Annotated in this window: 52 protein-coding genes (1 of these 52 cut by a window edge); 28 read left to right on the top strand and 24 right to left on the bottom strand. The window is 61.6% G+C overall.

The annotated features are described in order from the left end of the window. A protein-coding gene (locus tag CKW35_RS03760; protein ID WP_095115135.1) for an OsmC domain/YcaO domain-containing protein crosses the window boundary here: on the bottom strand, positions 1–75 show its beginning. Its footprint begins 2,112 nt before the window's first position; the window shows 75 of its 2,187 coding nt (coding positions 1–75); its start codon is at positions 73–75; its stop codon lies beyond the left edge, outside the window. A gap of 343 nt (positions 76–418) precedes the next feature. Here CKW35_RS03760 and CKW35_RS03755 point away from each other — a divergent pair, with 343 nt between their 5' ends. The 3 genes from CKW35_RS03755 to CKW35_RS03745 are packed head-to-tail and all read left to right on the top strand — an operon-like array spanning position 419 to position 4,485. Next, positions 419–874 carry a (2Fe-2S)-binding protein gene (locus tag CKW35_RS03755; RefSeq protein ID WP_016487486.1) on the top strand — a complete coding sequence of 152 codons (456 nt, stop codon included), beginning with the start codon at positions 419–421 and terminating at the stop codon, positions 872–874. After that, on the top strand, positions 874–3,123 hold the full coding sequence (locus CKW35_RS03750) for a molybdopterin cofactor-binding domain-containing protein (RefSeq protein ID WP_095115133.1): 2,250 nt from the start codon (positions 874–876) through the stop codon (positions 3,121–3,123). Before CKW35_RS03755 ends, CKW35_RS03750 begins: the two co-directional genes overlap by 1 nt. Positions 3,124–3,141: 18 nt before the next feature. Further along, positions 3,142–4,485: a cytochrome c gene (locus CKW35_RS03745; protein ID WP_095115131.1), complete on the top strand. Its 1,344-nt coding sequence runs from the start codon at positions 3,142–3,144 to the stop codon at positions 4,483–4,485. Between the two features lie 887 nt (positions 4,486–5,372). Here the strand turns inward: CKW35_RS03745 and CKW35_RS03735 are convergent. From CKW35_RS03735 to CKW35_RS03720, 4 genes are all read right to left on the bottom strand, one after another. Next, positions 5,373–6,161, bottom strand: coding sequence for an ABC transporter substrate-binding protein (locus CKW35_RS03735; RefSeq protein ID WP_023048921.1), 789 nt, complete (start codon positions 6,159–6,161; stop codon positions 5,373–5,375). Positions 6,162–6,331: 170 nt separating this feature from the next. Next, positions 6,332–6,973 carry a LysE family translocator gene (locus CKW35_RS03730; RefSeq protein ID WP_016487492.1) on the bottom strand — a complete coding sequence of 214 codons (642 nt, stop codon included), beginning with the start codon at positions 6,971–6,973 and terminating at the stop codon, positions 6,332–6,334. A 51-nt stretch (positions 6,974–7,024) separates the two neighbouring features. Next, positions 7,025–7,222 (bottom strand): DUF1289 domain-containing protein, encoded by a 198-nt coding sequence (locus CKW35_RS03725; protein ID WP_016487493.1) that lies wholly within the window; start codon positions 7,220–7,222, stop codon positions 7,025–7,027. A gap of 8 nt (positions 7,223–7,230) precedes the next feature. Next, entirely contained in the window at positions 7,231–7,548 is a 318-nt protein-coding gene (locus CKW35_RS03720; RefSeq protein ID WP_016487494.1) for a hypothetical protein, read from the bottom strand. A 310-nt stretch (positions 7,549–7,858) separates the two neighbouring features. Here CKW35_RS03720 and CKW35_RS03715 point away from each other — a divergent pair, with 310 nt between their 5' ends. Beyond that, positions 7,859–9,607 carry a BCCT family transporter gene (locus CKW35_RS03715; RefSeq protein WP_060518305.1) on the top strand — a complete coding sequence of 583 codons (1,749 nt, stop codon included), beginning with the start codon at positions 7,859–7,861 and terminating at the stop codon, positions 9,605–9,607. Positions 9,608–9,735: 128 nt separating this feature from the next. On the opposite strand, the gene CKW35_RS03710 is transcribed toward CKW35_RS03715, so the two are convergent. Then, positions 9,736–10,215, bottom strand: a complete 480-nt coding sequence (locus tag CKW35_RS03710; protein ID WP_016487496.1) for a VOC family protein — start codon at positions 10,213–10,215, stop codon at positions 9,736–9,738. A 128-nt stretch (positions 10,216–10,343) separates the two neighbouring features. Further along, a complete protein-coding gene (locus CKW35_RS03705) occupies positions 10,344–11,687 on the bottom strand; it encodes an OprD family porin (RefSeq protein WP_095115127.1) in 1,344 nt (447 codons plus the stop codon). A 271-nt stretch (positions 11,688–11,958) separates the two neighbouring features. Between CKW35_RS03705 and CKW35_RS03700 the strand changes: the two genes are divergently transcribed. Then, on the top strand, positions 11,959–12,609 hold the full coding sequence (locus CKW35_RS03700; protein ID WP_016487498.1) for a TIGR04211 family SH3 domain-containing protein: 651 nt from the start codon (positions 11,959–11,961) through the stop codon (positions 12,607–12,609). Positions 12,610–12,656: 47 nt separating this feature from the next. On the opposite strand, the gene CKW35_RS03695 is transcribed toward CKW35_RS03700, so the two are convergent. Both CKW35_RS03695 and CKW35_RS03690 read right to left on the bottom strand, forming a co-directional pair. Continuing rightward, complete coding sequence (locus tag CKW35_RS03695) at positions 12,657–12,929, bottom strand: hypothetical protein (RefSeq protein ID WP_016487499.1); 273 nt, start codon at positions 12,927–12,929, stop codon at positions 12,657–12,659. Positions 12,930–13,040: 111 nt separating this feature from the next. Next, positions 13,041–13,922, bottom strand: a complete 882-nt coding sequence (locus CKW35_RS03690) for a LysR family transcriptional regulator (protein WP_016487500.1) — start codon at positions 13,920–13,922, stop codon at positions 13,041–13,043. 120 nt (positions 13,923–14,042) lie between these two features. Here CKW35_RS03690 and argC point away from each other — a divergent pair, with 120 nt between their 5' ends. Together argC and CKW35_RS03680 are read left to right on the top strand one after the other, a co-directional pair. Continuing rightward, complete coding sequence (gene argC / locus CKW35_RS03685; RefSeq protein WP_095115125.1) at positions 14,043–14,981, top strand: N-acetyl-gamma-glutamyl-phosphate reductase; 939 nt, start codon at positions 14,043–14,045, stop codon at positions 14,979–14,981. A gap of 81 nt (positions 14,982–15,062) precedes the next feature. Further along, the gene (locus CKW35_RS03680) at positions 15,063–15,749 is read left to right on the top strand and encodes a GNAT family N-acetyltransferase (RefSeq protein WP_016487502.1); all 687 of its coding nucleotides are present in this window, start codon (positions 15,063–15,065) and stop codon (positions 15,747–15,749) included. A gap of 224 nt (positions 15,750–15,973) precedes the next feature. Here CKW35_RS03680 and CKW35_RS03675 read toward each other — a convergent pair whose 3' ends face one another. The 5 genes from CKW35_RS03675 to CKW35_RS03655 all read right to left on the bottom strand — a co-directional run bounded on the left by CKW35_RS03675 (position 15,974) and on the right by CKW35_RS03655 (position 20,463). Continuing rightward, entirely contained in the window at positions 15,974–16,729 is a 756-nt protein-coding gene (locus tag CKW35_RS03675) for an ABC transporter permease (protein WP_016487503.1), read from the bottom strand. Further along, entirely contained in the window at positions 16,729–17,934 is a 1,206-nt protein-coding gene (locus tag CKW35_RS03670; RefSeq protein WP_016487504.1) for an ABC transporter substrate-binding protein, read from the bottom strand. Before CKW35_RS03670 ends, CKW35_RS03675 begins: the two co-directional genes overlap by 1 nt. Beyond that, positions 17,921–18,742: an ABC transporter ATP-binding protein gene (locus CKW35_RS03665; protein WP_016487505.1), complete on the bottom strand. Its 822-nt coding sequence runs from the start codon at positions 18,740–18,742 to the stop codon at positions 17,921–17,923. Before CKW35_RS03665 ends, CKW35_RS03670 begins: the two co-directional genes overlap by 14 nt. Beyond that, complete coding sequence (locus CKW35_RS03660) at positions 18,739–19,803, bottom strand: acyl-CoA dehydrogenase family protein (protein WP_016487506.1); 1,065 nt, start codon at positions 19,801–19,803, stop codon at positions 18,739–18,741. Before CKW35_RS03660 ends, CKW35_RS03665 begins: the two co-directional genes overlap by 4 nt. A gap of 99 nt (positions 19,804–19,902) precedes the next feature. Continuing rightward, positions 19,903–20,463, bottom strand: a complete 561-nt coding sequence (locus tag CKW35_RS03655; protein ID WP_024717863.1) for a carboxymuconolactone decarboxylase family protein — start codon at positions 20,461–20,463, stop codon at positions 19,903–19,905. Positions 20,464–20,565: 102 nt separating this feature from the next. Here CKW35_RS03655 and CKW35_RS03650 point away from each other — a divergent pair, with 102 nt between their 5' ends. From CKW35_RS03650 to CKW35_RS27725, 3 genes are all read left to right on the top strand, one after another. After that, positions 20,566–21,477 carry an AraC family transcriptional regulator gene (locus CKW35_RS03650; RefSeq protein WP_016487508.1) on the top strand — a complete coding sequence of 304 codons (912 nt, stop codon included), beginning with the start codon at positions 20,566–20,568 and terminating at the stop codon, positions 21,475–21,477. A gap of 650 nt (positions 21,478–22,127) precedes the next feature. Then, positions 22,128–23,846 (top strand): hypothetical protein, encoded by a 1,719-nt coding sequence (locus CKW35_RS03645; RefSeq protein WP_095115123.1) that lies wholly within the window; start codon positions 22,128–22,130, stop codon positions 23,844–23,846. A gap of 158 nt (positions 23,847–24,004) precedes the next feature. Then, the gene (locus tag CKW35_RS27725) at positions 24,005–24,988 is read left to right on the top strand and encodes a hypothetical protein (RefSeq protein ID WP_143499743.1); all 984 of its coding nucleotides are present in this window, start codon (positions 24,005–24,007) and stop codon (positions 24,986–24,988) included. Positions 24,989–25,143: 155 nt separating this feature from the next. Here the strand turns inward: CKW35_RS27725 and CKW35_RS03640 are convergent, their stop codons facing one another. Together CKW35_RS03640 and CKW35_RS03635 are read right to left on the bottom strand one after the other, a co-directional pair. Then, the gene (locus CKW35_RS03640; protein ID WP_016487511.1) at positions 25,144–25,683 is read right to left on the bottom strand and encodes an Rrf2 family transcriptional regulator; all 540 of its coding nucleotides are present in this window, start codon (positions 25,681–25,683) and stop codon (positions 25,144–25,146) included. A 106-nt stretch (positions 25,684–25,789) separates the two neighbouring features. Then, positions 25,790–27,169, bottom strand: a complete 1,380-nt coding sequence (locus tag CKW35_RS03635) for an NAD(P)-binding domain-containing protein (protein WP_016487512.1) — start codon at positions 27,167–27,169, stop codon at positions 25,790–25,792. Between the two features lie 545 nt (positions 27,170–27,714). On the opposite strand from CKW35_RS03635, the gene CKW35_RS03630 reads away from it, so the two are divergent. Together CKW35_RS03630 and CKW35_RS03625 are read left to right on the top strand one after the other, a co-directional pair. Further along, positions 27,715–28,914: an NAD(P)/FAD-dependent oxidoreductase gene (locus tag CKW35_RS03630; protein WP_016487513.1), complete on the top strand. Its 1,200-nt coding sequence runs from the start codon at positions 27,715–27,717 to the stop codon at positions 28,912–28,914. Between the two features lie 230 nt (positions 28,915–29,144). Further along, complete coding sequence (locus CKW35_RS03625) at positions 29,145–30,770, top strand: methyl-accepting chemotaxis protein (protein ID WP_095115121.1); 1,626 nt, start codon at positions 29,145–29,147, stop codon at positions 30,768–30,770. Positions 30,771–30,908: 138 nt separating this feature from the next. On the opposite strand, the gene CKW35_RS03620 is transcribed toward CKW35_RS03625, so the two are convergent. After that, on the bottom strand, positions 30,909–32,312 hold the full coding sequence (locus CKW35_RS03620) for a cytosine permease (protein ID WP_016487515.1): 1,404 nt from the start codon (positions 32,310–32,312) through the stop codon (positions 30,909–30,911). A 317-nt stretch (positions 32,313–32,629) separates the two neighbouring features. Between CKW35_RS03620 and CKW35_RS03615 the strand changes: the two genes are divergently transcribed. The 10 genes from CKW35_RS03615 (at position 32,630) to CKW35_RS03570 (ending at position 42,212) form a co-directional block, all read left to right on the top strand. Continuing rightward, the gene (locus CKW35_RS03615; protein ID WP_016487516.1) at positions 32,630–33,115 is read left to right on the top strand and encodes a flavin reductase family protein; all 486 of its coding nucleotides are present in this window, start codon (positions 32,630–32,632) and stop codon (positions 33,113–33,115) included. A 75-nt stretch (positions 33,116–33,190) separates the two neighbouring features. Next, the gene (locus CKW35_RS03610; protein ID WP_016487517.1) at positions 33,191–34,231 is read left to right on the top strand and encodes an LLM class flavin-dependent oxidoreductase; all 1,041 of its coding nucleotides are present in this window, start codon (positions 33,191–33,193) and stop codon (positions 34,229–34,231) included. 323 nt (positions 34,232–34,554) lie between these two features. After that, positions 34,555–35,151, top strand: a complete 597-nt coding sequence (locus CKW35_RS03605) for an amino acid synthesis family protein (protein WP_003256068.1) — start codon at positions 34,555–34,557, stop codon at positions 35,149–35,151. A gap of 68 nt (positions 35,152–35,219) precedes the next feature. Beyond that, positions 35,220–36,053, top strand: coding sequence for an alpha/beta fold hydrolase (locus tag CKW35_RS03600; RefSeq protein WP_016487518.1), 834 nt, complete (start codon positions 35,220–35,222; stop codon positions 36,051–36,053). Continuing rightward, entirely contained in the window at positions 36,050–37,531 is a 1,482-nt protein-coding gene (locus CKW35_RS03595) for an aldehyde dehydrogenase (RefSeq protein WP_016487519.1), read from the top strand. Before CKW35_RS03600 ends, CKW35_RS03595 begins: the two co-directional genes overlap by 4 nt. Positions 37,532–37,543: 12 nt before the next feature. After that, positions 37,544–38,029 (top strand): flavin reductase family protein, encoded by a 486-nt coding sequence (locus tag CKW35_RS03590; protein ID WP_016487520.1) that lies wholly within the window; start codon positions 37,544–37,546, stop codon positions 38,027–38,029. 62 nt (positions 38,030–38,091) lie between these two features. Next, positions 38,092–38,481, top strand: coding sequence for a carboxymuconolactone decarboxylase family protein (locus CKW35_RS03585; protein WP_023047056.1), 390 nt, complete (start codon positions 38,092–38,094; stop codon positions 38,479–38,481). A gap of 88 nt (positions 38,482–38,569) precedes the next feature. Further along, the gene (locus tag CKW35_RS03580; protein WP_016487522.1) at positions 38,570–39,322 is read left to right on the top strand and encodes a GntR family transcriptional regulator; all 753 of its coding nucleotides are present in this window, start codon (positions 38,570–38,572) and stop codon (positions 39,320–39,322) included. A gap of 2 nt (positions 39,323–39,324) precedes the next feature. Beyond that, positions 39,325–39,888, top strand: coding sequence for an NUDIX hydrolase (locus CKW35_RS03575; RefSeq protein ID WP_016487523.1), 564 nt, complete (start codon positions 39,325–39,327; stop codon positions 39,886–39,888). 122 nt (positions 39,889–40,010) lie between these two features. Beyond that, positions 40,011–42,212 (top strand): ATP-binding protein, encoded by a 2,202-nt coding sequence (locus CKW35_RS03570; protein ID WP_095115119.1) that lies wholly within the window; start codon positions 40,011–40,013, stop codon positions 42,210–42,212. Here the strand turns inward: CKW35_RS03570 and CKW35_RS03565 are convergent. Next, the gene (locus CKW35_RS03565; protein ID WP_016487525.1) at positions 42,205–42,819 is read right to left on the bottom strand and encodes a LysE family translocator; all 615 of its coding nucleotides are present in this window, start codon (positions 42,817–42,819) and stop codon (positions 42,205–42,207) included. The two genes, CKW35_RS03570 and CKW35_RS03565, sit on opposite strands and share 8 nt — an antisense overlap. 111 nt (positions 42,820–42,930) lie before the next feature. Between CKW35_RS03565 and CKW35_RS03560 the strand changes: the two genes are divergently transcribed. Together CKW35_RS03560 and CKW35_RS03555 are read left to right on the top strand one after the other, a co-directional pair. Then, positions 42,931–43,383, top strand: a complete 453-nt coding sequence (locus tag CKW35_RS03560) for an Lrp/AsnC family transcriptional regulator (RefSeq protein WP_016487526.1) — start codon at positions 42,931–42,933, stop codon at positions 43,381–43,383. A gap of 351 nt (positions 43,384–43,734) precedes the next feature. After that, entirely contained in the window at positions 43,735–45,147 is a 1,413-nt protein-coding gene (locus CKW35_RS03555; protein ID WP_016487527.1) for a cytosine permease, read from the top strand. Positions 45,148–45,335: 188 nt separating this feature from the next. Here CKW35_RS03555 and CKW35_RS03550 read toward each other — a convergent pair whose 3' ends face one another. From CKW35_RS03550 to glnT, 4 genes are all read right to left on the bottom strand, one after another. Then, positions 45,336–46,661, bottom strand: coding sequence for an FMN-binding glutamate synthase family protein (locus CKW35_RS03550; protein WP_095115117.1), 1,326 nt, complete (start codon positions 46,659–46,661; stop codon positions 45,336–45,338). 15 nt (positions 46,662–46,676) lie between these two features. Beyond that, on the bottom strand, positions 46,677–47,351 hold the full coding sequence (locus tag CKW35_RS03545) for a protein glxC (protein ID WP_023047053.1): 675 nt from the start codon (positions 47,349–47,351) through the stop codon (positions 46,677–46,679). Positions 47,352–47,378: 27 nt separating this feature from the next. After that, positions 47,379–48,284, bottom strand: coding sequence for a glutamine amidotransferase family protein (locus tag CKW35_RS03540; RefSeq protein WP_070086917.1), 906 nt, complete (start codon positions 48,282–48,284; stop codon positions 47,379–47,381). Between the two features lie 65 nt (positions 48,285–48,349). Next, positions 48,350–49,684 carry a type III glutamate--ammonia ligase gene (glnT, locus tag CKW35_RS03535; RefSeq protein WP_016487531.1) on the bottom strand — a complete coding sequence of 445 codons (1,335 nt, stop codon included), beginning with the start codon at positions 49,682–49,684 and terminating at the stop codon, positions 48,350–48,352. A gap of 344 nt (positions 49,685–50,028) precedes the next feature. Between glnT and CKW35_RS03530 the strand changes: the two genes are divergently transcribed. After that, positions 50,029–50,622: a helix-turn-helix domain-containing protein gene (locus CKW35_RS03530; protein ID WP_016487532.1), complete on the top strand. Its 594-nt coding sequence runs from the start codon at positions 50,029–50,031 to the stop codon at positions 50,620–50,622. 30 nt (positions 50,623–50,652) lie between these two features. Here the strand turns inward: CKW35_RS03530 and CKW35_RS03525 are convergent, their stop codons facing one another. Continuing rightward, positions 50,653–52,203: a PAS domain-containing protein gene (locus tag CKW35_RS03525; protein ID WP_023047052.1), complete on the bottom strand. Its 1,551-nt coding sequence runs from the start codon at positions 52,201–52,203 to the stop codon at positions 50,653–50,655. 278 nt (positions 52,204–52,481) lie between these two features. Between CKW35_RS03525 and CKW35_RS28320 the strand changes: the two genes are divergently transcribed. Further along, entirely contained in the window at positions 52,482–53,102 is a 621-nt protein-coding gene (locus CKW35_RS28320; RefSeq protein ID WP_023047051.1) for a response regulator, read from the top strand. Between the two features lie 56 nt (positions 53,103–53,158). Here CKW35_RS28320 and CKW35_RS03510 read toward each other — a convergent pair whose 3' ends face one another. After that, positions 53,159–54,046 carry a LysR substrate-binding domain-containing protein gene (locus CKW35_RS03510; RefSeq protein ID WP_016487535.1) on the bottom strand — a complete coding sequence of 296 codons (888 nt, stop codon included), beginning with the start codon at positions 54,044–54,046 and terminating at the stop codon, positions 53,159–53,161. A 111-nt stretch (positions 54,047–54,157) separates the two neighbouring features. Between CKW35_RS03510 and CKW35_RS03505 the strand changes: the two genes are divergently transcribed. Together CKW35_RS03505 and ppnN are read left to right on the top strand one after the other, a co-directional pair. Then, positions 54,158–55,219, top strand: coding sequence for a YeiH family protein (locus CKW35_RS03505; RefSeq protein WP_016487536.1), 1,062 nt, complete (start codon positions 54,158–54,160; stop codon positions 55,217–55,219). Between the two features lie 148 nt (positions 55,220–55,367). Continuing rightward, on the top strand, positions 55,368–56,741 hold the full coding sequence (gene ppnN, locus CKW35_RS03500) for a nucleotide 5'-monophosphate nucleosidase PpnN (protein ID WP_016487537.1): 1,374 nt from the start codon (positions 55,368–55,370) through the stop codon (positions 56,739–56,741). Positions 56,742–57,106 lie beyond the last annotated feature (365 nt).

Raw genomic sequence — 57,106 nt, 5'->3', positions numbered from 1 at the left:
GTCGGCGATCACCGTGAAGTCATCGAACTTGGCTTCGAGACGGAGATTGTCGAGAAAATTGACCTTGATTTCCATGCGGGATTACCGTGATTTAAGCGTGTAAAACGAAATTGGCCGGCATTATCCGGGTTTTTACGCCAGAAGTCCTGTTTGCCTGCCTGGCCCCTCGCCGGCAAGCCAGCGCCCACAGGGACTGCATATCTTTCAACTCTTACGCCGACCTGTGGGCGCTGGCTTGCCGGCGATGGCGCCAGTACAGGCTTGCGTATTCCGCCGGATTGCTTGCCTGATCCTCTGAACCTGGCCCAACCACCAGACCAGCGGTCACACCGCTGTGCTAGCTTTTCTGCACTGGGGAACAACGTATTCCCCGCATAGAAAAACATGGCAACAGCAACCGATGACTGGCAGGTGAACCATGGAACTACGCATTAACCAGCAGACCTACCAGGTCGAGGCGGACGCCGACACGCCCTTGCTGTGGGTGATCCGCGATGATCTGGGGCTGACCGGCACCAAGTATGGCTGCGGCCTGGCCCAGTGCGGCGCCTGTTCGGTACTGGTGGACGGCAACGTAGTACGCGCTTGCGTCACCCCGGTGGCCGGTGTGGTGGGGCGCGAGGTCACCACCATAGAGGCCATCGAAGCCGATGCCGTTGGCAAGCGGGTGGTTGCGGCCTGGGTCGAGCACCAGGTGGCACAGTGCGGCTATTGTCAGTCCGGCCAGGTAATGGCCGCCACGGCGTTGTTAAAGCACACCCCCAAGCCAAGCGACGCGCAAATCGACGCGGCCATGGTCAACCTGTGCCGCTGCGGCACCTACAACGCCATTCACGCTGCCGTGCATGACCTGGCGCAAGGGGAGCAGGCCTGATGAATACGCCCGTAGAGACCCCTGCCGAACTGCTCAGGCTGCAACTGGGCGAGACAGTCAATTTGTCGCGCCGGCGCTTTCTTGCCGGCACGGCTGTCGGTGCCCTGGTGCTGGGTTTCGGCCTGCCAATGGGGTCGGGCCGTGTGCAGGCAGCGGTTGCAGCCACCCCGGAACGCGGTACCCAGGTGCCCGCTTTTCTGGAGATTCGCCCAGACGGCACGGTACGCCTGCTCAGCCCCTTTATGGAAGGCGGGCAAGGCCCCTTCACCGCCATGGCGCAAATTGTGGGTGAAGAGCTGGATGTCGACCCCGTCAATTTCGTGGTCGATAGCGCACCACCGGGCGAAGCTTACGTGGTGATGGAAAACGGCATGCGCATCACCGGTGGCAGCATGTCGGTGCGCATGAGCTACCCGACCATGCGCCGCCTGGGTGCCCTTGCCCGGGCCATGCTGCTGCAGGCCGGCGCCGAACAACTGGGCGTGTCGGTCGACGAACTCTCGACCACGCCAGGAAACGTGGTACATACCACGACGGGGCGTTCGATACCCTACGGTGACCTCGCCGGGCGCGCCATGGACCTGCCGGTACCTGACCCGGCCAGCGTCAAGCTGCGTGACCCCAGCCAGTTCCGCTGGATCGGCAAGCCCGTTCGCCGCCTGGATGCCTACGACAAGTCCACCGGCAAGGCACAGTACTGCATCGACATAAAGGTCGACGGCATGCTGCACGCCGCCGTGCAACACGCACCACGTCTGGGCATGACCGTGGGCAGCGTGCGCAACGAAGATCAGGTCAAGGCCATGAAAGGCGTGCACTCCGTGCACCAACTGCCGGGCGCAGTGGCCGTGGTTGCCGAGCGTTGGTGGCACGCAAAGCGTGCGGTAGAGGCGATTCAGGTGGACTGGAAAGAGCCGGCCGCCGACAGCAACGTGCGACCGATGCCGGCCGACTTCTCCAGCGACGCATGGCGGGAACACCTCGCCAACGTCGAGGGCCCGGCGCGGGACGAAGAAAACGAAGGCGATATCGCTGGCGCCCTGAGCAATGCCAAGACCAAGGTCGAGGCCAGCTACCACAACCAGTACCTGAACCATGCCCAGCTCGAGCCACCGTCCGCCCTCGCCCGCTTCAACCCGGACGGCAGCCTGGACGTCTGGCTGCCCAACCAGGCCCCGGACATGTTCCGTGATGACATTGCCAAGCGTACCGGCCTGGAACCTGCGCAAATCAACCTGCACTCGCCGCTGCTGGGCGGTTTCTTTGGCCGCCACTTCCTGTACGACTCGGCCAACCCCTACCCGCAGGCCATTGCCTTGGCCAAAGCGGTTGGCCGGCCGGTAAAACTCATCTGGAGCCGCGAAGAGGAATTCCTGCGTGATGTGCTGCGCCCGGTTGCAGTGGTGAAATTCCGCGCCGGGCTGGATGCCGATGGCATGCCAGTGGCCCTCGAAGCGGTCAGCGCCACCGAAGGCCCAACCGAGGCTCTTGCTGGCAAGCAAGGGGAAAAGATCGACCCGACCGCGGTTGAGGGACTATCAGGCAAGTCGTACGCCATCGCCAACAAGCGCATTGCCCAGATCTACGTCAAAGGCCCGGCCATGCTCGGCTACTGGCGCTCGGTGGGTAACTCGTTGAACGACTTCTTCTATGAATCCTTCCTCGATGAACTGGCAGACAAAGGCGGCAAGGACCCGTTCGAACTGCGCCTGCACCTGCTGCGCGACAACCCGCGCCTGACCACCCTGCTGAACGCGGTCGCCGAGCTGTCCGGTGGCTGGAAACGTGGGCCCTTCACTGCCGAGGATGGCAGCAAACGGGCACGCGGCGTGGCAATGGCCTCACCCTTTGGCTCGGAAGCGGCAGTCATTGCCGAGGTGTCGATCGAGAACGGCCAGGTCAAGGTGCACGACATCTGGCAGGCCATCGACCCGGGTAGCATCGTCAACCCGGCGATCATCGAACACCAGGTCAACGGCGCAGTTGCCCTTGGCCTGTCGCAGACGCTGGTGGAAGAAGCGGTCTATGTGGATGGCAAGCCGCGCGCACGCAACTACGACCTGTACCCGATCCTGCCGCCCTCACGCATGGCACGGGTGCATGTACGCATTGTCGAAAGCGGGGCGAAGATGGGCGGTATCGGCGAGCCACCGCTACCCGCTGTAGCCCCGGCTGTGGCCAACGCGGTCGCGCAGCTTACCGGCCAGCGCGTGCGTAGCCTGCCACTGAGCCGCCATACCTTCAGCTGACTGCACAAGGGAAGCCCGATGACCCATCGTTTCGCAAGAACCGCTGGCTGGCTGGCGCTGCCGTGCCTTGTCGCGGCAGGCCTGCTGGCCTGGTATGTGACCCGCGAGCCGGCCTCGCCGTTTGCCGACGCACAGGCCACTGCCGCTGACCCGGCCCTGATCAGCCGCGGCGAGTACGTCGCCCGCCTCAGCGACTGCGTGGCCTGCCACAGCCTGCCGGACGGCAAGCCGTTCGCGGGTGGACTGGAAATGGCCACCCCGCTGGGGGCCATCCACGCCACCAACATCACCCCCGACCGCGACAGCGGTATCGGCAGCTACAGCCTGGCCGATTTCGACCGTGCCGTACGCCAGGGTGTCGCCCCTGGTGGCAGGCGGCTGTACCCGGCCATGCCCTACCCGTCCTACGCCAAGCTTAGCGATGATGATGTCAGGGCGTTGTATGCGTTTTTCATGCACAACGTGCAACCCGCCCGGCAGGCCAATCTGCCCAGCGACATTCCCTGGCCGCTGAACCTGCGCTGGCCCATTGCCTTATGGAATGGCCTGTTCGCCGCCACCTCGCCATACGCCGACAAGCCCGGCCAGGATGCGCAGTGGAACCGGGGGGCCTACATCGTCCAGGGCCCAGGTCACTGCGGCAGCTGCCACACCCCACGCGGCCTGGCGTTCAACGAAAAGGCCCTGGATGAAGGCGGCAAACCCTTCCTGGCCGGCGCCCTGCTCGACGGCTGGTACGCACCGAGCCTGCGCGCCGACCCTAACACCGGGCTGGGGCGCTGGAGCGAGGCAGAAATCGCGCAGTTCCTGAAAACCGGGCGCAACCGGCATGCCGTGGTGTTCGGCTCGATGACTGAGGCGTTCAACAACTCCACGCAATTCATGCATGACGATGACCTGGCCGCCATTGCCCATTACCTGAAATCACTGCCCGGCGATCCACAGCGTGACGGCGCGCCATGGCAGTACCGGGTCGAATCGGCAGCGGCACGGCTCGACAGCCCGGGGGCGCACACCTATGTGACCCGCTGCGCGTCTTGCCACGGCCTGGACGGCAAAGGCCAAGCCGAGTGGATGCCGCCATTGGCAGGGGCCACCTCGGCACTGGCCAGGGAGAACGCCTCAGCGATCAATATCACCCTCAATGGTTCGCAGCGGGTGGTGGCTGCCGGGGTGCCGGATGCCTATCGCATGCCAGCTTTCCGCCAGCAGTTGAGTGACCAGGAGATTGCCGAAGTGCTGAGTTTTGTGCGTACGGCCTGGGGCAACCAGGGTGGTGCGGTGGATGCGCAGGCGGTAGGCAAGTTGCGTGGTCATACCGACCCAGCCAGCAGCAGCCCGATCATCTTGCATATGCGCTGAATTGACGTGGTTCTTGCACCGGCCTCTTCGCGGGCGCGCCCGCTCCCATCGGACAAACTCTGATTTGATTTAGCGGTGACTTTGTGGGAGTGGGCTTGCCCCGCGAAACCCGGCGCAGGCGGGCCATGCATCGTGTCGCCTGCTTCGCGGGGCAAGCCCGCTCCCGCAATGGCACTTGCCCCCTGCGCGACAGCGCAGCCCAACTGATTTACTGATTTAGCAATGACTTTGTGGGAGCGGGCTTGTCCCGCGAACCCCGGCGCAGCCGGGGCCATCCATCGCGTCGCCTGCTTCGCGGGGCAAGCCCGCTCCCACAATGGCACTTGCTCCCTGCGCGACAGCGCAGCCCAACTGATTTACTGATTTAGCGGTGACTTTGTGGGAGTGGGCTTGCCTCGCGAAACCCGGCGCAGCCGGGCCATGCATCGTGTCGCCTGCTTCCCGGGGCAAGCCCGCTCCCACAATGGCACTTGTCCCTGCGCGACAGCGCAGCCCAACTGATTTACTGATTTAGCAGTGACTTTGTGGGAGCGGGCTTGTCCCGCGAACCCCGGCGCAGCCGGGGCCATCCATCGCGTCGCCTGCTTCGCGGGGCAAGCCCGCTCCCACAACGGCACTTGTTCCCTACGCGACAGCGCAGCCCAACTGATTTACTGATTTAGCAATGACTTTGTGGGAGCGGGCTTGTCCCGCGAACCCCGGCGCAGCCGGGGCCATGCATCGCGTCGCCTGCTTCGCGGGGCAAGCCCGCTCCCACAATGGCACTTGTTCTCTACGCGGCAGCGCAACCTAACTGATTTGCTGATTTAGCGGTGACTTTGTGGGAGCAACTGCCTTGTTCAATTTCTAGAATCTAGCGCGGTCCCTGCAGGTACGTGCCAGGGCTGTTACTGCCACCGCTCCAGGTTCTGCTTCAGCAGTTGCTCAGGCAGCGCCCCGCCAACGACCTTCGCCATCTCCCGCGCCAGCGCCTCACGCAGCTGTGGCTTGTTGCAGGGCGATTCATGTGACATAGCCAGGTACAACCCTTCACTGGATACAGGCGGCTGCAACACCTGCACGGTATCAGTGATACCCAACGTGCGGGCCAGCGCCATCCCGGGGTACTGCTCGTACACCACGTAGTCACTGCGCTTGTGCATCAGCTTCTCGAACGCCTGCCGGGCACCGGGCACCGCTTCCAGGGTGAGGTTTGCCTGGGCATATTCATCGAACTGCTGGCCATGGCTGTTGTTGACCAGGGTCCCGCCTTTGCGGCCCTTGAGGTCTGCCCATTGATGGTAGGCAAAGGCATTGTCCTGGCGTACCCAGACTACGCTCGGGGTGTGCAGGAATGGCGGGGCGACAAAGTCCATCTGTTGCTGCCGGGCGTGGGTGATGAAATACCCGGCCAGCAGGTCGATCCGGCCTGTGCGGACTTCTTCTTGGGCACGCGACCAAGGCCCACCGTACACCACCTCGATTTCCAGCCCCAGCTGCTTGCCCAGGTATTTGAGCAGGTCGGCGTTGGCACCGATCAGTTGCCGAGGGTTCTGCGGATCGCGCCATAGGTAAGGTGGATACTCAGGGTTACCGGTAGCGGTCAGCCGTCGGCAGGGCTCTTGCGCTGCGCCCGGAAAAGCCAGCAACAGGCAAGGCAACAACAGCAAGGCTTGACGCAAGCAACGCTCGATCATCTACAACCCTCGGCACATGGAACCTCTGGCGACCCGGCGAAGCGGCCAAAGGCCGCCACGCCCTGTGCTCGAACGCAGCATTGGTCTGCGCGTGCTTTAAACAGTCTGGACCAGGAACGCTTGGAGCCGCGGCCTTTTATCGCTCAGCAACGAACCGGCCGAGCAACGCCTCAGGCGCCCTGCCGACGCATTGCCAGAATCGCCGCGCCAAAGCCGATAAAGGTGGTACCCACCACGCGGCTCACCCAGCGTGACATCGACGGCCGGGTCAGTACGCCCTTGGCCCGAGCGGCCAGTGCGGCATACAAGCTCAGAGATGCAAGCGACAAGCTCACGAAAATCCCGGTCAGGGTCAGAAACTGCGGCAACAACGCCGCCCCTTGGTCGATGAACTGCGGGAACAGCGCGGTGAAAAACATGGTCGCCTTGGGGTTGGTCACTGCTGTGAGGAAAGCCGATTTGTACAACTTCAGCGGTGTGGGCCGCACCTTGACAGCCCCCTCAGCAGCGCCCTGCTCCAGCATCGGGTTCTTTTTCAGCAACTGCCGCGCACCGAGGTAGAACAGGTAACCTGCCCCCAGGATCTTCACAGCGTTGAACAGTACTTCGGAGCTGGCCAGCAAGGCGCCCAGCCCAAGCATGGCCGCAGCCGACAGGCAGAACAGGCCCGAGCCATTGCCCAGCGACGACCAGATCGCACTGCGCTGGCCGTGGGCAAGGCTGTTGTTGATGGCCATCAGGGTGGCAGGACCGGGGCTGGCAATCGCGATGGCGGCGACCAGGGTAAACGCAAACAGCGAGTGAGCATCCATTTTCAGGCTCTTCAAGCAGATCAGGGTAGGCCGTGCGCAGGGCACGCAGGTTCAGTCATTCTGCCGCTTGGCTGCCTTCTTGGCGATAGCTTTCATCCGCGTCGCCGCGCGCTGCACCGTGGCCATCTTTTCCGGGCGTTTCATGCCCCGCCATTTGCGAATTTCGTCGCGGGTGCGACCACAGCTCACGCACAGCTCGCTGTTGAGCTGGCATAACGAGACGCAGGGGTTATCGATGTCTTTGGCCATGCCACCACTCAGCCGGCCATGTCTGCCCGTGCTCGTTCGACGGCACTGTCAAACACCTCGCGCAGCTCTTGAGCCTTGGCCTTGCTGACCGACCTGGCATCCAGCAGTTCATCGATCACCCGAATGCACTGGCCCTTGGCGGTGTCCAGTTGCTCGGCGTCGGAGGCGTCAGCGATATCACCCAGATAAGGAGCGATGAGGTACACGTAACGGTCCTGCAGCTTGAGCGCTGCCAGCGCGTCGAGGGCTTTCTGGAACCGGTCGGCGGCGGCAGGGCTCATGCTCAATTTATCGAAATGAATCAGGCTCACACGGTCAGTGGCCATTGACGAATCTCCGTTTCCTGGTGCGGCCTGGCCCACGGGCAGCAGCGCTTCTACGGTGCTCGGATGTGCAGGCCAGGGTAATGCCAACAGGGTACCAGAACGCGGGGCAGAAAGGGCCATCGCCCCCAGAACTAAAAGTATTTGGCAGGTCGCGCAATGGACGCCCCAGGACGTTTACGGGACAGGCACAGCGGTTTCGGGCACTGGATAATCGGCCGGCAATCTCCCCGCCGAGGCCGTCATCGAACTCGGTAGCCCACACAACAACAAGCCTGCGCGTCCAGGTAATCCTCAAAGGGCCTCAACATTCATGGCAAAGGAACACATCACCGAAACACTCGACCTTGGCGTGACGGACCCCTCGAAAACCGCAGAAGCCCGCCAGGACAGGCATTTCGAGGGCAAGCTCGACTGGATCGTCTTTGGTTTTACCAGCCTCCTGGCTGTCGCGTTCGTCCTCTGGGGCTTCCTCAACCAGGCCAGCCTCGCCAGCAGCGCCTCCAGCGCGCAGTCCTGGGTCATTCTCAACTTCGGCTGGTTCTTCGTGCTCACCTCCACACTTTTCGTGGTATTCGTGCTGTGGCTGGCTGCCAGCCGTTATGGCCGGGTGCCACTGGGTCGTGATGGCGAACAGCCAGAATTCCGCACGGTGTCCTGGGTGGCAATGATGTTCAGTGCCGGCATGGGCATCGGCCTGATGTTCTTTGGCGTTGCCGAGCCGCTGTCGCACTATGTGACGCCGCCCCCCGGCTCGGCCACCGGGCAGACCAGCGAGGCGATGCAGGTGGCCATGGCCACCACCCTGTTCCACTGGACGCTGCACCCCTGGGCCATGTACGCCATCGTGGGCCTGGTGATTGCCTACGGTACCTACCGCCGCGGCCGCTCGCAGCTGATTTCTGCGGCCTTCCGGCCGTTGATCGGCAAGCACGCCAACGGCCCCCTCGGCCGCCTGATCGACATGATGGCGATCTTCGCCACGCTTTTCGGCTCGGCGGCCTCGCTGGGCCTGGGTGCGCTGCAGATTGCCGGCGGGCTGGAATACAACGGCTGGGTCGAAAGCCCCGGCAAGCTGTTCTACATCGCCATCATCACCCTGCTGACCATTGCCTTCGTCACCTCGGCGGTGTCCGGTGTCGGCAAGGGCATCCAGTGGCTGTCCAACACCAACATGGTGCTGGCACTGGTGCTGGCAGCGTTCGTGTTCATGGTCGGCCCTACCCTGCTCATGCTCAACCTGCTGCCGACCTCGATCGGTATCTACATCAAGATGCTGCCCGAAATGATGGCCCGCACCAACGCCAGTGGCGGCGATCAGATGAACAGCTGGCTGGCCGGCTGGACCGTGTTCTACTGGGCCTGGTGGATTTCCTGGACACCGTTCGTAGGCATGTTTATCGCCCGCATCAGCCGTGGTCGTACCATCCGCCAGTTCGTCACCGGCGTGCTGCTGGTGCCCAGCCTGGTCAGCCTGGTGTGGTTCACCATTTTTGGCGGTGCTTCCATCGATGCCCTGCGCGAAGGCGCCTTCCAGCTGGCCAACGGTGCAGTCAACAGCAACCACGCGCTGTACCAGCTGCTCGACAGCTACCCGCTGGCATCGGCCTCCTCGGTACTGGTGATGATCCTGGTGGGCATCTTCTTTGTCTCCGGTGCCGATGCGGCGTCACTGGTGATGGGCACGCTGTCGGAACACGGCACCACCGCACCCTCGCGGCGCACGGTGATTTTCTGGGGCGCGCTCACCGGAACGGTGGCAGCGATCATGCTGGCGATCGGCGACCCGAGCGACCCTGGCGAGGCGCTGACCGGGCTGCAGAACCTGACCATCGTCGTGGCCTTGCCCTTTGTCGTGGTGATGGTGCTGCTGTGCCTGGCGTTGTACCGCGACCTGCGCAAAGACCCGATGATGCTGCGCCACCTGCGCGGCAACGAGCTGATCGAAAAGGCGGTGTTGTACGGGGCTGTGAAACATGGTGAGGAGTTCTACATCGTGGTACAGGAGAAGAAGGCTTCGGTGAAAGTGGCAGCAGCAGCGAGCGAGGTGTCCGAAACCTGACACGCTAGCCTCGCGCTTCACCGCTTGATTCGGGGGCCGCCACTTGGATCCAGAAAAAACGGCCCCCTCGATCAACGATAGATCGCCCAACCAAGCCGATAACCAAAGGGCAGCAAACAGATGAGGGATCACCCCTTCAATGCTGCTGCAATCTTGGCCACATCGATCTTGCCCATCTGCATCATGGCCTCGAACGCCCGCTTTGCCGCAGCGCGGTCAGGGTGGCCGATGGCCTCTATCAGAATACGGGGGGTGATCTGCCAGGAAATCCCCCATTTGTCCTTGCACCAGCCACAAACGCTGGCCTCGCCACCGTTTGCGATAATCGCCTCCCACAAACGGTCGGTTTCGGCTTGGTCTTCGGTACTGACCTGGAATGAAAACGCCTCAGAATGCTTGAACGTAGCGCCGCCATTAAGCCCCACACAGGGTATGCCCATGACGGTGAATTCGACGGTAATGACATCGCCCTCCTTGCCCGAGGGGTAGTCTGCCGGGGCCTTGTGCAGTGCGATCAACTTGCTGTCCGGGAAAATGCTGGCATAGAAGTTGGCAGCCTGCTCGGCATCATTGTCGTACCAGAGGCAGAGGGTGTTCTTGGCAGTCATGGCCTTGCTCCATGAAGGGTATGAACCCTTGAGTCTAGCCGCACCCTTGAGCGCAAAAAAAAGCGCCCCGCACGGAGCGCCAAAACATCCACCCAAACCAAAGGAGCAGCAAGGCTACCCAGGTGAATTCACAGGACCGACAACGGGTACTCCACGATCAGCCGCACCTCGTCCAGGTCCGACTCGAACGCCGTGGCCCGGGTGGTAGCCTGGCGTACGCGCAACGACAGGTCCTTGGCTGCGCCGGTCTGCACCGCGTACTTGACCTCGATGTCACGCTCCCAGCGCTTCTGGTCGGTCAGCGGGTTGCCGTCGGCATCGCGGCGCATGTAGAAGGCGTTGGCATTGGAATAGTCGGCGTCGGTGCCTTTGCCATAACGCGTCATGAACGACAGCCCGGGAATACCATAGGCGGCGATGTTCAGGTCATAGCGCAGCATCCACGAACGCTCCTTGGGCGAGTTGAAATCGCTGTACTGGATGGAGTTGTCGAGGAAGATCGAGTCGGATTGGCGCAGGTAGTCGAAATCATCGTCGCCATTGTTGCGCTGGTGAGTCAGCGCCAGGGTGTGGGCGCCGAAGCGCACCCCCAGTTTGGCGCTCCAGATGTTGTTGTCGAAGGCGCCCAGGCGCTGCTGCCCTTCATCAACGGCTTTGTAATAGTTGAAGCCGCCAATCAGCGCCAGCTCATCACTCAGGGGCCAGCTCAGGCTGGTGCCGGCGTAATACTGATTCCACACATCCTTGAGCCGGCTGCTGAACAGGCTGACACTGACATAATCGTTCAGCGTATAGTCACCGCCGCCGTAGGCGATCCATGGCGAATCGACCGGGCCGCCGTAGAAGGTCATGAAGTTCTCCCGCAGGTCACTGGACACCGGCTGGCTCATGGCATGCAGGCGCCCGGCCTGCAGAACAAGGTCCTTGATGCTGGTATTCTCCAGGGTCACGCCCCGGAAGCTTTCCGGCAGCAGCCGTGAGTCGCCAGCGGCCACCACCGGGTTAGCAGGGAACACATCGCCTACCTTCAGCACCGTGTCGTACAGGCGCACCTTGGCGGCACCACCGAATTTGGTGTACTTGTCACGGGCCTGACCGTCGTGGTCTACCGGCAAAACATCGAACGAACTGCGCCCGCCATTGCGGCCGCCCCCGGTGTCCAGTTTGAGGCCGAGCATGGCGAACGCATCCAAGCCAACGCCTACGGTGCCCTGGGTGAAACCTGACTCGAAACGGGCAATGACAGCATGCGCCCAAGCTTCGGAATAGCCGTTATCAGGTTGTTTGCCGGGGTTGCGCGTGGGGGCTGCGGCATCGCGGTTGTCGCGGTTGAAGTAGAAGTTGCGGTTGAGCACGCTGAGCGTGCTGCCCTCGGCAAAACCCTGCGCGGGTTCGTCCGACGCCATCGCCAGGTTGCCGACGCCGGAGAGCGCCATGCACGCAGCCAGTTTCAGGGGTGATCTGCAGGTCATCCGATGCTCCTTGTACGTCGTCTTTATAGTGGTGTCGGCTGGCCGAGATTGACGGCCGGCAGATAACGGCAAGGTGATCGGCGCATTACAATTGCGTCATCGGCGGCGAAGCGCTGGGAGGGCGAGTTCTGCAACATCCTGCAGATATTTCCGACATCAGGTAGTGAACCTGCTGACAAAAAAAGGGTCATTGGCTGACGGTCAACTCACCGACCGGTTCATCGGCCCAGTCACCGGGCCTACTTTTGTCCTGTTTCAGCGAAGACCCAACATGCCCGAATCCCGCCCAACCGCTTTCGTCCTCCCTGCCCTGCGCGGCGGCCTGATTGCCGCCCTGGTGGCCCTTGCCGCGCCGGTGCACGCCGAAGAGCCCGCCAGCGACGCACGCTGGGTCAGCGACAGCCTGAGCACCTATGTGCGCAGCGGCCCCACCGACGGCCACCGCATTGTCGGTACCCTGAAGTCCGGGCAACCGCTGACCCTGCTCGGTACTCAGGGCAATTACAGCCAGGTGCGTGGGCAGAATGGCGATGTGGTATGGATACTCAGCAACGACTTGCAGGCGGTGCCGGGCCAGAACGAGCGCCTGCCGCAGCTCGATGCCCAGGTGGCAGACCTGACAGGGCAGTTGAAAACCATCGATGACAGCTGGAAGAGCCGCGTACAGGGCATGCAGGAAACCCTCGACTCACGGAAAAAGCTGATCGACGAACTGGAGGCGCGCAACAAAGCGCTGAACGAGCAGCTCGACGAGAGCCAGTCGACCCTGCGCGATACCCAGGCGCGCCTGGGTGACGAGAACAAGCAGGTGATGATGCGCTACATGGTGTATGGCGGCAGCATTGCCGGCGCGGGCTTGCTGGCGGGGCTGATCTTGCCGGCACTGACCCGGGGGCGCAGGAAGAACGACCGCTGGTTCTGACGCACCGGCCTTTTCGCGGTCCTATCCGCGAAAAGGCCGATAGGGGCTTACTTGCTACGTGCCTTGTTATAGATGGTCTTGGCTTGGTCCGCCGACGCCTGACACTGAGCCATGTCCCCCTTGCTCTGGGCCTCCTTTGCGTTTTGCAGGTGGACTTTGAAATCATGGGCCATGCCGCCATGCATCGCCTGGCCACTCGCTTTGTGGAAGTCCTCGAGTTCCTTGATCTTGGCTGCACAGTTGCTTGCCGGGTCAGCATGGGCGGCAACACTCAATACTGAAGCAATCACCAGTAAAGGTATGCATTTCATAGGCTTCATGGAACGTTCTCCTGGAAAACCGTGGGGTTCGTCGAGGTGTATTCGGCTCGACGCAGCAAAAAGCATAGTTGGCCATCACCTGCAGCGCAGCGCTTCAGCCCAGCGGTAAACCTACTGCCGCAACCGCTCCAATGCTTGCAACACATACCCCGTGGCCCGTTCCACCTGCCCCTCCCGACAGGCAATACCCAATTGCCGCCACAACCCTGGTCGCAGGGGCCGGCGCGCAATCCGCCGGTCCAACTCGCCTGCCTCGCCTTCCTGCGGCAACAACGTCGCCCCATACCCGGCGCCGACCAGGCTTTTGATCGCATCGTTGTAATTCAGCTCGATCCGCGGCTCGGGGTAAAACCCCGCTGCCGCGAACCATTCCCCGGTAACCCGTGACAGCTGGGTACTGCTGTCGTTGAGAATCAACGACCGCTGCGCCAGCCAGGCCGGCGTGACCTTCGCCGGCGGCTGCCAGTCGGCCGGTACGTAGGCCAGGATCGGGTCGCGCCGCCAGGGGGTAACAGTCAGCCCCTTGCCGGCCACCTGCGGCAAGGCCACCAGGCCGATATCCAGCGTCCCCTCACGCAATCGACCCAGCGACGCCTGGGATGTCAGCACTTGTACCTGCACGTCGATCCCCGGGTGGTCCACACGCAGGTGCTCCAGCGCCTGTGGCAGTAGGTGGGCGATAGCACCGGTAGACGCGCCAAGGCGTACCCGGCCAGTCAGCCCCTCAACCTGACGGCGCACTTCGTCCAGCGCCAGGTCGGCGTCGGCCAGCAGGCGCCGGGCACGGGCCAGCAGCGTTTCACCAATGGCCGTGGGGCGCACCTGGCCGCGGGCGCGACCAAGCAACGGGGCGCCGATACGTGCTTCCAGTTCGGCCACATGCAGGCTGATGGTGGGCGCTGCCAGGTTGAGCTGGCGGGCGGCCTCGGCAAAAGAACCCAGGTCGGCGATGGCCACCAGGGTGCGGAGGCGGTCGAGGCTGATTTCGCGCATGGTCAGTACCGGCCTGAGTGACGTGTTCAGAAAAACTGAATGTAACCGTCATCATATTCAAATTTTCATTATCAAAGCCATAGGCGAGCATAGGCCATCCTTACCCAACCGGACCCGAACATGCACACTCCTGTTGTCTTCATCGACGGCGACCAAGGCACAACCGGCCTGCAGATCCATGCTCGCCTGCAAGGCCGCAGCGACCTGCACCTGCTCACCCTGCCCGAGGCTGAGCGCAAAGACCTGCGGCGCCGCCGCGAGGCAATCAACAGCGCCGACATCGCCCTGCTGTGCCTGCCCGACGATGCCGCCCGCGAGGCCGTGGCGACGATCCACAACCCCAAGGTGCGGGTGATCGACGCCAGCTCCGCGCACCGCACCACCCCCGGCTGGGTCTATGGCCTGCCGGAACTCGACGAGCAGCAAGCCGAGCGCATCGCCCGAAGCACGCGTGTCAGCAACCCGGGCTGCTACCCCACTGGCGCCATCACCCTGCTCCGCCCCCTGGTCAAGGCCGGGTTGCTGCCAGCCGACTACCCACTGGGCATACATGCCATTTCTGGCTACTCCGGCGGTGGCCGCGCGGCGGTCGAGCGCCACGAAACCAGTACCGGCAATGCCCCGGCCCTGCAACTGTATGGGCTGGAGCTGGCACACAAGCACGTACCCGAAATCCAGCAACACGCCGGGCTGTCGGCGCGGCCGATGTTCATGCCCGGCTACGGTGCCTACCGCCAGGGCATCGTGCTGAGTATCCCGCTGCAATTGCGCCTGCTGCCCGGCCAGGTCAGCGCCGAACAGCTGCAGGCCTGCCTGGAACAGCATTACCAGGGTGCCCGCCACGTCCAGGTTATGCCGCTGCATCAGCAAGGCACAGCCGCCAACCTTGACCCCGAAGCATTGAACGACAGCAACGACCTGCGCCTGGCGCTGTATGCCAACCCCGAGCATGGCCAGGTGCTGCTTACCGCGGTGTTCGACAACCTGGGCAAAGGCGCCTCCGGTGCGGCCGTGCAAAACCTCGACCTGATGCTCGGTGCATTACAGCAACAAGGCTGACACGGCAAAACCGGTTAAACTGTACAGCCCGCGCCAACCTGGCCCGGGCTGTATTCCCACCCGCCGGAGCCCACCCCCAAGATGTTCATCCTGAGCCGCCTCGACAGCGTGCCGCCCGAATCCTTCCAGAACCAGATCCGCGAGCTGGTGATCCACCATGTCGGCGAACTGAGCAGTGTCGCCATCACCGCCGACAACCCGCTGTACCCGCTGTACCAGTACGGCGTAGGCATGGAGGTGCACCAATACCTGCAAGCGCTGGATGGCACCCGCGGCCTTGCCGTGGCGCTGACCCTTGCCCTGGATGCCGAGGCGCCGGACCAGCTGCTGGGCTTTGCCCTGTCGTTGCCGGCCGAGGACGATGAACAGGCGTGTTCATTGGCATTTCTTGCCGTGCGCCCCAGCCATCGCCGCCAGGGCATCGCCCGTGCCCTGCTGAGCGACCTGCAGGCACGTCATGCCTGTGTGGAACTGAATGCCTTTGCCAGCCAGGTGCCGTGGTTCGAGACGATGGGCATGCAAGTGGTGGCCGCCAATGGGCCGCAGGTGCTGATGAGCAGTACCGGCCAGGCCAGTGGTGCGCTGATCGGGCGCCTGGACATTGCGCCGATTTATCAGGCAGCTGAAGTGTTGCAGATTCATACCTACCTGCTTAATCAGCAGGGAGAGGATGCAATGATCGAAGCGGAGCAGATGCGCGATGAGCGGCTGGATGAACTGGCCGCCCAGGCGCTGGAGTGCGTACACCAGCGCAAGACCGTGCATTGACCCAAGGGCCGATTGGCGGGTAAACCTGCCGTTTTGGAAAAACCGCTGATTTACTGAATCAGCAGTGTCTCTGTGGGAGCGGGCTTGCCCCGCGAACACCGGCAAAGCCGGTGCCATGCACCGTGCGGTCCCCTTCGCGGGACAAGCCCGCTCCCACAATGACCGGTGTTCTCTGCCGGACAGCGCAGCCCAAGGGGCTGAGCAATCCCCCACAATGACACCCGTCAGCCATGCACCCAGCGCCGATGCAACCCACGCGCCAAGGCATCCAGCACGAACCCCAGCACGCCAATCAGCAGCACCATCGCCATCAGTTCTGAGTACGCCAGCCGGTCGCGGGTATCGAGAATGAAGTAGCCAAGCCCCGCACTCACGCCCAGCATTTCGCACGGCACCAGCACAATCCAAAGAATGCCGATGGCCAGGCGCACGCCGGTCAGCACGTGGCCGATCACCCCCGGCACGATCACCTTGCACAAGGTTTCCCAGCGCGTGGCGCTCAGGCTGCGGCTCAGTTGCAGCCAGCGTGGGTCCAGTTGCCGCACCCCTGCCGCCGTGTTCAGCAAGATCGGCCACAAGGCGGCAAACGCCAGCAGGAAGTAGATCGGCTGGTCACCCACGCCCATCAGCATCACCACCACCGGCATCCACGACAAGGGCGAGATCATGCGCAGAAACTGAAACGCCGGCGTGGTCGCCGCTTCCAGGTGCCGATAGCTGCCCACCAGCAAGCCCAACGGCACGCCAATCAGTAGCGCCAGCAGCAGCCCGACCAGAATACGTTTGAGGCTGACCCAGATGTGCCCGTAAACCTCACCCTGCCCCAACAGCTCGACCAGGCTGGCCAACGTTGCCGCCGGCGAAAAGCGCGCCGACAGCCCTTCGGCCTGGCCAAACACGGCAACACCGGCCCACCACAGCAGCATCAAAGCCAGCAACCCAGCCAGCCCAAGGCTGGCGTGTACGACATGCGTGCGCATCAGACGGCGAACTCCTCGCTACGCTCGAAGTTGTCGGCAATACCGAACACCGACGGGCCACCAACCGCAGCAATGGCATTACGCACGAAACGATCGTCGACCAGGTCGCGGGCGGTCTGCACCGGGTCCAGCCCGGCAAGGAACGCGTTGTCGCCCTCGATCAGGGTGGTTTTCAGGCGCTTGACCAGCTCTTCGGTGTAACTGGGGAACGGGTATGGCTGGAAGTCGATGCGCTTTTCGTCCCACTGCTGGTGGCGAATGGCGCCACTGGCAACGTAGCCGGCACGGTCCTCGGCGGCCGGCGCCAGCACTTTGGCCAGCACCGCGGGCTCGTGCGGGGTGTACTTGTTGGGGCCGGCCTTGGACAGCAACGCAGCGGCTTCGGCGCGGTGGTCGCGGGTCCAGTGCTGGGCCTTGACGATGGCATTGACCACCTTCTGCGACCACTCCGGGCGGTTGTTCAGGTCATGCTCATGCATGAACACCACGCAGCAGGCGTGGTTGCGCCATACATCGCCGGTAAAGCGCTGCACACGGCCAACCTTGAGGTTCTCGGCCAGGGCGTTGAACGGCTCGGCGACGATGTAGCCGGCAATGCGCTTGCTGGCCAGTGCTGGCGGCATGTCGGATGGCGGCAGCACCAGCAGGTTGACCTCGGTGGCGGCCAGCTGCGCATTGGCCGGCTTCGACACCGGCGTCAGGCCGTTGTCGTTGAGCATCTGTTGCAGCACCACATTGTGGATCGAGTACCAGAACGGGATGGCCACGGTCTTGCCACCGAGCTGTTTCATGTCGCTTATGTCGGGCGCCACGGTCAGGCCTGAGCCGCCCACATGGTTCCAGGCCACTACCTTGGCTGGCACCTTGCTGCCGTAGCGCGCCCATACAGTCATCGGCGACAGCAGGTGGATGACGTTGACCTGACCAGAGATGAACGCCTCGATCACCTGTGCCCAGCTGCGCAGCAGCACCGGGCGCTCGGCCTTGATGCCTTCGGCCTCGAACAGGCCGTTGTTATGGGCCACCAGCAACGGCGTGGCGTCGGTGATCGGCAGGTAACCGATGCGCACCGGCGCATCCGGCTCGGCAGCCGCGCGCGCCTGCAAGCTCGACAGCAACGGCAGCGCACCGGCGGCGGTGAGCATGGCCCCAAGCTTTAGAAAATCACGACGCGAAGAAGTGGAACAGCAGTCATCCATGCACATGGACAGCCTCCGAGGGCAACGGGGTTGGGGTAGGTTCGCCTGTGCGGCTTGCCCGCCGAAGGGTTTTGAGGATTTCGATGCGCAACGCGCCCAGTTCTTCGACCCGTTGGGCGCGCGGTTGCGGCAGGTCGATGTGCCACTGGCCGAGGATGTGCGCTGGGTGGTTGCCCAGTAGCAGGACCCGGTCGGACAGCAGCAGGGCTTCGTCTATATCGTGGGTGATCAGTACCGCCGCAGTGTTGTGGGTGGCGATCAGTTGCAGCAGCAGTTGCTGCATGTCGGCGCGGGTCACTTCATCCAGGGCGCCGAACGGCTCGTCCAGCAGCAGCACCTCGGGCTGGCGGGCCAGGCAGCGGGCCAGTGCGGTGCGCTGGGCCATGCCACCGGACAACTGCGCCGGGTACTGGCCACGGGCGTGGGCCAGGCCCACGGCGGCAATCGCATGGTCGATGCGCGCGCGCCGCTCGTCAGCGGCCAGCTTGGGCTGGCGGGCAAAGTCCAGGCCGAAGGCGACGTTCTTTTCCAGGTTCAGCCAGGGCAGCAGGCTCGGGTCCTGAAAGGCCACCGCCAGGCGCGGGTGCGGCCCTTGCAGGGGCTGGCCGTGCAGGCTCACGCTGCCGCCCCCGGGTTGTTGCAGGCCGGCCAGCACCCGCAGCAGGCTGGATTTACCGACACCACTGGGGCCAAGAATGCTCACCACTTCGCCCGGCGCCAACTGCAAGTCGAACTGCGCCAGCACCTGCTGCCAGCCACCCTCCCGCGGGTAGCCCAGGCTGATGCCGCGGGCTTCGAGCAACACTTCACTCATGCCGCGCCCGCCTGGCGTTGCAGTTCGGCGCGCAATTGCACCAGGCTCGGCGTCACGATCGGCACGAATGCCGACTCGCGCCAGCGGCGGGCGAAGCCTTCTCCATACTCGCTGAGGTAGGCCTTGCCGCCGCTGGCCTGCAACTCTAGCTGGACTGCATCGGCGGCACATTCAGCCAAGGTGATGCGCAGCTTGAACAAGGCCGCCGGCTGTTGCTGGAAGCGGCCTTCGAGCAGGCCCTGCTTGAGCTCGCTGACGGTGTTTTCCAGGCGCTCGCTGAGCACCTGCCGGGCTTCGTCGAGGAACGAGGCGCGACCGTGCAGGTGCGCCTGAACCTCTTCCAGCGCCCGTCGCGCCAGGCCGATGGCCATGCCGCACTGCAGCGCCAGGAATGCCGGGCGTACCCGTGGCAGGAACTCGCGCGCATTCTCGTGCAGCAGCCAGTCACGCGCCAACGGCACCTGGTGGAAGGCCAGTGCCGCCGTGTTGCTCGACTGCAGGCCCATCAGTTGCAAGTCGTCGGAGCGTTCCAGGCCCTGGGCGTCAGAAGGAATGGCCAGTACGAACGGCGCGCCGCCGGCTTCATCTTCGATGGCCGCCGCCACCACGAAGCCGCTTTTGCGCAGGTTGGTCACCCAGTGCAGGCGCCCTTCCAAGTGCCAGCCATCGGCTGCCGGCCGGCCACGCACCTGCAACGCTTCAATGCCGGAAAGGAACTTCATGGCGTTGGACAGCCCGGTGGCGCCGGCCAGCTCGCCTGTCAGCAAGCGCGGCAGCAGGCGCTCGCGCAGGGGCTGGTTGGGGCTGTGCAACAGGTATTCGATAAAGGCACGCTGGCCCCAGCAGACGAAGGCTGCGGCCAACGAGCGGCTGGCGATAGCGGCAATCGCCTCGACCGCGTTGGTCACCTGCCCGCCCGTGCCGCCCAGCGCCGGGTCGACACCCACGCGCAGCAGCTGAGATTCGGCGATCTGCGCCAGCACCTGCTGCGGTTCGCACAGGCCCCGGTCGATGGCCTCGGCATTGGCATCCAGCCAGTGTCGAAATGCACAATCTTGCATGGTCTTGCTCCTTTTTGAACGCCAGGGCCGCTTTGCGGCCCATTCGCGGCACAAGGCCGCTCCTACAACGACCGCGTCAGGTCCGCGCTCACACGTGGGCTATGCAGAAGGCTGCCAGCGGTACTTGCCAAGCTCTTCGTTGAGCGGCGTCTGGGCGAAAACATTAGCAAAGTTGCAGAGGGTTGCGAGACTTACCCCCAAAATCACTTCCAGCGCGTTGCCTTCGCTGAAGCCAGCTTCACGGAAGGCCTGATAGGTGGCTTCGCCGACGTTGCCGCGAGTGTCGATCACTTCACGGGCGAAGGCGGCCAGGGTTTCGTAACGGGCATCGGGCAGTTCGCCGCGGGCACGCAGGGCATCGACTACTTCCTGCGGCAGCTTGGCCTTGTTCAGCGCCACGGCGGTGTGGCCGGCCACACAGAAGTCGCAGCCATGCCGGGTGGCGGCAATCAGCTGCACCACTTCACGCTCGGCCAGGCTCAGCTCGGACTTGCCATTGAGTGCCGAAACGGTCACGTAGGTTTCCAGCGCCGCCGGGGCGTTGGCCAGCACGCCCAGCAGGTTGGGGATGAAGCCCGAATTCTTCTGGGCATTCTCGAGAAACGGCCGGGCCGCTTCCGGAGCACTCTGCAGCGTGTGTAAAGTAATACGCGAGGACATGGAGTGGTCTCCTTTGATGGGTGTCACTACAGTCTGTTGGTTATAAGAATTACCCTCCATATTCATCAGTCGCCTTTCCTTGTTCCTGAGTCTTTGTATTAGATGATTTCGTCCAGCCACCTTGTCGATTGGTTATTAGAGGGCCTGGAGCTCGATGCCAGCCTGTTTCATGTCGGCCGCTACTGCGGTGGCTGGCACGCCAGCACCCAGGGCATGGGCCGCGCCAGCTTCCACTTGGTGGTGCAGGGACATTGCTGGCTGCACATCGACGGCCAGCCGCAGCCGGTGCGCCTGGAAAAGGGAGATGCCGTGTTCCTGTTGCGCGACCTTGCCTATCGATTGTCCAGCGATCAGGACCCGGTCGACGCCTGTGCCCAACCGCGCCAGGCCATGCAGGCGCTGGATAGCGAAGCCAGCGACGGCGTCGGGCTGGTTTGTGGCTTCTTCCATTTCCAGTCCGGCCTGTCTTCACTGATTGTCGAAGGCTTGGCCGACTGGATCCTGCTGCGCGCCGAAGACCCCGCCGGCAGTGCGGCGCGGGCGCTGTTCGAGCTCATTCTGGAAGAATGCCGGCGGGCCGCTGGCCCGTCGCAGACGTTGCTGGAGCGCCTGACCCACCTGTTGTTCCTGTACGTGCTGCGCCAGCAGGTCATTGCCGGGCAGTCACTGGGCGGCCTGGTCGCCCTCGCCCGCCAGCCAGCGTTTGCCGGGCTGCTGGCACAGCTGATCGAAGCGCCGGGCCAGGCCTGGACGCTGGAGCGCATGGCAGCCTGCACCGGGCTTTCGCGTTCGGCTTTCTTCAAGCGTTTCAGTGAGCTGGCCGGGCAGTCACCTGGGCAGGTGCTCCTGGCATTGCGCATGCGCCTTGCCTGCCAGCTGTTGCAGGCGGGCAATACCGTCGAACAGGTGGGCGCGCAGGTGGGGTACCAATCGGTGGCGGCGTTTACCCGGGCCTTTGCCAAGGCGGTGGGCCAGCAGCCGGGGGCTTATCGGCGGCGACATGAGGGCCGCTAGGCTCTGCCTGAAAAGGGGGGTGCATTCACCGCCTAGAGCGAGCAGCGTTTGGAAGGCAGGCAGGTTGGGTTGTCGGGATAAGGACACCCTCCGCCATGCTGAGGCGTAACTGCTACGCCCTACCTTGCCCGCCATAGAGAAGAAATCAAAACAACACCCGTTGACATTCAAACGGCAGTAATTGGATTTGCGGGATTTAATACAGAACTCGGCAGTATGGGCGCATGCTTCTATTGGTTTGAGGTGTGTCTGGACAGCCGTGGCCGCAAGCTAGAGCGTTGCTGAGGCTTCACAAGCCAAAATACCCGAGGGACGACGAGTGGTTTACTGAGAGTTGAATTGCCCCTATGACCTGACATTTTTACCAGTTTCAATAGGATTAGTGTGCCTGCATAATCAAGCCTGAAGACCTCAGAAAAAATCCACGCTGGAAGATAGAACAACGTCCATCAACACGGGCGCTGGTCGCCCGGTCAAAAGCAGGACAAACGAACCAAGCGCAAAGCGGTATTAACGGAAGATCGTCATACATGAGCAATGGCTTACGCAGTATAAGTCTCGCCGATGGCCCGCCTGCATAATTCCGGCGCAGCCCCGTTATGGATACGGCCGTCAGCTACCAGGATAAATGCATAATCTGAGGATACCCCATGGAACTTTATCAGCAGTTTGACCCTTCCCATAGTGGGAATGAAAGCCTTAACTTGAGCGATTTCGCAAAAGATAGCCATGTGAGGCTATGGATAAAAGCTGAAAACACTATCAACCCTGTCTTGGAACAGGGCACCATCAAAGAGATAAATTGGAAGACAGGAAAAATAAAAATATTTAACGACACCAACAAAAAAACCAAATCAATAGACCTGAAAAAAACGCACAGCTTTAATGGAAAGTCATTTCATTTTGATGACTTCGTAAAAAACGATTTGGAAGAACTATTTATAGCCTCTGCACCATCCATCTTAAGTACGCACATCTCTCTACCCAATGAACCAATGGCAAAAATCTCAGTCCTAAATGTTGGCATATCGCCTGACAAAAATCTCATCGTGACTGGAAATAAAAAGTTTATCGACAAATTCAACACACTCTGCAAAACCCTCAACGACCTCAAAGTTATAGTTGACACGACATCAACGACGGACGACGCGTTGCACACGCTCATATGCGAGCATGCACAGCTTGACCCTGAAACAGAAATGATTTTACAAAGCGTCATCATGCATTCGGATGACTTACCGCTAGAAGGCAACGATGAGGCCGCAGAACCGAATGAGGGCACCGTCGAACAGGAAAAAGTCGACATCATCGAAGAGGAGGCTGAGGATACTGAGGAGGAAATAAGCGCCGGCGAGACACTTCCATATGGATGCAGCAAGCCATACGCGATTGACATTCATATTTATCACCCATTGAAAAACCGCGAAATAAACAGACGACACATAACCCTTAAAGGAAACGCCCCAGCAAATACACTTATTTGGCTATGCCATAACGGTTGGAAGAGAGAAGCGATATATTTCTCTGCTTTAACCACCTCGGACAGCGAGGGTAAGTGGAAAGCATCCTTAACTGTGGAAAATGGTGATCACAAAATCGCCGCGAAATACAACAAGGGCAAATCCAATGTCTGCACATGGGGCCACGACTTCAAAGTCGTTAGCTTGTGGCTCAAATATTACCCAAAACAAGATAGCGAAGCAGGTTTCCGTATTGCCGAATATCGATACAGCGCTTTCGAGCCGCCTAAAAACGATGAAGGTGTTTGGGTTGAGGTCAGAGGACATATCCCATTGCACCTGAGAAACAATCTTTACTATCACCCATTAGCGGACACCCTGACAACTTCACGTCTAAATGGCACTTTGACAGTCAGCCGATACAAGCGACAAGCAAAGCCTGAGATACCCCTTCACGCTGTCTATACAGAAGCTGATTTTCAAAAAATCAACGACAAAATAAACACCGTTTGTCAAATGAATTTTATTGGCACCTTGTACAGTTCATTCAATTGGGCGAAAGCCGCTTATGTAGCCGCCGAAGCTTTAAAAAACCCTGTGGGAGTATTTGCAACGGTCATTACCCTGCCTTTCACCTCCAACAGGGAAAGTGTTACCATCGCCTATAACATCGGTTCCTCCATCGGCTTTATCTTACAAACCCTGCTTATGCGAGTTCCTGTTGTGGGCCCGGTAGTTGCAGGATTAACCATGGCTGGCGCTGTGATTCAGGAAGTTATCAAAGTAACTGATTCAGGCACCATCACACACGACAACCTTGTTGACATTAGCAGTCTCATGAAGGGCTTTGGAGATCTGGCCAACCTTGCAACACCTAAATATGGAAATCTAATTAATGAAAAAAATTAATAGAAAATACAACCATCGACAGCAGGGGATCTCGCGACTTCATCATAACATCCAAACCATTAACTCCACTGTACGGTAATTTTTCACATGAAGCCAGAATTGTTGCAGACGATTTGGAGCTCAGAGGCATTACCTATCAAGGCGGTTATTATAGAAACTTGACCACCAACAAAGACTATATCTATGTCGATGGCAGATGGGTAAGGATTAATGGTTTCAGGAAAAATGGCTCACCCATCCCGGCAGATAAAAACGGCACATCCGTGACCAACTTGCCGACCGATATTGTAAAAGACAGTAATGGAAACTGGACCGTACTTAAATTAAGGGGAGGCGTAGGCGAAAAGACCATTCCTCTTTATCAAAACATCCGTTCTGGGTACAACCCCGAGCCACAGTTATCCTACGACCCTAATTATGTGGGCCAAGGCGCCATCCGACTTAAACTCCCTATAACTTTTGAAGAGGCCGATAATAGTGCCTTGCCGATCGCTATCGGTGCTGATGCAAGACTCCCGTCAGATCCGAGGTGGATGGGAAATGACCGAGAGCCAGGTATTTTATTGTTTGAAACGCGACGTTTTATGGTTGATTCCCCAAGGAGCAATACGTTACACGATTTTATTAATGTCACACCCACGAGCACTGAACGAGCCAGTGACAACAACAAACTCATTTCAGCGTACTGGGTGCCTCAGAACAAGTATTATGACATTCCGATTCACCCCACAGGCACGGAGCCAACCACTCTATTCACAGATAATTTCAGCGGCTGCAGTTTTGTTGTGGACCAGATAAATGACACGCAGTATCGTGTTTATCACGTCTTCAGTAAAAAAGAAAACGAACAGTACAATTTACTGAAAGAACACGGGAAAGGGCAGGTCGCGTACATACCACATACAGAATACAGCTTCTTGCACCGGCCAACAGCTGATAGCTTGCATCCCTCGCAGGACGCATGTGGCTTTATATCCATGCGATATAAAAAATACCCAAACGAAGCCCAAGGCAATTGGGTTATTACTGTCAGAAGTCAAAGCTTGCCCGTGCAAATTACGGCATCAGGTTATCACGGACAATTTAACGGCGCTCCGCCACGGCTTAATATGCATACTCCGATAACCGTCAGACCCATTTAGCGATAATGAGACGTATGACCAGCAATGATGCATACAGCGTTTTTTTTGCGCCAGCAGCGCAAGAGCCTGTGTAACTTTCGCCACATTGGCGGCGGTGCCCTGGACGTGATAAGCCATCACCGGCCTCGACACCGGCGCCAATGTGGGAATCAAAATCAAAGCTGATCCACTGCAATATCCCCAGCCCCTTTACTCTCTCGCCGCTCGGCCATCCAGGCATCGACCTGCTGCCCGAACTCGGCCGGGGCCTTGCGCCCGAAGCGCATTGCCAATGCCAGAACAGTTTGCTGCGCCAACGCCTCTTCCATGCGCTTCTGCGCCCCCAGCATCACGGCATGAATCGCACAGGTGCCTTCCGTCGCCCAAGCGGGCGGCGAGCCCTCGAACAGCGTGCAGCGTTCGCGGATCTCGCGGCAATCGAAAATCTTCTTCGGCCCGTCGATGGCGTTGACGATATCCAGCACGGTGATCTCAGCCGCCGGCCGCGCCAGGCGGAAGCCACCGCGCACGCCTTCGGTGGCGGCCACCAACCCGGCACGTGCCAGCTTGGTGAAAACCTTGGCCAGGTATTCCTGCGGTACGCCCTGCAACTCGGCCAGGTCGCGCACGCTGGAATCACGGCTCTCACCGCCCTCGCCTACCAGAAACAGCAGGCAATGGATGCCGTATTCGACGCCAGCACTGTAAAGGGACATATCAATCTCCGACCAGCTTTGTCGCAAATGATACGCGGGGAGTGCCAGCACGGCAAAACACTTCCCCGCTTGCCGCGCATCCTGATCACAAGGTCAGGCTCGGCGGCTACCTGCGCAGCACCTTCACCTCTGCTTGCTTGCCGTCCGTTTCGCGCAGGTACTCCTGCATCGAGTCGTCCATGGCCTGCATCCAGCGGGTATGGTGAGGCACTGCTTTGGTGCCGGTGATCACCGAGCGGTAGGATTTGTCACGGTAGCCCATGATGTCGTGCTTCTTGTCGGTCTTCCATTGCAGGAAGATGCGGTTCACCGCATCGATGTCGAAGCGCGGGTAATCCGTCTGCTCGATCAGGTGCTTGATGTATCGGCCCTGGAATTCATACATCGAAGCAGTAGTTGCCAGCCGCCCCTCATCCTCGCGCCAGCGCGCACTGTCAGCCTGCATGACCGCCTTGGCCGGCAGCTTGATGCGCCCCAGCATGTAGTCACGAGCAAACCACGCCTGTGCATCGAACAGGTTGAAGCTGTACCACAGGTCCTGCATGCCCAGGTAAAGCAGTTGCGGGTTTTGCTCCCACACCACGCCTTGGTACAAGCCGGCAGGCCACAGGCGGTTGTTGGTCTTGAGGGTGAGTTCATCGGGCAGGAACGGGAAGTGATGCTGGTAGCCCGTGCACAGGATGATCGCATCTACGCGCTTGTTCGAGCCATCGGCGAAGAACGCCAGGTCGTTTTCGACGCGGACCAGTTGCGGGCGCTCTTCCCAGCCCTTGGGCCATTTGTAGCCCATCGGCTGGGTACGGTAGGCCGTGGTGATCGAGCGCGCACCGTACTTGTAGCACTGCGAGCCGATGTCTTCGGCCGAGTAGCTGCTGCCGACAATGAGCAGGTCCTGGCCGTGGAATTCCGTGGCTTCGCGAAAGTCGTGAGCGTGCAGGATACGCCCGGTGAAACGTTCGAAGCCTTCGAACTCCGGCACGTGCGGGGTAGAAAAGTGCCCGCTGGCCACCACCACATAATCGAACACCTGCTCGATGCCAAGCCCCGCGCCGTAGTCGTGGGCGCTGACGGTGAACTCGCGGGTGCTTTCATCGAAGCTGACATGCTTGACCACCGTGTTGAAGCGGATGTAGTCGCGCACCCCAGCCTTGTTTACGCGGCCCTGAATGTAGTCCCACAGCACCTCGCGCGGCGGGTACGAGGAAATCGGCCGGCCAAAATGCTCATCAAAGCTGTAATCGGCGAACTCCAGGCATTCCTTGGGGCCGTTGGACCACAGGTAGCGGTACATGCTGCCGTGCACCGGCTCGCCATGCTGGTCGAGGCCAGTGCGCCAGGTGTAGTTCCACATACCGCCCCAATCGGCCTGTTTTTCGAAGCACACGATTTCGGGCATGGGCGCGCCCTGGGCATGGGCGGATTGGAAGGCACGCAGTTGCGCAAGGCCGGACGGGCCGGCACCGATGATAGCGACACGAAGAGTCATAGTGATTCCTGAACAGTTGAACGCTGAAAAAATGCAAAGGCTCCCCAACCCCAAACGGCAAAAGACCGGGGGTGGTGAAATTCAGGCGCTACGGTGCAGGTGGGGGGACGGGGCGTTTGCGCATCTGGGTCAGCAGAATGTTGACCGGCGGAATCGACAACACGTGGTACAGATTCGAAAGCGGAGAGAGGGTCATGGGGGCGGGCCCGTATCCATCTGCGCAAGGCGCGAAATGGGGGCCTGAAGGGCGGAAGATACGTGTGATCTCGTGCATGGGGGGCTGAAATGGCCTCTTTTCTTTATGGTTTCTTTTTTATCTATAACGGATGGGGGTGGGGATAGCAAGGTTTGCGGCCCCGCCCCCGGCAGCCAAGACAGCACGAAGTACGGCCTTTGCGTACGTTCGTCCTCGGGCTCGCCTCATCGCAACGATGAAAAAAACTTGCAGAGACAAACTACGACCAATAGAGTCGTAGTTATTCGAGCGGCACCTATTGTGCGATCGAAGCCACCGTTTTCATCCCCGACCTTTGCGGAGCACCTGCATGAAATCCAACATCCTGATCATCGGTGCCGGCTTTGCCGGCGTGTGGAGCGCCCTGAGCGCCGCCCGGCTCCTCGACCAGGCCCAGCGCGAAGACCTGAGCATCAGCGTGCTCGCGCCGCAAGCGGAACTGCACATTCGCCCGCGCTTCTACGAGGCCAACGCACACACGTTGAAGGCCCCCGTGGGTGAGTTGTTCACTGCGGTGGGCGTGCATTTCATCACCGGTAACGCCCAAGCCATCGACGCCGATGCGCGCACCGTGAGCTACATCGACAGCCAAGGCCAGCGCCACCAGATCAGCTACGACCGCCTCATCCTCGCCGCTGGCAGTCAGGTAGCGCGCCCAGCAGTCCCGGGGCTGGCCGAGTACACCTTCGACATCGACAAGATGGAGTCGGCCGTACGCCTTGAGCAGCATCTGACGGGCCTGGCTGCCCTGCCCCCTTCACCTGCCCGCAATACCGTGGTGGTCTGCGGTGGTGGTTTCACCGGCATCGAAACGGCCACCGAAATGCCCGCCCGGCTGCGCGCCATCCTCGCAGGCGCCGATGTGCAGGTGCTGCTGGTTGACCGTGGCGCCAGCATCGGCGCGGCATTGGGTGCAGGCATCAAGCCGTCGATTGTTGCCGCCTCGCAGGTTGCCGGCGTCCAGTGGCTGACTGGCACCTCGGTGGTGGCTGTCGATGCCGGTGGCGTCACCCTGGACAACGGCGAGTACATCGCCAGCAACACCGTGATCTGGACCGTCGGTGTCAAGGCCAGCCCGCTGACCGCTCAGGTTGCCGGCGAGCGTGACAACTTCGGCAGGCTCAAGGTCGACGGGCACCTCAAGGTCATTGGCCAGGACCACATCTATGCGACCGGCGATACTGCCTGGGCTGCTGTGGACGAAGCTGGCAACCACGCCCTGATGACCTGCCAGCACGCCATCCCGATGGGTCGCCACAGTGGCAACAACGCCATGGCCGACCTGCTGGGGCTGGCACCTGTGGTGTACCGCCAGCCCAAGTACGTCACCTGCCTCGACCTGGGTGAGTGGGGGGCGGCGTACAGCGAAGGCTGGGAACGAGAATTGAAACTGCAGGGCCAGGAAGGCAAGCACCTCAAGCGCCAGATCAACTCGGTGTGGATCTACCCGCCGGCAGCTGACCGCACCTTGGCGTTGGCAGCTGCCGACCCGATGATTGCCATCGTTTGATGCGAGAAAACCTGACAAAACCGTCAAAAAACGTCGGTTTTGTCAATTATTTCGTTACATTGAATGACTGTTCAACAATGATGGCCATATGGCATCATTCGAAGAAAAATCATGCAAGAGGGTGAGAAAAATCTACTAACCCGCAGTGCATCAAGAGCCTGGCGCCACCTCGGTGTCCTGGCTTTGCAGCCAGCTCCTGACGCCTGCACGCCACCGTCAAGGAGCATTCCATGCAGTTAAGGAATTTGAAAATCGGCATTCGCGCTGCCAGCGTGTTTGCCCTGCTGGGCGTCCTGGTCCTGATCATGGGCCTTATCGCACTTTACGAAACCCGCCAGATGGACACGGCCACCGACGAGATCCGGGTCACCTGGATACCCGCTGTGGTAGCGCTGGGTGACATCAGCAGCAACCTCGGGCGCGCCCGCGCCGTTACCCTGCGGGCCGCGCTGGACGATAACCCCGGCGAGCGCACACGTAACCTGCAGATGCTCGAAGCCATCAATGCCGAGCTCAAAGGTGGCCTGAAGAACTACGCCGACACCATCATCGCGGCCGACGACCGTGCCCTTTTCAACACCTTCAACGACGGGTATCACCAGTACCTCGAACGGCAGCTGAAAGTGCTGCAGGACATTGCTGCAGGCCGCATGGACGAGGCAAAGCAGCAGATCAGCGGCCCGCTCACCCAACGAGCCGACAGCATGATGAAGGCCTTGACGGCGCTGATCGACTACAACAGCAAGGGTGCCGAAGATGCCTCGCAGCGCAGCAGCGATGTAGCGGACGAAGCATTTAACGCCATCATCTTCTCGTTGCTTGTGATCATGCTTGCCCTGGCCGCGATGGCTACCGTGCTGACTCGCAGCATCGTGGTGCCTCTGGCCGATGCAGTGGCCGTGGCCGAACGTGTGGCCACGGGCGACCTCACCCAGGAAATCCGCGTCACCGGCCGCGACGAGCCCGCCTTGCTGCTGCGCGCCCTGAGCCGCATGCAAGGCAGCCTGCGCGACACCATCCGCAAGATCGCCGCCTCGTCCGACCAGTTGGCCTCAGCCTCGGAAGAACTCCACACCGTCACCGAAGACACCAGCCGCGGCTTGCATCAGCAAAGCGCCGAAATCGACCAGGCCGCCACGGCTGTCAACCAGATGACCGCAGCAGTCGAGGAAGTGGCGAACAATGCGGTCAGCACTGCGGACGCCTCCAAAGGCGCCGACCAGACCACCCGCGATGGCCGTGACCGGGTCAACCAGGCACTGGCGTCCATCCAGCACCTGGTGGCCGACGTGACCGGCACCTCGGCCGAGATCGAACAGCTGGCCAATAATGCCAATGAGATCAGCCGTGTGCTGGATGTGATCGGCGCGATTGCCGGGCAGACCAACCTGCTGGCACTGAACGCCGCTATCGAAGCAGCCCGCGCCGGCGAGGCAGGCCGTGGCTTTGCCGTGGTGGCCGACGAAGTCCGCGCCCTCGCCCACCGCACCCAGCAGTCGACCGCAGAGATCGAGCAGATGATTGCCGGCATCCAGAACGGTACCGAGCGGGCCGTGACGGCGATGCACAGCAGCCAGGGGCGTGCGACGGGCACGCTGGAAGTGGCCCAGGGCGCCGGTCAGGCGCTGGAGGTGATTGCCGAGGCGATTGCGTCGATCAACCAGCGTAACCTGGTGATTGCCAGTGCTTCAGAGGAGCAGGCGCAGGTGGCGCGCGAAGTGGACCGCAATTTGGTGAACATTCGTGATTTGGCGATGCAGACCTCAGCGGGGGCCAACCAGACCAGCGCGGCGGCACAGGACTTGTCGCGGTTGGCGGTGGACCTGAATGCCATGGTGGCGCAGTTCAAGGTTTGATCGGATATAGCCGGGGCTGCTTTGCAGCCCATTCGCGGGGCAAGCCCGCTCCCACAGGTTCACTCCATTGCTTTGGTTGAATCTGTGGGAGCGGGCTTGCCCCGCGAATGGGCCGCAAGGCGGCCCCCATTGCAACTGTCAGTCGTTGACGCTGATAACCCGCGCACTGTTGACCGCCTGCCCCCGCGTCGCCAGGCAGTAATACAACGGCACCGTCACCAGCAACCCGAACAGCCAGGACAAGTCCGCCCCTTCGACAATGTTCGAATACGGCCCCACATACAGGGCGGTGTTGGCAAACGGCAACTGCACCAGAATGCCGCAGGCATAGGCAATGATCGCGTGGTGATTGAAGCGACCATAGATGCCGCCATCAGCGCTGAAGATCGAAGGAATGTCGTACTGGCCCTTCTTGATCAGATAGAAGTCGATCAGGTTGATCGAAGCCCACGGCACCAGCACCAGCAGCAACGCCAGGATCAGGCCGATGAAGTGGCCGATGAAGTCCGCCGAGGCGTTCAGCGCGACCATCCCGCAGCCCAGCAGAATCACCGAGGCCAGGATTACCCGCACCTTGATGCTTGGCGTCCATTCGGCAAAGAACGTCTGAATAGCAGTGACGATCGACAGCACCGCGCCATACAGGTTAAGGGCGTTATGGCTGATGATATTGAGCAGGAACAGCACCATCAGGATCGGGCCCAGCCAACCGGTAGCCTGCTTCACTGCGTCCATGGCGTCAGTACCTTCCGGCACGCACAGCACCGCCACGGCACCAAAGCTGAAGCACAGGATGGTGCCCAGGGTCGCGCCAAAGTAAGTGGCCCAGAACGGCTTGGCAATGCCCACTTCACGTGGCAGATAACGCGAATAGTCGGACGTGTACGGCGAGAAGCTGATCTGCCAGATGGTGCCCAGTGACACGGTGGCGATAAAGCCCGACAGATTGAATGCACCACGGCTGAAGAAGTCGGCCGGCAGCTCCTGGGCGAACATCATGATGAACCCCGCCAGCAGCGCAGAGCCCATCACCCAGGTACCGATGCGGTTCAGGACATGGATGAAGCGGTAGCCGATCACGCCAATGGCCGTGGCGCTCAGGGCACCGATCACGATCGCGCCCGGCATCGGCATGCTCGGGGCAATGCCGTGAATGGTCTTGCCCGCCAGGACGATGTTGGAAATAAAGAAGCCGACATAGATCAGTGCAGTGAAGAACACGATCAGCAAGGCGCCGTAGCGGCCGAACTGGCCACGGCTTTGCACCATCTGTGGAATGCCCAGCTGCGGTCCCTGCGCAGAGGCAAGGGCGATGACCACGCCCCCGACCAGATGGCCCAGCACAATGGCGATCAGCCCCCACAACAGGTTCAGGTGGAACACCTGGACCACCATGGCGCCGGTGACAATTGGCAGTGGCGCGATGTTGGTACTGAACCAGAGGGTGAACAGGTCGCGCGCCTTCCCGTGGCGCTCGGCAGGTGGAACGTAATCGACCGTGTGATTCTCGACAAACTGGTGTTGCGATGACGGTTGGGACATAGGATTCAGCTCGAAAGGTCGTTTTTATCGTTGTAAGGAAACCGCATCTAGGCGGCCTCTCAGCTGCGGACCATATTATGGTATTCCAAGCTTTTGACAACACTGATCCGCACGAAAAAGCGTCCACTGATCTGCTTTGCAAACCCATACAACAAACCGCGTCACCGCTCTAAGCCACGGTATACGTGGCCTTTAGCCGTTCATCGTGTAAACCTCGGGCATTAAAATTCCGCTTGCAAAATAGGTATTACGGTATACCATCAGACACATCAACGATAAAAACCGCGGACCACCGCAGCCTTTTAGAGGTATTCCCGATGATCGACGCAACCGTCTACAAGAACGTCCTGGGCTCCTTCCCCTCCGGCGTTACCGTCATCACCACCCTGGACGATGACGGCTCGGTTGTCGGCCTGACCGCCAGCGCCTTCTCCTCCCTGTCGATGGACCCGCCGCTGGTGCTGTTCTGCCCCAACTACACCTCCGACTCCTACCCGGTGCTGATCAAACAGAAGCGTTTTGCCATTCACCTGCTCTCGGGTGAACAGCAAGCCGAAGCCTATGCGTTCGCCAAGAAGGGCAAGGACAAGGCCAGCGGCATCGAGTGGTCCATGAGCGAACTGGGTAACCCGATCCTGGCCGGCGCCACCGCCGTCATCGAATGCGAACTGTGGCGTGAATATGAAGGTGGCGACCACGCCATCATGGTCGGCAAGGTGCATAACCTGATCGTGCCCGAAGAAGCGCCCCGGCCGATGGTGTACTGCCGCGGCAAGATGGCCAGCCTGCCGGCCTTTGCCTGAAGCCTGTTCTGACTCGAGACCACTGGCGCCTCCCCTGCCAGGCGCCAGCCCCTTTCAAGCGTTGAGGAAAGCCCCATGAAATTTTCGTTGTTCGTACACATGGAACGTTGGGATGAACAGGTCAGCCACCGCCAGTTGTTCGAAGACCTGACCGAACTGACCCTGATGGCCGAAAACGGCGGTTTCAGCACCGTGTGGATTGGCGAGCACCACGCCATGGAATACACCATTTCGCCGAGCCCGATGCCGCTGCTGGCCTACCTGGCCGCGCGCACCGACAAGATTCGCCTGGGTGCCGGCACTATCATTGCGCCGTTCTGGAACCCGATCCGCGTCGCCGGCGAATGCGCCCTGCTCGACGTGATCAGCAACGGCCGCATGGAAGTGGGCCTGGCCCGTGGCGCCTACCAGTTCGAGTTCGACCGCATGGCCAATGGCATGCCAGCCACCGACGGCGGCAAGGCGCTGCGCGAGATGGTGCCGGTCGTACGTAAGCTGTGGGAAGGCGACTACGCCCATGACGGCGAAGTGTACAAGTTCCCCACCTCCACCAGCGTGCCGAAACCGTTCAACGCGACGCCGCCGATGTGGATCGCCGCCCGCGACCCGGATTCGCACAACTTCGCCGTGGCCAACGGCTGCAACGTCATGGTCACCCCGCTGATGAAGGGTGACGAAGAAGTACTGGACCTGAAGAACAAGTTCCAGGCCGCTCTGGACAACAACCCGGACGTGCCGCGCCCACAACTGATGGTGCTGCGCCACACCCACGTGCACAGCCCGGCCGAGCCGGAAGGCTGGAAAGTCGGCGCGCAGGCCATCTCGCGCTTCTATCGCACCTTCGATGCCTGGTTCGGTAACAAGACCGTTCCGGTCAACGGCTTCCTGGAGCCGAGCCCGGAATCGAAGTTTGCCGAAGTGCCGGCGTTCCAGCTGGAGAACATTCGCAAGAACACCATGATCGGCACGCCGGAAGAAATCATCGCGCGCATCAAGTACTACCAGGAGCTCGGCGTCGACGAGTTCAGCTTCTGGTGCGACAACAGCCTGCCCCACGCCGAGAAGAAGAAGTCGCTGGAACTGTTCATCAAGGAAGTGGTGCCGGCGTTCGCCTGAATTCCCATTGCCTGAATCATTGCGGGACGCGCCCGCTCACGTGGGCCCCTTCAGCCTGCGTGAGCGGGCTTTTTTTTAAACCTTTACTGGCCCTATCGCCGGCAAGCCAGCTCCCACATTGCCACTACAGGCTCTGAATGCAGCGCGGTACCTGTGGGAGCTGGCTTGCCGGCGATAGGGCCAGGTACAGACAGCAGCGAAATCAAGGCATCAGGCCACCTTTCGTCCCCCGACAAGAGAAATTTCCTGACACCTCTTGCACAACAAATATTATGGTATACCATCAGACAACAAGAGCTGATAACCCTCACCAGGAGCCCTCCATGAGTTTCGAAATCCGCAAGATCGTCACCTACTCCGAAGAGACCCGCATCGAAGGCGGCAAGGCCACCGACAAACCAGTGACCATGGTCGGCCTGGCCGTCGTGATCAAGAACCCATGGGCCGGTCGCGGTTTTGTTGAAGATCTGAAGCCGGAAATCCGCGCCAACTGCTCGGAGCTGGGTGCACTGATGGTCGAGCGCCTGACCGCTGCCATTGGCGGTGCCGACAAGATCGAAGCCTACGGTAAAGCGGCCGTGGTCGGCGCCGACGGCGAAATCGAGCACGCCTCGGCTGTGATCCACACCCTGCGCTTCGGCAACCACTACCGCGAAGCGGTGCAGGCCAAGAGCTACCTGAGCTTCACCAACAAGCGCGGCGGCCCCGGCACCTCGATTCAGATCCCGATGATGCAGAAGGACGACGAAGGCCTGCGTTCGCACTACATCACTCTGGAAATGCAGATCGAAGACGCCCCGCGCGCCGATGAAATCGTTGTGGTGCTGGGCGCTGCCGACGGCGGCCGCCTGCACCCGCGCATCGGCAACCGCTACATCGACCTGGAAGAACTGGCTGCCGAAAAAGCCAACGCTCAATAACAACAACCAAGACGGGCCGGGGCGTGGCGTGCTTTCCCGCCGCGCCCGACCTTCAAGGAGCGCCCTCCATGATTCAGCCTGTCGCTGAACGTACACCTGCCGGCACCAGCTACCTGTCCGTAGGCCAGGGCCAACCCGTGGTACTGATCCACGGCGTGGGCCTGAACAAGGAAATGTGGGGCGGCCAGATCGTTGGCCTGGCCAACGACTACCGTGTCATCGCCTACGACATGCTCGGCCACGGTCAAAGCCGCGTGCCGGCTGCCGACACGCCGCTGCAAGCCTACGCCGACCAGCTCGCCGAGCTGCTCGACCACCTGCAAATTCAACAAGCGACCGTGATCGGCTTCTCCATGGGCGGCCTGGTTGCCCGTGCATTCGCCCTGCACTACCCGCAGCGCCTGACTGCACTGGTCGTGCTCAACAGCGTGTTCAACCGCACCCCCGAGCAAAGTGCCGGCGTGATCGCCCGCGCTGCCCAGGCAGCGGAGCTGGGCCCCGACGCCAACGTCGATGCCGCCCTGGATCGTTGGTTCAGCCGTGAATACAAGGCTGCCAACCCGGCGCAGGTCGCCGCCATTCGCCAAGTGCTGGCGAGCAACGACCCGCAGGGCTACCACACCACGTATTCGTTGTTCGCCACTCAGGACATGTACCGCGCTGACGACCTGGGCAGCATCCAGGTGCCGACGCTGATCGCCACGGGCGAACTCGATTCGGGCTCCACCCCGGCCATGACCCGCCAGCTTGCCGCCAGCATTCCGGGTGCGCACAGCGTGGTCCTCGCCGAGCAACGGCATATGATGCCGGTAGAAGCACCCCGTGAAGTCAACAAGATGCTGCTGGACTTCCTCGCGCAAGCCCGCACCCTCACCGAATCCGCCAAGGGGATTGTTGCATGACCCTCGTTCGTTTCCAGATGTGCATCGACGGCCAATGGCGCGATGCGCAGAGCGGCAAGACCTTCGACAGCCTCAACCCGGCCACCGCCCAAGCCTGGGCGCAGCTTCCCGACGCTGACGAAACCGACGTCGAGCTGGCCGTGCAGGCCGCCCAGCGTGCCTTCGACAGCAAGGAATGGCGCAGCATCACCGCCACCGCGCGTGGCAAGCTGCTGCGTCGCCTGGGTGACCTGATTAGCGAGAACAAGGAACACCTGGCCCAGCTGGAAAGCCGTGACAACGGCAAGCTGATCCGCGAAACCCGCGGCCAGGTCGGCTATCTGCCAGAGTTCTTCCACTACACCGCAGGGCTGGCCGACAAGCTTGAAGGCGGCACCCTGCCGCTGGACAAGCCCGACCTGTTCGCCTACACCGTGCACGAGCCCATCGGCGTGGTTGCCGGGATCATCCCGTGGAACAGCCCGCTGTACCTCACCGCGATCAAGCTGGCCCCAGCCCTGGCTGCCGGCAACACCATCGTGCTCAAACCGTCCGAACATGCCTCGGCGACCATCCTCGAGCTGGCCCGTCTGGCCCTCGAAGCCGGCTTCCCGGCCGGTGTGGTCAACGTGGTCACCGGCTACGGCCCGACCACCGGCGCGGCACTGACCCGCCACCCGCTGGTGCGCAAGATCGCCTTCACCGGCGGCGCCGCTACAGCCCGCCATGTGGTGCGCAGCAGTGCCGAGAACTTTGCCAAGCTGTCGCTGGAGCTGGGCGGCAAGTCGCCGAACATCATCTTCGCCGACGCCGACCTGGACAGCGCCATCAACGGTGCCGTGGCCGGCATCTATGCCGCCTCCGGGCAAAGCTGCGTAGCCGGTTCGCGCCTGCTGGTGCAGGACGAGATTTTCGACGAATTCGTAGAGCGCCTGATTACCCGCGCCAAGCGCATCCGCATCGGTAACCCGCAGGACGACGCCAGCGAAATGGGCCCTATGGCCACCGCGCAGCAGTTGGCCGTCGTCGAAGGCCTGGTGGCTGCGGCCAAGGCTGAAGGTGCCAAGCTGCACATGGGCGGCAAGCGTGCCGAGGTCGAGGGTGACGGCTGGTTCTACGAGCCGACCCTGTTCGAGTGCGACAGCAACTCGATGACCATCATGCAGGAAGAAGTGTTCGGCCCTGTCGCCGCGGTCATCCGCTTCAAGACCGAGGAGGAGGCCCTGGAAATCGCCAACGACTCGCAGTTCGGCCTGGCCGCCGGCATCTGGACCCGTGACCTGGGCCGTGCTCATCGCCTGGCCCGCGACGTGCGTTCGGGGATCATCTGGGTCAACACCTACCGCGCCGTGTCGGCCATGGCGCCAATTGGTGGTTTCAAGAACAGCGGCTACGGCCGTGAGAGCGGCATCGATTCGGTGCTGGCCTATACCGAGCTGAAGACCGTGTGGATCAACCTGTCCACCGCGCCGATGCCCGACCCGTTCGTGATGCGCTAGGAGGAACACAAGATGATCGAACCCGGCATCTACAAAGACGTGATGGGCTCTTTCCCGTCCGGCGTCACGGTAGTGACCACCCTGGATGCCGACGGCGCCATCGTCGGCATCACCGCCAGCGCCTTCAGCGCATTGTCGATCGACCCGGCGCTGGTACTGTTCTGCCCCAACTACGCTTCCGACACCTACCCGATCCTGCGTGACAGCAAGCAGTTCGCGATTCACCTGCTGTCTGCCGAACAGACCGCCGAAGCTTACGCCTTCGCCGGCAAGGGCAAGGACAAGGCCAAGGGCGTCGAGTGGCATTTGAGCGAACTGGGCAACCCGCTGCTGGCCAAGGCGACCGCGATCATCGAGTGCGAACTGTGGCGCGAGTATGACGGTGGGGACCACGCGATCATCGTCGGTGCAGTGAAGAACCTGGTGTTGCCGGCCGAGCCGGTGACGCCGATGGTGTACCACAAAGGCAAACTGGGCGCCCTGCCGCCCCTGGGCTGACCTTGAGACCGCCGGGGCCGCAAAGCGGCCCCCGTTCCCTTTTTTCTTCCGGAGTACGGCACATGAGTAACGAGAAGTACGACAAAGGCCTGGCCATCCGCACCCAGGTGCTGGGCGAGGACTACGTCAACCGCTCGATCCAGAACGCCGACGAGTTCACCAAGCCATTGCAGGAACTGGTCACCGAATACTGCTGGGGCCACGTCTGGGGCCGCGAAGGCTTGTCGCTCAAAGAGCGCAGCATGATAAACTTGGCCATGATTTCCGCGCTCAACAGGCCCCACGAGCTCAAGCTGCACATCCGCGGCGCATTGCGCAATGGCCTGAGCCGTGAACAGATTCGCGAAATTCTGCTCCAGGTCGGCATTTATTGCGGCGTACCCGCGGCGGTGGACAGTTTCCGCCTGGCCCGTGAAGCGTTTGCCGAAGCCGATGCGGAGTCAACCCGTTAACAACGGGCTGTTCGAACCACTGCATGGAAAGCCTCGGTTCGGGGCATTCCGCGATGTTGGCGCAACAGCCTCATAAAGAGCGCTCCTGATGAAACGCCAGCCACTCGACGACAGCTTCAAGGTCAACCGCAACCCCGTTACCCTGCGCGAAATCGTGCTAGACAAGCTGCGCGCCGCAATCATGAACTTCCATCTGCTGCCCGGCGACCGCCTGGTGGAGCGCGACCTCTGCGACCGCCTCGGCGTCAGCCGTACCTCGGTGCGCGAAGCCCTGCGCCACCTGGAGTCCGAAGGCCTGGTGGAATTCGCCGACGCCAAAGGCCCGCGTGTCGCCATCATCACCCTGGAAGACGCCCGCGACATCTACGAGCTGCGCTGTGTGCTCGAAGGCCTGATCGTGCAGCTGTTCACCCTCAACGCCAAGGCCAAGGACATCCGTGCCCTGGAACGCGCCCTGGAGGTGAACCGCGAAGCGCTGGAAGAAGGCGAGCTGCAACAGGTGCTGGATTCGGTACAAGGTTTCTACGACGTGCTGCTGGAAGGCTCCGGCAACCAGGTGGCGGCCCAGCAACTGCGCCAGTTGCAGGCGCGCATCAGCTACCTGCGCGCCACCTCGGTGTCGCAAGAAAACCGCCGCGGCGCCAGCAACCGCGAAATGGAAAAGATCGTCGAAGCCATCAAGGGTGGTGACCCGCTGGTGGCCCACCAAGCTTCGGTCGACCACGTCCGCGCTGCCGCCAAGGTGGCCCTGGACTACCTGCGCCAGAAGCAGGATGACAACACCAAGGTGCGCGACATCGTCGAGCCCCTGGCCCTGAAGGAACCTCGCATAGGCCGCTGATCATGCCCAACGCCCCCCGCTACTGCCCGCACTGCACCACGGAACTGGCCCGGGGCGTTCCCACAGGCGACACCCACGAACGCCTGCACTGCACCGGCTGCGGCTACATCCATTACATCAACCCGAAGATCATCGCCGGCTGCATCATCGAGCGCGATGGCAAGTACCTGTTGTGCCAGCGCGCCATCCCGCCGCGCCCCGGCACCTGGACCTTGCCGGCCGGGTTCATGGAAGCTGGCGAGACCACCGAGCAGGCTGCACTGCGCGAGGTCTGGGAAGAAAGCGGGGTGCGTGCCGACATCGTCTCGCCCTACTCCATCTTCAGCGTACCCAGGATCAGCGAGGTGTACATCATCTTCCGCGCCGTCGTCGCCGAAGAAACCGGGCACTACGGGCCGGAGACCCTGGCATACAAGTTCTTCGAGCCCGACGAGATTCCGTGGGACGACATCTACTATCCGGCTATCCGGCAGATTCTCGAGCGCTACATCCTTGAACGGCAGGCCGGGGTCTACGGGATCTACATGGGCAATGACGACACTGGCAAGGTGCACTTCATGCGCTAGCCTGTGCCGGCCTCTTCGCGCGTGAACCCGCGAAGAGGCCGGCACAGGCCACCACAAAATGCTCGCCAACCGTCTATTCTCGGTGCACCCTAAGGCCTTGTGTTAAAGGACCGACAGAACAAATGGCGAAATGGCTAGACGGCGGCGGGCTGATGGCCGAACGCATCCGCAACCACAACTGGGCCGCCACCCCCCTGGGGGCATTGGAACATTGGCCTGACGCCCTGAAGACCACCATGGCCCTGTGCCTGGCTTCGCGTTTTCCGCAGGCGGTGCTCTGGGGCCCTGACCTCATCACCCTGCACAACGATGCTTTCATCCCGATTCTCGGGCGCAAGCCCTCGGCCTTGGGTATCCCCTTCCGCGACGTGTGGCATGAGGCCTGGGCCGATATCAGCAAAATGGCCGACTGTGCGTTGTCCGGCGAAGCGGTGTACATCGAAGACTTCCCACTGACGATCGACCGCAACGGCGGCCCGGAGCAGGCTTATTTCACCTTCTGCTACAGCCCGATTCGCGGCCTGGATGGCGAAGTGCTTGGCATGCTCGATACGGTTACCGAAACCACCGCCGGTGTGGTCACCAACCTGCGCCTCAACTTTCTCGACAGCCTCGGGCGCGCCGTGGCCGACGCCACCGACCCCGACCAGATCATGGCCATCACCACGCGCATGCTGGTCGAGCACCTTGGCTTGTCCAGCTGCGCCTATGCGGTAATGGAGCCGGACGAGAATGGCTTCACCATCTGCGGCGATGCCGTAGCACCCGGCTCCCCACGCCTGGTGGGCCAATATCACCTGCATGATTTCGGCCGCCTGGCGGTCAGCCGCCTGCGCAGCGGCCTGGCGTTGGTGATCAATGACAATCTTCGCGAACTGGCCGCTGACGAAGCGGCGACATTTCAGGCCATCGGCATCACCGCTACTGTCTGCATGCCGCTGATCAAGGCTGGCAGGCTGACCGCGCTGATGGCGATTCACGACCGTTTTCCCCGGGAATGGACCGACTACGAGCAAGCGCTGATCAGCGAGGTTACCGAACGTTGCTGGGCGCATATCCAGCGGGTTCAGGCCAATGCTGAAGTGCGTGAGGCGATGGCAGCGCTGGAGGCGCTCAACGCCAACCTTGAGCACCGCGTGGAAGAACGCACGACCCAGCTGCTGCACACCGAAGCGGTGCTGCGCCAGGCACAAAAGCTGGAAGCCATCGGCCAGCTGACAGGTGGCGTTGCCCACGACTTCAACAACCTGCTGACCATCATCCGTTCCTCGCTGCACTTCCTGCAACGCCCCAACCTCGACGAGAAGCGTCGCGAACGTTACCTCAAGACCATATCCGACACCGTCGACCGTGGTGCCAAACTAACCGGTCAGCTCCTGGCCTTCGCCCGCCGACAGGCCCTCAGCCCACACGTGTTCGAGGCAGGACCACGGTTGGAAGCGATGGCTGACATGCTCGACACCGCCACCGGCGCACGCATCCAGGTCGAGCTGCAGTTACCGCCTGCGCCGTGCCACATCCGCGCCGACCTCAGCCAGCTGGAGAACGCAGTGATCAACCTCATGCTCAACGGCCGGGATGCCATGGCCGGCGAAGGTGTGTTGCAACTGCGCCTGCAGGCCGATCAGCGCCTGCCGGCCTTGCGCGGCCAGCCGTCCCTGCCAGGCCCATTCGCGGCGATATCCGTGAGCGACAGTGGTACCGGTATTGCCGCCGATTTGCTGGAGCGCATCTTCGACCCGTTTTTCACAACCAAAGCTGCAGGTGAAGGGACCGGGCTTGGGCTGTCGCAGGTGTTCGGCTTTGCCAAGCAGTCCGGGGGGGATGTAGCAGTGACCAGTGCCCCCGGCCAAGGCACAACGTTTACCCTTTACCTGCCGCAGGAGGACCCGCCCGCTGCCCCGTCGGAAGACGCCTCGGCCGGCAGCCTGCTGCAAGCACAGAGCGAGCGGCGACGGATACTGCTGGTAGAGGACAATTCCGACCTGGCCCGCTTCAGCGCGCAGATCCTTGAGGACCATGGTTATCAGGTCAGCTGTGCACGCTCGGCGGAAGAGGCGCTGGCGCAGTTGACTGGCCCGGCGGGCGGTTTTGATGCGGTGTTTTCCGATGTGGTCATGCCCGGCATGGGTGGGTTGGCACTTGCCCTGGAGCTGCGCCGTCAGCGCCCGCAGCTTCCGGTGATCCTTACTTCGGGCTACAGCGATGCAATTGCCGAAGGCGGGCACCAAGGGTTTACCTTTCTGGCCAAGCCTTACTCGGCAGAACAGCTGTGCCAGACGCTCGGGAACGTCCTGGCCCCCTTGCCTCACGGTGTCAGTTGATTTGCCCGGCAATCAAGCCCAGGGCCACCGTAATCATCGCCACCCCCGACACCCGCCCGACCAGCTTCGCCGCCCCCGGCCGGGTACTCAACACGGCTTTGGCGCCATAGCCGACCAGTGAGTAGATCACCAGCGAGCTGCACAGGTGCACCAGCCCCAGCAGCAAGATCTGCAACGGCACTGGCCAGTTCGACTGTGGGTCGGTGAACTGCGGCAGCAAAGCCAGGAACAGCAGGAAAACCTTCGGGTTCAGGCCGCTGACGCAAAAGCCCTTCAACGCCCAGCGCGAACCCGAATCCCCCGCACCGCCCTGCCCGGCTGCCGGCAATGCCGGGCTCAACAACAGGTTACCACCCAGCCACAGCAGGTAGCTGCACCCCGCCAGGGTGAGCAAGGTCAGTGCCAAGGGGTGGCCTGCCAGCAGGCTGCCTACCCCGGCCGCCACCACCAGCGTCGCCAGGCAATGCCCCGACAACATGCCCGCCACCGCGGGCATTACCCAGCGCCCACGCATGCCTGCCGAAATGGCGTAAGCCCAATCTGCGCCCGGGGTAATCACGAACAGCATCGACACGGCCCAAAACGCCGTCAGCACACTGATAGCCACTTGAATCTTCCTTATCTACTGCCTTGGGATGTCGAAAGATTACGGATTCCGCCCGGGGATTTTCTTTCGTATATTCCCTGCAATCGCTCAATGACTGGAAGATCCTTCTCAATGGACAGAACTGATAGAAAAATGCTTGCCGAGCTGCAAAAAGACGGTCGGCTATCGGTAACCGAACTGGCCGACCGCGTAGGGCTCAGCCTGTCGCCCTGCCATCGGCGCTTGAAGGCACTGGAAGAATCCGGGGCGATTCTGGGCTATCACGCCCGCCTGGCGCCGAGCGCCCTGGGGCTGAATTTTGCCGCGTTGGTGTTCGTGACCCTGCGCGAGGTGACCCGGCAGCCGGTGGCGGATTTTGAAGCGGCACTTTCGGAGATTCCGCAGATTGTCGAAGCACAGCGGTTATTCGGCGACCCGGATTACCTGCTGCATGTGGTGGCCAAGGACCTGCCGGCGTTTCAGAAGCTGTATGACGAGCACCTGACCAGCATTCCCAATGTGAAACGCCTGAGCTCAACCCTGGTGATGAAGGAAGTGATCCAGGACCGGTTGTTGCCGATGTAGCTCTATTGCCTGTACTGGCCCTTTCGCGGGCTAGCCCCGCGAAAGGGCCAGTACAGGCAACCATTCAGCTGCCCTGCAAATGCGCACGACGCACCATCAAAGCCCACCGCGTTCTGCCGAAACAGGGCTCAACCCCTCTACTTCAAGCCCTGCCGCCAACTGGCACCGTCCTTGCTACCGTCCCCCGCTTAAGCTTTTGTCAGCCTTAGGTTTTTTAAGGTTTATGGGTACATATTTACTAATTTCTCGTTATCCCCGCGCCCCGCATCATCCCTCCAACAAGAACGCGTTGCCCATCGCCGGCACGCCCCCGGGCAGCTCCCGATGCCCTACCTTGCCTTGGAGTCAGTCATGACCAGTGCAGCCAATTCGGCACCCCTGATAGAAAAACACACAATCGGCTACGTGCCCCCGCAAGACCGCCATGGAAAGGTAAGGGATCTGTTCACACTGTGGTTCGGCGGCAACATCGCCCCGCTGCCCATCGTCACCGGCGCGCTGGGCGTGCAGCTGTTCCACCTGAACCTGATATGGGGCATCGTCGCCATCCTGGTCGGTCACCTGGTCGGGGGGGTGCTGATGGCACTGCACTCGGCCCAGGGCCCGCAAATGGGTATCCCGCAGATGATCCAGAGCCGCGCCCAGTTCGGCACGCTCGGCGCGCTGCTGGTGGTGGTAATCGCCGGCGTCATGTACATCGGCTTCTTCGCCTCCAACATCGTGCTCGCCGGCAAATCGCTGCACGGTGTGGTCGATGCCGTACCGGTGCCGGTGGGCATCGTCATCGGTGCCTTGGGTTCAGGCATCATCGGCATCATCGGCTATCGCTTCATCCACGTGCTCAACCGCATTGGCACCTGGGTACTGGGCATCGGTATCGTGGTCGGCTTCGGCTACATCTTCAGCCACGTGCAAAGCGACGACTTCCTCACCCGCGGCGGCTTCAACCTGGCCGGCTGGTTGGCCACCGTGTCGCTGGCGGCGCTGTGGCAGATCGCCTTTGCGCCCTATGTGTCGGACTACTCGCGTTATCTGCCGGCAGATGTGAAAGTCAGCTCGACGTTCTGGACAACGTACCTGGGCTCAGCCCTGGGTTCGAGCCTGTCGTTCATCTTCGGCGCCGTGGCGGTACTGGCGATTCCGGCCGGGATGGACACCATGGATGCGGTCAAGCTGGCCACCGGTACCCTGGGCCCGATCATGCTGGTGCTGTTCCTGCTCAGCGTCATCAGCCACAACGCCCTCAACCTGTATGGCGCTGTACTGTCGATCATCACCCTGGTGCAAACCTTCGCCTATCGCTGGATCCCCACCGCCAAAAGCCGTGCGGTGCTGTCGCTGATCGTGCTGTCGGCCTGCTGCGTGGTGGCGGTGTTCGCCTCGGCAGACTTCATCGGCCACTTCGTCGACATGGTGCTGGTGCTGCTGGTGGTGCTGGTACCGTGGACGGCGATCAACCTGATCGACTTTTATGCCATCCACAAAGGTGACTACGACATCCAGTCGATCTTCCAGGTCGATGGCGGTATCTACGGGCGTTACAACCCACAGGCGTTGATAGCCTATGCGGTAGGTATCGTGGTGCAGATCCCCTTCATGAACACGCCGCTGTATGTCGGGCCGATTTCCGAGCACATCAACGGGGCTGACCTGTCGTGGCTGGTAGGGCTGGCAATTACCTCACCGCTGTACTGGTGGCTCGCCAGCCGTGACAGTGCCTACCGTCGTCGGCAGACAAGTGCCAAGTTGGCCATGGGACACTGATTCAACCTGTAACGGCCCTATCGCCCAGCCTCACCACGAAGCATTACACGAAGGTGAACGCCACCCCCTTGAGCTGCACCAGTGCCTGCCCAATGGGCGATACGCCCTCGACATAGCCTCCCAGCGATGGCGCTGATATGGGCGATTGGGGTGCCCTGGGGCTGCTTTGCAGCCCCAAAAACGGTGGATCAGTACTGCGCCTGCCCCGGCACCCAGGCCGTCCCCGCCAAGGGCACCCGCGCCATCGCGGCCGCTTCCACGGTCAACGCCACCAGGTCCTCCGGGTCAAGGTTGTGCAGGTGCGACTTGCCACACGCCCGCGCCATGGTCTGCGCCTCCAGCACCAGCACCCGCAGATAGTTCGCCAGCCGGCGACCCGCTTCTTCCGGGTTCAGGCGCCCGGCCAGGTCTGGGTCCTGGGTGGTGATGCCAGCCGGATCGCGACCGTTCTGCCAGTCGTCATAGAAGCCCGCAGCCGAGCCAATCTTCTTCAGCTCGCTGTCCAGCCGCGGATGGTTGTCACCCAGTGCAATCAATGCCGCCGTGCCGATGGCCACTGCGTCTGCCCCCAGGGCCATGGCCTTGGCTACGTCGGCACCGTTGCGGATACCGCCAGAGACGATCAGCTGCACCTTGCGGTGCATGCCCATTTCCTGAAGCGCCTGCACCGCCTGCGGGATGGCCGGAAGAATCGGGATGCCAACGTGCTCGATGAACACTTCCTGAGTGGCTGCGGTACCGCCCTGCATGCCGTCTAGCACGATCACATCTGCACCAGCCTTTACCGCCAGCTTGACGTCGTAGTAAGGGCGGCTGGCACCGATCTTCACGTAAATGGGTTTTTCCCAGTCGGTGATCTCGCGGATCTCGGCAATCTTGATCGCCAGGTCATCCGGGCCGGTCCAGTCCGGGTGGCGGCAGGCACTGCGCTGGTCGACGCCGATCGGCAAGGTGCGCATGCCGGCTACCCGCTCGGTTACCTTCATGCCCAGCAGCATGCCGCCACCGCCCGGCTTGGCGCCCTGGCCGAGGACGATCTCGATGGCGTCGGCCTTGCGCAGGTCGTCGGGGTTCATGCCGTAGCGCGAAGGCAGGTACTGGTACACCAGGTGCTGCGACTGGCCACGTTCTTCCGGGGTCATGCCGCCGTCACCGGTGGTGGTGCTGGTGCCGGCGATGGTCGCACCACGGCCCAGCGCTTCCTTGGCGTTGGCCGACAACGCGCCGAAGCTCATGCCGGCGATGGTCACCGGGATTTTCAGGTGGATCGGCTTTTTAGCAAACCGGTTGCCCAGCACCACGTCGGTGCCGCACTTCTCGCGGTAGCCTTCCAGGGGATAGCGCGACACGCTGGCGCCGAGCAGCAACAGGTCGTCGAAGTGCGGCACACGGCGCTTGGTGCCACCGCCGCGGATGTCGCAGATGCCGGTTTCGGCGGCACGCTGGATTTCCTGGATGGTCAGGCGATCGAAGGTGGCCGACTCACGCAGTACCGGGGGGAATTGCTCGCTCATGGGAATGCTCCTGGATCAGTACGCGCTGGCGTTGTCGACTTTGAAGTTGTACAGCTGGCGGGCCGAGCCGTAGCGTTTGAAATCGGCGGCCTTATGGTCCAGGCCAGCCTTGTTCAGCAGTTCCTGCAGCTCTTGCAGGTGTTCGGCGCGCATTTCTTTCTCGATGCAGTCCGAGCCCAGTGACTGCACCGAGCCCTTGACGTAGATGCGCACCTCATACAACGAGTCGCCCAGCGCGTCGCCGGCATCGCCACACACCACCAGGCGTCCGGCCTGGCCCATGAAGCAGCTCATGTGGCCAATGCTGCCGCCGACCACAATGTCCACGCCTTTCATGGAAATACCGCAACGGGCACCGGCATCACCTTCGATCACCAGCAGCCCGCCATGGGCGGTGGCGCCTGCGGCCTGCGAGGCACTGCCCTTGACCCTCACCAGGCCGGACATCATGTTCTCGGCCACGCCGACACCCACGTTGCCGTGCACGGTCACGCTGGCCTGCTGGTTCATGCCGGCGCAGTAGTAGCCGGCATGGCCTTCGATATCCACCGCCACGGCGGCGTTGATGCCCACCGCCAGGTTGTGCTTGCCGCCGGGATGGGTCACTTGCCATTCGAGGTCCTGCACCTCGCCGTGCAGTGACTGGTTGAGCACACGCACCGAAGTGCTGGATAGGTCGATCGTCTTCATAAGGTTCTCCAGGGGTTCGGTGGCAGGTCAGGCGCTTTCGCGCTCCCAGACGTACAGGGTGGCCGGCGCCGGTTCCCAGACCTTGGCGTGCTCGATGCCGGGCAGGCCGGCCAGTGCCTGGTATTCCGAGGCCATGGCCACGTAGTCTTCGGTCTCGGCCAGCACCGCCGGCTTGCAGGCAATCGGGTCACGGATCACGGCAAAGCCGTTGCGGGTGCCGATGGCAAACGTGAAGAAGCCGTCCAGGTCTTCCAGCGCGCCATCCAGGGCCTGGGCCAGGCTGTCGCCCTGCTGTAGCCGCCAGGTCAGGTAGCCGGCGGCCACTTCGGTGTCGTTATCGGTCTCGAAGCTGATGCCTTCGCGCTTGAGTACCTGGCGCAAGCGGAAGTGGTTGGAGAGCGAGCCGTTGTGCACCAGGCACAGGTCGGCGCCGGTGGAGAACGGGTGACTGCCCTCCATGGTCACGGCGCTTTCGGTGGCCATGCGGGTGTGGCCGATGATGTGGCTGCCCTTCATGCCGGCCAGGCCGAAGCGACTGGATATTTCCGCCGGCAGGCCCATGCCCTTGAGGATTTCGATGCTCTGCCCGGCGCTCATGATGCGCACATCGGGCGCTAGCTCGGCCAAGGCGCCGCGGGCTGCGGCCTCATCTGTGTGCACTTTGAGCACAGCGGCGCTGGCGTTCTGGTACCAGTCCAGCGAGCAACCCAGGTGCCCTTCCAGCTGGCCCAGCAGGGTGGTCCAGGGGTAGTTGGTGTCAGTCGCTTGCAGGGTCAGCTTGACCCAGCCTTCGGCCACTTCATCGCCGTAGATGGCAAAGCCGGCGCTGTCCGGCCCACGGTCGGTCATGGCTTGGAGCATGGGTTCGAACAGCTTGCCTAGCTGGCCTTCCAGCTCGGGCTTTTTCAGGTACAGACCTACGATTCCACACATGGTGATGCTCCTTACTAGGCAGTGGGCGAGCGCTTTCGTGTCTGCCGCCCAGGGGATTGGGGCGGTCAGAAGAACTCGGTGTAACGCTGGATTTCCCAGTCGGAGACGTGGCGGCAGTACTCCACCCACTCCATGCGCTTGAGCTTGATGAACTCGTCGACGATCCCGGCGCCCAGCACCTCGCGGAACAACGGGTCGGCTTCGAGCGCGTCGACGGCCTCCTTCAGCGATTGCGGCAAGGTCTTGATGCCGCGCGCGGCAATTTCTTCAAGGCTCAGGTTGTAGAGGTTTTCATTGCACATCTCGCCCGGATCCAGCTGGCGGTCGATGCCATCGAGGCCGGCGGCGATAATGGCGGCGGTGACCAGATACGGGTTGCAGCCGGCGTCCGGCAGGCGGAACTCCAGGCGACCATAAGGAATGCGCACCATTGCCGAACGGTTATTGGCCCCCCAGGCGACGAAGGCCGGGGCCCACGTCGAGCCCGACAATGAACGGCCAACCACCAGACGCTTGTAGGAGTTGACCGTCGGCGCCGCAAAGGCACACAACGCCGCGCCGTGGGCCATGAGCCCTGCAGCAAAGTGATAGGCCAGCTTTGACAGGCCCATGCCGCTGCTGTCGGACGGGTCGTGGAACAGGTTCTTGTGGGTGCTGCTGGCCAGCGACAGGTGAAAGTGCATGCCGTTGCCGGCGCGCTTGGGGTCAGGCTTGGGCATGAACGAGCAGATCATGCCCAGGTCGTTGGCGATCTCACCGGCAGCCATGCGGAAGAAGGTGAAGCGGTCGGCCGACTCCATGGCGTCGCTGTAGGTGTAGTTGATCTCGAACTGGCCATTGGCGTCTTCGTGGTCAATCTGGTAGATGTCGAAGCCCACCGGCTGCAGCGCCTCGGTCAGGCGTTCGAGGAACAGCCGCGAGCGCGACAGGCCCTTGTAGTCGTAGCAGGGCTTGTCGAGGTTGTCGGAGGCGTCAACCAGTTGCAGCTTGCCGCCTTCGTCGCGGCGGAACAGGCTGAACTCGGGCTCAAGGCCGGTGTTCAGGGTCCAGCCCTTCTCGGCCAGGCGCTGCACCTGCTGCTGCAATACGTAGCGGCTGTCATAGGGCCAAGGCTGGCCGTTGACATGGCCCACGCACACCACCCGGCCATAGCCTGGCTGCCACGGCACCGGAACCAGTGTGGACAGATCGCCGCGGGCCATGAAGTCCGGGCCGTGCGGCTCCATGCCCATGCCGCAGATGGCGAACCCGGCAAAGCCGGCGCCCTCCTCGGCTACCATCTTCAGGCCCGATACCGGCACCGATTTGGTCTTCGCCGAGCCATGGATATCGACGAACTGCGCCAGCACGTACTTGATGCCGTGCTGGTCGAGGGTGCGCTGGGTTTCTGCTGGCAACATGGGTTGAACACTCCTGGGCAAGGGCGACGATTCCGCAAAGGAAACTTACTTTCCTCACAGGAATGCAATGCGCTTGCCAAGTTTGTTCAAGGTGCGCCCTTGGGTGTCTGTTCGGGCCTCTTCGCGGGCAAGCCCGCTCCCACAGGATTCGCCGCAAAGCCGCTTGGGAGTGGACTTGCCCGCGAAGAGGCCGGCACAGGCAAGACAAAACCCAGGCAGGATTTTCTGTTCTATTTGTGGGAAACTTGTTTTCACCTGAGGAAAGAAGCGGCCAGCGCAGCTGCATTTCGCACTTTCCCAGTGCGAAAACTTTATTCTTGAACTGAAACCGTGCAGGACTTTCGATGTCGACCGAAACCGAACCGCGCCTTCGTCTGGAGCAGTACCTGGGCCTGCAGATCAAGCGCCAGCGCCAGGCCCAGTCCCTCAAGCTCGCCGATGTGGCGCGCATTGCCGGCATTAGCCAGGGCATGCTGAGCAAGATCGAAAACGCCCAGGTGTCCACCAGCCTCGACACCCTCAGCCGCCTGTGCGACGTACTGGGCATGCCGATGGCCAAGCTGTTCAGCCAATATGACCAGCCCGACGGCAATGCTCTGCTGGTAAAGGCTGGCGAAGGTCTGGAAGTGGTGCGCCGCGGCACCGAGAAGGGCCACACCTACCACTTGCTCAATCACGCCAGGGGGCCGAAGAAAAACTTCGAGGCCTATAGGGTGAGCATGGATGACGCCAGCGAAGAGTTCCCCACCTTCGCCCACCCCGGCACCGAGTTCCTCCACTTGCTGGAGGGCGAGCTGGTGTACCGCCATGGCAACCAGCTCTATCACATGCACGCCGGCGACAGCCTCACATTCGACGGCGAAACCCCGCACGGCCCGGAGAAACTGGTGCAGGTGCCCATACGCCTGCTCTCGATCATGAACTACGGCGACGAGTGACGCGCGGCACAGGGCGAATTGCAGTGGGCACTACAGCTTGAACTTCACGCAAATCGTACTGTTTTCGGCTAGCCGATCCAGCGTGATTGCATCAGCTCCATACCCTGAATAGCTTTTCACCAGCCGCATACCCAAGCCTGTTCCGCTTGGTTCGGGATAAGACTCCGGAAAGCCCTCCCCCTCGTCCCTTACTGTAATCACAGCATGGTCGCCTGCGTTCTGGACGCTCACCCCAATCGTGCCCTTGCCATACTTGAGGGCATTGGTGATCAGCTCGGAAATGACCAGGCCCAACGGCGCCATCCGCTGTGGGGGGAGAATGAAAGCATCGGCGTTGAGCACGATCTTACGTTCAGCCAGCGCCGACCCCAGGTCACTCAACAAGGCGCCAAGATACTCCGATGCCAGGACGCCCTGGGTTTCTGCAGTCTGATAGAGGCGCTCATGCACACTGGCAATCGTCAGCACGCGGCTCGCTGCCGTCTGCAGCTGGACCTTGACCGCCTCATCCGCCGACAGGTTGGCCTGAAGCTGGAGCAAAGTGTTCACCAGGTGCAGGCTGTTCTTTACCCGATGGTGAATCTCTTCAAGATAGAGATCGCTGTCGCTCAGCTTGGTGTTTTGCACAGCAATCAGGGACAGCAACTGAGCCTCGTGCTGGTGCCGCTCGGTGATGTCCCGCGACACTGCGATCAGCCTGTCCACCCTGCCCTCGGCACTCAGAATGGGCGCAATGGTTACATCCCACCATCTCGGCTCATCGCCGGCCGTGGGGCAATAGGCCTCAAACCTCGCCGATTCACCGGCCACGGACCGCGCCATGGCATCACGCACGACGGGTTTGGAGTCGTCAGGCCACAGCTGGGTCCAGGGTTTGCCGCGCACCTCTGCCAGCTCGCTTATGTGCATGAGGTACATTCCGGCATCATTCATGAATTCGATATCGCCATGCGTGGTGAGGATCTTTACGCAATCGGGGCTGGCATTGAGCATGCTTTCCGAATAGCGATCCGGTAGCTGCTCATCTGCCCCATTTGCCAGGCGTTCCACGGCCATGGAGATGACGTTGGAGATACCTTCGAGGAACACCAGGTCGCTTTCGATGAAATCGTCACCCTCGGTGCTGTCCGCCTCCAGCACACCAAACGGCTGTAGCGCCCCCCGGATGGGCACGTTGATGGCGCGTTCGATGCCATACTTTTTCAACAGATCCGGCGTGCGGAAGCGCTGCTCCTGGCCCAGATGGTTGGAGAGCACCGGGCGGTACGTAGAGAGGGCATAACCCGCCGGACTGGCCACATCGCCACCGACCTTGGCGTGGCCGATATCAGAGGGATCCCAACCGACACCGTGGGTCAGCAAAAAATCATCGCTGCCAGGCAATGGCATCAACACCTTGGCAAAACGCGTGTGCATGCCTTTGGCCACAACGGTACAAGCCTGCGTGAGCAAAGTATCGAGACTCGTCGACCTGAGCGACGACACGCCATACTCCACCACCAACTGATGCTGCTTGTGTAAACGGGCCTGTGACTTCTGCAGTGCAAGCCTGATCATTTCATCGGGAGGCAGTTGATGCATGGGTTCTCATCCACAGCTGGCAATTGGGAAGATTACTTTCGGGCGCGCCGTTCGACACCATGGCCCCTGCGGACGTGCCAGGCAGGGATCGAAAACTTTTCGTGGCTTCATTTACCAACGATCCAGCATCGATGGCAATGACGAAAACCATCTAAGCCCGGCGGCAATGGGAAAGTATAGATCGCTCGGTTTGCCAACAACCCAAGCGCCACCCGTCAGTTGCATGAAACCACAGATCATAGCCGCCCGCCGAATGGCTACATGATCGGGGTTTTGTTATGGCTCGCAGTGTATTGGTAGTAGAGGATGACGCGTTGATTCGAATGCTCGCCTGCGAAGCGCTGGAATCGCTCGACCTCGACGTGCGCAGCTGCGGCTGCGTCGATGAGGCGATAACGGTGCTGGAAACCACGGCCCGCCTGGATCTCGTGTTGACCGATATCCAGATGCCAGGCCAGCTCGATGGAGTGGACCTCGCGCACCTGGTCATTGACCGATGGCCGGGCACCGCCGTGATCGTGATGTCGGCCGGCCAACGTGATGCCGGCTCCCGCTTACCCGGGTCTGCTACGTTCCTCTCAAAACCTTGGACGGTTGGCCAGTTGCTGACTGCTATCGAGCAAACGCTATCTTTCAAAGCAAACGACTTGATGAGGGGTGACTACAGGGTGGACAAAATTGCCCAACTGGATGTGGACATGGCGATACTCGGCCAGGTCGCAGACGAGCTTGAACGCCAAATATCGCCCAGCCCCGTAACCAGGCCTTTGGTGATCGCATGGCTAACGGAGTGGGCGCGGCAGCCAGGCACCGTGCCGGATTTAGGACGCAACCTGCCCAACCTTCCGCAATCACTCAAGGCAGCCTACCTCAGCTGGACCCATCAATGTGAGGGATGATCTGCCAGCACTCTCGACCTGTGGGAGCGGGTTCACCCGCAAACAGGCCGGGGCCGTTACCCCACCGCCTGCAAGCCGACACACAACTCGAGAAACCGCGCTGCCGCCCTTGAGGGCGTTGCCGCATGTGGCATCAATATGGAAAACCGCCTGACCAACGGCTCAGGGGCAACTTGCAGTCGGTGCAGGGCCCCATCCTCATGGCGGATCGACATTGCCGACACAAAGCCAACCCCCATCCCCGCACGCACCGCCTCCTTCACCCCTTCCACCCCGGCAATCTCCAGCGCTACGCGCATCGCCACACCCTCACGGGCAAACGCGCGCTCGACGACCTGCCGCACACCCGAGCCGCTCTCGCGCAATACCAACGGGTAAGTGCCCAGCGCCCCCAAGGTCTGCGGACCACTGCCAGCCAGCGGATGACCGCTGGGCACGATGGCAACGATCTCGTCCTCACGCCAGGCTGTCACTTGCGTGCCCAACGGCAGCTCTTGCCCAGGCGGCCCTTCGATCAGGGCGATGTCGACACTGCCCAGCGCAGCGACGATCTCCGCCGTGTTGCCGTGTGATGTAGTCACCAGCACGTCCGGGTGACTGGCATGGAAATCGGCGATCAGGTACGGCAGCAGGTAACTGGCAGGCGTGGTACTGGCACCGATGCGCAAGGTACCGCGCTCCAGGCCACGCATGGCGTCGCGCAGTGCCTGGGCCTGGCGGAAGGTTTCGCGCAGGCGCTCGGCATGGGCCAACAGCTGTTCGCCGGCTGCCGTCAACCGCACCCCCCGCCCGGCGCGCTGATACAGCGGCTCGCCAAAAGCCTCCTGCAACAGCTTGAGCTGGCCGGACACCGCCGGTTGCGACAAATGAAGCGCCTGGGCCGCATGGCTGATGTTGCCGTGCTCGGCAACGGTGGCAAACGTTATCAGTTGTTCTGGGGTCATGATTTAAAAATATCAGCTAAACGGATATTTGCCATTTTAAATTACGATTTTTTATAAGCTTATAACCCGATTAACGTAGGCCTTGTCGAAACACCTTTCCGGAGGACACACATGGCCACGGTTCCGTCCAACCCCGCTTTTACGCCTACCCTCTCTACCCGAGGGCGGCTCAATGGCATCCTGTTCGTCGCGCTGTTCGCGCTTGCGGTCACTCAGCTGGCCGCACTGCCCGCCATCGCCAATCTGGGCATCAGCCCGCTGATTGTCGGCATCGTCGCCGGCGCCCTCTACGGCAATGCCTTGCGCGATGGTGTACCGGCCAGCTGGGCAGCCGGCATCAACTTTTCGGCCCGCGGCCTGCTGCGCATCGCCGTGGCCTTCTTTGGCCTGCGGGTCAGCCTGCAGGAAATTGCCGAAGTCGGCTGGTCGGGCCTTATCGTGTCGCTGCTGGTGGTGTCCAGCACCCTGTTGATCGGCCTGTGGTGCGGCATGAAACTGTTCAAGCTGGACCGCGATACCGCCCTGCTGACCGCCGCTGGCAGCGCCATCTGCGGTGCCGCCGCCGTGCTGGCCTTCGAGTCGGCACTGCGCAGTGCCCCGCACAAGAGCGCCATGGCCGTCGGCAGCGTGGTGCTGTTCGGCACCTTGTCGATGTTCCTGTACCCGCTGGCCATCAACGCCGGCTGGCTGCACCTGGACACCCTGGGAGCGGGGCTGTTTCTGGGCGGCACTATCCACGAAGTCGCCCAGGTGGTGGGCGCAGCCAGTAATGTCAGCCCTGAAGCCACCCATATCGCCACCATCGTCAAGATGACCCGGGTGATGCTGCTGGTGCCGGTACTGCTGGTAGTCGGCCTGTGGATCAGCCGCTCGCGCAAGGCTGATCAGGCGCAAGGCAATGGGCGCATTACGATGCCCTGGTTCGCCTTTGGCTTCCTTGCCCTGGTATTGGTGAATTCTCTGCAGGTACTCCCGGGTAGCGTGACGCAAGCGGTCAATAGCCTCGACACTTTTGCCCTGACCATGGCCATGACTGCACTGGGTATGGAAACCCGCTTCAGCCAGATTCGCCAGGCGGGGCCAAAGGCGCTGGCTACCGGGGCGATTCTGAACCTGTGGCTGGTAGGGGGTGGATTGGCGATTACCCTTGGCGTGCAAAAGCTGTTGGGCTGAATCGGGACCGGGATGGCTTCTTCGCGGGGTTGCCCGCGAAGAAGCCAACCCGGTCTCAAGGTTTTTCACCAGCCCCCTCGTTGCCGCCCACATTTCTCGGTATGGTGTTGTCAAAGAAGGATGTTTTACCCGCACAGGAAAGACTTAGATGCCTCAACGCAATGTCATCAATGCATCCGTCAGCCCCAAAGGCAGCCTGGAAACGCTGTCACAACGTGAAGTTCAGCAACTGAGTGAAGTCGGTACAGGTAGCCTTTACACCCTTTTCCGCCAGTGCGCCCTGGCCATCCTCAACACTGGCGCCCATGTCGACAATGCCAAGACGATCCTCGAGGCCTACAAAGACTTCGAGGTCAAAATCCATCAACAAGACCGTGGTGTGCGCCTGGAGCTGCTGAATGCCCCGGCCGATGCCTTCGTCGATGGCGAAATGATCGCCAGCACCCGTGAAATGCTGTTCAGCGCCCTGCGCGACATCGTTTACACCGAAAGCGAGCTGGCCAGCCAGCGTATCGACCTGGAAAGCTCCCAGGGCATCACTGATTACGTTTTCCATTTGCTGCGCAACGCGCGCACCCTGCGCCCGGGTGTGGAGCCGAAGATGGTGGTGTGCTGGGGTGGTCACTCGATCAGCAGCGAGGAGTACCAGTACACCAAGAAGGTCGGCCACGAACTGGGCCTGCGCAAGCTGGACGTGTGCACCGGTTGCGGCCCGGGCGTGATGAAGGGCCCGATGAAGGGCGCCACCATTGCCCACGCCAAGCAACGCATGCATGGCAGCCGCTACCTTGGCCTGACCGAGCCGGGCATCATCGCCGCCGAGGCGCCCAACCCGATCGTCAACGAGCTGGTGATTCTGCCGGACATCGAGAAGCGCCTGGAAGCCTTCGTGCGTGTCGGTCACGGCATCATCATCTTCCCCGGCGGCGCCGGCACAGCCGAGGAGTTCCTGTACCTGCTGGGCATCCTCATGCACCCCGATAACCAGGACGTGCCGTTCCCGGTGGTGCTCACCGGCCCGCGCAGCGCCGAGCCTTACCTGCAACAGTTGCATGCCTTCGTGGGCGCCACGCTGGGCGAGGCGGCGCACCGGTTGTACGAAATCATCATTGATGACCCGGCAGAAGTTGCCCGGCACATGGTCGAAGGGCTCAAGGTGGTCAAACAGTTCCGCCGCGAGCGCAATGATGCCTTCCACTTCAACTGGCTGCTGAAGATCGAGGAGAGTTTCCAGCGCCCGTTCGACCCGACCCACCAGGCAATGGCCGAACTGGACCTGCGCCGCGAGCTGCCACCCCATGAGCTGGCTGCCAACCTGCGCCGGGCGTTTTCTGGCGTGGTAGCGGGTAACGTGAAGGACAAGGGCATCCGCCTGATCGAAGAGCATGGGCCGTACCAGATCCGCGGCGACAGCGCCGTGCTGGACCCGCTGGGCCGGCTGTTGCAAGCCTTCGTTGACCAGCATCGCATGAAGTTGCCCGGCGGCGCGGCGTATGTACCTTGCTACCAAGTGGTAACCTGACGGCCTGATACTTCTGATCTTGATCTTGATCTTGATCTTGATCTTGATCTTGATCTTGATCTTGATCTTGATCTTGATCTTGATCTTGATCTTGATCTTGATCTTGATCTTGATCTTGATCTTGATCTTGATCTTGATCTTCGCGACTTCAGGAGGCCGAACGCAGGCCTTGCGAAGGGAGGTGACGGGCATGGATGCCCGTCAAGCGCTGGGCCCCAGGATGGGGCCTGCAGCGCGGTCCTCCCGGGAGCGAGGCCGGAGTGAGGGGACCCCGGAGCGCAGCGCAGGGGCCGGATGATCGGAGCGCAGCGTTTTTTGGTTACTTTTTGTCGCGTCTGACAAAAAGTGACTCGCCGTAAGGGCGA

It is taken from the genome of Pseudomonas sp. Irchel 3F3 (genome assembly GCF_900187545.1).
In the GTDB taxonomy this organism is placed as follows: Bacteria; Pseudomonadota; Gammaproteobacteria; order Pseudomonadales; family Pseudomonadaceae; genus Aquipseudomonas; species Aquipseudomonas fortuita.
Note: the sequence above shows the minus strand (reverse complement) of the source record. Positions and strands in the feature narration are given on the sequence as shown.

Bases quoted from the DNA above. Each gene is read 5' to 3' on its own strand.
- CKW35_RS03755 (WP_016487486.1), top strand. From the start codon at position 419: ATGGAACTACGCATTAACCAGCAGACCTACCAGGTCGAGGCGGACGCC.
- CKW35_RS03750 (WP_095115133.1), top strand. From the start codon at position 874: ATGAATACGCCCGTAGAGACCCCTGCCGAACTGCTCAGGCTGCAACTG.
- CKW35_RS03745 (WP_095115131.1), top strand. From the start codon at position 3,142: ATGACCCATCGTTTCGCAAGAACCGCTGGCTGGCTGGCGCTGCCGTGC.
- CKW35_RS03735 (WP_023048921.1), bottom strand. From the start codon at position 6,161: ATGATCGAGCGTTGCTTGCGTCAAGCCTTGCTGTTGTTGCCTTGCCTG.
- CKW35_RS03730 (WP_016487492.1), bottom strand. From the start codon at position 6,973: ATGGATGCTCACTCGCTGTTTGCGTTTACCCTGGTCGCCGCCATCGCG.
- CKW35_RS03725 (WP_016487493.1), bottom strand. From the start codon at position 7,222: ATGGCCAAAGACATCGATAACCCCTGCGTCTCGTTATGCCAGCTCAAC.
- CKW35_RS03720 (WP_016487494.1), bottom strand. From the start codon at position 7,548: ATGGCCACTGACCGTGTGAGCCTGATTCATTTCGATAAATTGAGCATG.
- CKW35_RS03715 (WP_060518305.1), top strand. From the start codon at position 7,859: ATGGCAAAGGAACACATCACCGAAACACTCGACCTTGGCGTGACGGAC.
- CKW35_RS03710 (WP_016487496.1), bottom strand. From the start codon at position 10,215: ATGACTGCCAAGAACACCCTCTGCCTCTGGTACGACAATGATGCCGAG.
- CKW35_RS03705 (WP_095115127.1), bottom strand. From the start codon at position 11,687: ATGACCTGCAGATCACCCCTGAAACTGGCTGCGTGCATGGCGCTCTCC.
- CKW35_RS03700 (WP_016487498.1), top strand. From the start codon at position 11,959: ATGCCCGAATCCCGCCCAACCGCTTTCGTCCTCCCTGCCCTGCGCGGC.
- CKW35_RS03695 (WP_016487499.1), bottom strand. From the start codon at position 12,929: ATGAAGCCTATGAAATGCATACCTTTACTGGTGATTGCTTCAGTATTG.
- CKW35_RS03690 (WP_016487500.1), bottom strand. From the start codon at position 13,922: ATGCGCGAAATCAGCCTCGACCGCCTCCGCACCCTGGTGGCCATCGCC.
- argC (WP_095115125.1), top strand. From the start codon at position 14,043: ATGCACACTCCTGTTGTCTTCATCGACGGCGACCAAGGCACAACCGGC.
- CKW35_RS03680 (WP_016487502.1), top strand. From the start codon at position 15,063: ATGTTCATCCTGAGCCGCCTCGACAGCGTGCCGCCCGAATCCTTCCAG.
- CKW35_RS03675 (WP_016487503.1), bottom strand. From the start codon at position 16,729: ATGCGCACGCATGTCGTACACGCCAGCCTTGGGCTGGCTGGGTTGCTG.
- CKW35_RS03670 (WP_016487504.1), bottom strand. From the start codon at position 17,934: ATGTGCATGGATGACTGCTGTTCCACTTCTTCGCGTCGTGATTTTCTA.
- CKW35_RS03665 (WP_016487505.1), bottom strand. From the start codon at position 18,742: ATGAGTGAAGTGTTGCTCGAAGCCCGCGGCATCAGCCTGGGCTACCCG.
- CKW35_RS03660 (WP_016487506.1), bottom strand. From the start codon at position 19,803: ATGCAAGATTGTGCATTTCGACACTGGCTGGATGCCAATGCCGAGGCC.
- CKW35_RS03655 (WP_024717863.1), bottom strand. From the start codon at position 20,463: ATGTCCTCGCGTATTACTTTACACACGCTGCAGAGTGCTCCGGAAGCG.
- CKW35_RS03650 (WP_016487508.1), top strand. From the start codon at position 20,566: ATGATTTCGTCCAGCCACCTTGTCGATTGGTTATTAGAGGGCCTGGAG.
- CKW35_RS03645 (WP_095115123.1), top strand. From the start codon at position 22,128: ATGGAACTTTATCAGCAGTTTGACCCTTCCCATAGTGGGAATGAAAGC.
- CKW35_RS03640 (WP_016487511.1), bottom strand. From the start codon at position 25,683: ATGTCCCTTTACAGTGCTGGCGTCGAATACGGCATCCATTGCCTGCTG.
- CKW35_RS03635 (WP_016487512.1), bottom strand. From the start codon at position 27,169: ATGACTCTTCGTGTCGCTATCATCGGTGCCGGCCCGTCCGGCCTTGCG.
- CKW35_RS03630 (WP_016487513.1), top strand. From the start codon at position 27,715: ATGAAATCCAACATCCTGATCATCGGTGCCGGCTTTGCCGGCGTGTGG.
- CKW35_RS03625 (WP_095115121.1), top strand. From the start codon at position 29,145: ATGCAGTTAAGGAATTTGAAAATCGGCATTCGCGCTGCCAGCGTGTTT.
- CKW35_RS03620 (WP_016487515.1), bottom strand. From the start codon at position 32,312: ATGTCCCAACCGTCATCGCAACACCAGTTTGTCGAGAATCACACGGTC.
- CKW35_RS03615 (WP_016487516.1), top strand. From the start codon at position 32,630: ATGATCGACGCAACCGTCTACAAGAACGTCCTGGGCTCCTTCCCCTCC.
- CKW35_RS03610 (WP_016487517.1), top strand. From the start codon at position 33,191: ATGAAATTTTCGTTGTTCGTACACATGGAACGTTGGGATGAACAGGTC.
- CKW35_RS03605 (WP_003256068.1), top strand. From the start codon at position 34,555: ATGAGTTTCGAAATCCGCAAGATCGTCACCTACTCCGAAGAGACCCGC.
- CKW35_RS03600 (WP_016487518.1), top strand. From the start codon at position 35,220: ATGATTCAGCCTGTCGCTGAACGTACACCTGCCGGCACCAGCTACCTG.
- CKW35_RS03595 (WP_016487519.1), top strand. From the start codon at position 36,050: ATGACCCTCGTTCGTTTCCAGATGTGCATCGACGGCCAATGGCGCGAT.
- CKW35_RS03590 (WP_016487520.1), top strand. From the start codon at position 37,544: ATGATCGAACCCGGCATCTACAAAGACGTGATGGGCTCTTTCCCGTCC.
- CKW35_RS03585 (WP_023047056.1), top strand. From the start codon at position 38,092: ATGAGTAACGAGAAGTACGACAAAGGCCTGGCCATCCGCACCCAGGTG.
- CKW35_RS03580 (WP_016487522.1), top strand. From the start codon at position 38,570: ATGAAACGCCAGCCACTCGACGACAGCTTCAAGGTCAACCGCAACCCC.
- CKW35_RS03575 (WP_016487523.1), top strand. From the start codon at position 39,325: ATGCCCAACGCCCCCCGCTACTGCCCGCACTGCACCACGGAACTGGCC.
- CKW35_RS03570 (WP_095115119.1), top strand. From the start codon at position 40,011: ATGGCGAAATGGCTAGACGGCGGCGGGCTGATGGCCGAACGCATCCGC.
- CKW35_RS03560 (WP_016487526.1), top strand. From the start codon at position 42,931: ATGGACAGAACTGATAGAAAAATGCTTGCCGAGCTGCAAAAAGACGGT.
- CKW35_RS03555 (WP_016487527.1), top strand. From the start codon at position 43,735: ATGACCAGTGCAGCCAATTCGGCACCCCTGATAGAAAAACACACAATC.
- CKW35_RS03550 (WP_095115117.1), bottom strand. From the start codon at position 46,661: ATGAGCGAGCAATTCCCCCCGGTACTGCGTGAGTCGGCCACCTTCGAT.
- CKW35_RS03545 (WP_023047053.1), bottom strand. From the start codon at position 47,351: ATGAAGACGATCGACCTATCCAGCACTTCGGTGCGTGTGCTCAACCAG.
- CKW35_RS03540 (WP_070086917.1), bottom strand. From the start codon at position 48,284: ATGTGTGGAATCGTAGGTCTGTACCTGAAAAAGCCCGAGCTGGAAGGC.
- glnT (WP_016487531.1), bottom strand. From the start codon at position 49,684: ATGTTGCCAGCAGAAACCCAGCGCACCCTCGACCAGCACGGCATCAAG.
- CKW35_RS03530 (WP_016487532.1), top strand. From the start codon at position 50,029: ATGTCGACCGAAACCGAACCGCGCCTTCGTCTGGAGCAGTACCTGGGC.
- CKW35_RS03525 (WP_023047052.1), bottom strand. From the start codon at position 52,203: ATGCATCAACTGCCTCCCGATGAAATGATCAGGCTTGCACTGCAGAAG.
- CKW35_RS28320 (WP_023047051.1), top strand. From the start codon at position 52,482: ATGGCTCGCAGTGTATTGGTAGTAGAGGATGACGCGTTGATTCGAATG.
- CKW35_RS03510 (WP_016487535.1), bottom strand. From the start codon at position 54,046: ATGACCCCAGAACAACTGATAACGTTTGCCACCGTTGCCGAGCACGGC.
- CKW35_RS03505 (WP_016487536.1), top strand. From the start codon at position 54,158: ATGGCCACGGTTCCGTCCAACCCCGCTTTTACGCCTACCCTCTCTACC.
- ppnN (WP_016487537.1), top strand. From the start codon at position 55,368: ATGCCTCAACGCAATGTCATCAATGCATCCGTCAGCCCCAAAGGCAGC.